General features: G+C 33.4%; 50 protein-coding genes and 1 tRNA gene (2 of these 51 cut by a window edge). 30 read left to right on the forward strand and 21 right to left on the reverse strand.

Features of this window, described 5'->3' with window-relative positions; genetic code table 11:
• On the reverse strand, nt 1-226 hold the start of the coding sequence (locus tag AAEO58_RS06360) for a tetratricopeptide repeat-containing sensor histidine kinase (RefSeq protein ID WP_341682699.1). Its footprint begins 1415 nt before the window's first position; 226 of the gene's 1641 nt are visible here — the first part of the coding sequence; its start codon is at nt 224-226; its stop codon lies beyond the left edge, outside the window.
• Nucleotides 227-427: 201 nt separating this feature from the next.
• Between AAEO58_RS06360 and AAEO58_RS06365 the strand changes: the two genes are divergently transcribed.
• Nucleotides 428-1801, forward strand: a complete 1374-nt coding sequence (locus tag AAEO58_RS06365) for a hypothetical protein (RefSeq protein ID WP_341682700.1) — start codon at nt 428-430, stop codon at nt 1799-1801.
• 38 nt (nt 1802-1839) lie between these two features.
• On the opposite strand, the gene AAEO58_RS06370 is transcribed toward AAEO58_RS06365, so the two are convergent.
• From AAEO58_RS06370 to AAEO58_RS06390, 5 genes are all read right to left on the reverse strand, one after another.
• Nucleotides 1840-3291: a nicotinate phosphoribosyltransferase gene (locus AAEO58_RS06370; protein ID WP_341682701.1), complete on the reverse strand. Its 1452-nt coding sequence runs from the start codon at nt 3289-3291 to the stop codon at nt 1840-1842.
• A gap of 2 nt (nt 3292-3293) precedes the next feature.
• Nucleotides 3294-3686 (reverse strand): hypothetical protein, encoded by a 393-nt coding sequence (locus tag AAEO58_RS06375; RefSeq protein ID WP_341682702.1) that lies wholly within the window; start codon nt 3684-3686, stop codon nt 3294-3296.
• Entirely contained in the window at nt 3670-4503 is an 834-nt protein-coding gene (prs, locus tag AAEO58_RS06380) for a ribose-phosphate diphosphokinase (RefSeq protein ID WP_341682703.1), read from the reverse strand. The genes AAEO58_RS06375 and prs overlap by 17 nt, the downstream gene beginning before the upstream one ends.
• A gap of 74 nt (nt 4504-4577) precedes the next feature.
• Nucleotides 4578-5270: an NUDIX hydrolase gene (locus AAEO58_RS06385; RefSeq protein ID WP_341682704.1), complete on the reverse strand. Its 693-nt coding sequence runs from the start codon at nt 5268-5270 to the stop codon at nt 4578-4580.
• Nucleotides 5271-5306: 36 nt separating this feature from the next.
• The gene (locus AAEO58_RS06390; RefSeq protein ID WP_341682705.1) at nt 5307-5858 is read right to left on the reverse strand and encodes a DUF6642 family protein; all 552 of its coding nucleotides are present in this window, start codon (nt 5856-5858) and stop codon (nt 5307-5309) included.
• 1325 nt (nt 5859-7183) lie between these two features.
• On the opposite strand from AAEO58_RS06390, the gene AAEO58_RS06395 reads away from it, so the two are divergent.
• A tRNA-Ser gene (locus tag AAEO58_RS06395) sits at nt 7184-7268 on the forward strand.
• Nucleotides 7269-7434: 166 nt separating this feature from the next.
• Here AAEO58_RS06395 and AAEO58_RS06400 read toward each other — a convergent pair.
• Nucleotides 7435-7623, reverse strand: a complete 189-nt coding sequence (locus AAEO58_RS06400) for a hypothetical protein (RefSeq protein WP_341682706.1) — start codon at nt 7621-7623, stop codon at nt 7435-7437.
• 234 nt (nt 7624-7857) lie between these two features.
• Between AAEO58_RS06400 and AAEO58_RS06405 the strand changes: the two genes are divergently transcribed.
• From AAEO58_RS06405 to AAEO58_RS06460, 12 genes are all read left to right on the forward strand, one after another.
• Nucleotides 7858-8607 (forward strand): hypothetical protein, encoded by a 750-nt coding sequence (locus AAEO58_RS06405; protein WP_341682707.1) that lies wholly within the window; start codon nt 7858-7860, stop codon nt 8605-8607.
• Nucleotides 8608-9251: 644 nt separating this feature from the next.
• On the forward strand, nt 9252-9578 hold the full coding sequence (locus tag AAEO58_RS06410; protein ID WP_341682708.1) for a GIY-YIG nuclease family protein: 327 nt from the start codon (nt 9252-9254) through the stop codon (nt 9576-9578).
• Nucleotides 9579-10218: 640 nt separating this feature from the next.
• Entirely contained in the window at nt 10219-11757 is a 1539-nt protein-coding gene (locus AAEO58_RS06415) for a hypothetical protein (protein ID WP_341682709.1), read from the forward strand.
• Between the two features lie 172 nt (nt 11758-11929).
• The gene (locus tag AAEO58_RS06420) at nt 11930-13552 is read left to right on the forward strand and encodes a type I restriction-modification system subunit M (RefSeq protein ID WP_341682710.1); all 1623 of its coding nucleotides are present in this window, start codon (nt 11930-11932) and stop codon (nt 13550-13552) included.
• A 76-nt stretch (nt 13553-13628) separates the two neighbouring features.
• On the forward strand, nt 13629-14684 hold the full coding sequence (locus tag AAEO58_RS06425) for an ImmA/IrrE family metallo-endopeptidase (RefSeq protein WP_341682711.1): 1056 nt from the start codon (nt 13629-13631) through the stop codon (nt 14682-14684).
• Complete coding sequence (locus AAEO58_RS06430; protein WP_341682712.1) at nt 14681-15187, forward strand: PIN domain-containing protein; 507 nt, start codon at nt 14681-14683, stop codon at nt 15185-15187. The genes AAEO58_RS06425 and AAEO58_RS06430 overlap by 4 nt, the downstream gene beginning before the upstream one ends.
• Before the next feature lie 107 nt (nt 15188-15294).
• Nucleotides 15295-16467 (forward strand): restriction endonuclease subunit S, encoded by a 1173-nt coding sequence (locus tag AAEO58_RS06435; RefSeq protein WP_341682713.1) that lies wholly within the window; start codon nt 15295-15297, stop codon nt 16465-16467.
• Between the two features lie 75 nt (nt 16468-16542).
• Nucleotides 16543-19542 carry a type I restriction endonuclease subunit R gene (locus AAEO58_RS06440; RefSeq protein ID WP_341682714.1) on the forward strand — a complete coding sequence of 1000 codons (3000 nt, stop codon included), beginning with the start codon at nt 16543-16545 and terminating at the stop codon, nt 19540-19542.
• A gap of 6 nt (nt 19543-19548) precedes the next feature.
• Nucleotides 19549-20142 carry a DUF6642 family protein gene (locus AAEO58_RS06445; protein ID WP_341682715.1) on the forward strand — a complete coding sequence of 198 codons (594 nt, stop codon included), beginning with the start codon at nt 19549-19551 and terminating at the stop codon, nt 20140-20142.
• A 10-nt stretch (nt 20143-20152) separates the two neighbouring features.
• On the forward strand, nt 20153-22408 hold the full coding sequence (locus tag AAEO58_RS06450) for an McrB family protein (RefSeq protein WP_341682716.1): 2256 nt from the start codon (nt 20153-20155) through the stop codon (nt 22406-22408).
• A complete protein-coding gene (locus tag AAEO58_RS06455) occupies nt 22399-23631 on the forward strand; it encodes an McrC family protein (RefSeq protein ID WP_341682717.1) in 1233 nt (410 codons plus the stop codon). Before AAEO58_RS06450 ends, AAEO58_RS06455 begins: the two co-directional genes overlap by 10 nt.
• 156 nt (nt 23632-23787) lie before the next feature.
• Nucleotides 23788-25914 carry a toxin-antitoxin system YwqK family antitoxin gene (locus AAEO58_RS06460; RefSeq protein WP_341682718.1) on the forward strand — a complete coding sequence of 709 codons (2127 nt, stop codon included), beginning with the start codon at nt 23788-23790 and terminating at the stop codon, nt 25912-25914.
• Between the two features lie 75 nt (nt 25915-25989).
• On the opposite strand, the gene AAEO58_RS06465 is transcribed toward AAEO58_RS06460, so the two are convergent.
• From AAEO58_RS06465 to AAEO58_RS06475, 3 genes are all read right to left on the reverse strand, one after another.
• Complete coding sequence (locus AAEO58_RS06465; protein WP_341682719.1) at nt 25990-27003, reverse strand: PorP/SprF family type IX secretion system membrane protein; 1014 nt, start codon at nt 27001-27003, stop codon at nt 25990-25992.
• A 13-nt stretch (nt 27004-27016) separates the two neighbouring features.
• On the reverse strand, nt 27017-34564 hold the full coding sequence (locus tag AAEO58_RS06470; RefSeq protein WP_341682720.1) for a PKD-like domain-containing protein: 7548 nt from the start codon (nt 34562-34564) through the stop codon (nt 27017-27019).
• A 243-nt stretch (nt 34565-34807) separates the two neighbouring features.
• The gene (locus tag AAEO58_RS06475) at nt 34808-35686 is read right to left on the reverse strand and encodes a hypothetical protein (RefSeq protein WP_341682721.1); all 879 of its coding nucleotides are present in this window, start codon (nt 35684-35686) and stop codon (nt 34808-34810) included.
• A 335-nt stretch (nt 35687-36021) separates the two neighbouring features.
• Between AAEO58_RS06475 and AAEO58_RS06480 the strand changes: the two genes are divergently transcribed.
• The 15 genes from AAEO58_RS06480 (at nt 36022) to uraH (ending at nt 46675) form a co-directional block, all read left to right on the forward strand.
• Entirely contained in the window at nt 36022-36231 is a 210-nt protein-coding gene (locus AAEO58_RS06480; protein ID WP_341682722.1) for a hypothetical protein, read from the forward strand.
• 141 nt (nt 36232-36372) lie between these two features.
• Entirely contained in the window at nt 36373-38061 is a 1689-nt protein-coding gene (locus AAEO58_RS06485; protein ID WP_341682723.1) for a WG repeat-containing protein, read from the forward strand.
• 27 nt (nt 38062-38088) lie between these two features.
• Nucleotides 38089-38454: a hypothetical protein gene (locus AAEO58_RS06490; protein ID WP_341682724.1), complete on the forward strand. Its 366-nt coding sequence runs from the start codon at nt 38089-38091 to the stop codon at nt 38452-38454.
• Nucleotides 38455-38553: 99 nt separating this feature from the next.
• On the forward strand, nt 38554-38850 hold the full coding sequence (locus tag AAEO58_RS06495; protein WP_341682725.1) for a DUF6804 family protein: 297 nt from the start codon (nt 38554-38556) through the stop codon (nt 38848-38850).
• Nucleotides 38847-39647 carry an endonuclease/exonuclease/phosphatase family protein gene (locus AAEO58_RS06500; protein ID WP_341682726.1) on the forward strand — a complete coding sequence of 267 codons (801 nt, stop codon included), beginning with the start codon at nt 38847-38849 and terminating at the stop codon, nt 39645-39647. Before AAEO58_RS06495 ends, AAEO58_RS06500 begins: the two co-directional genes overlap by 4 nt.
• A gap of 203 nt (nt 39648-39850) precedes the next feature.
• Nucleotides 39851-40597 carry a LytR/AlgR family response regulator transcription factor gene (locus AAEO58_RS06505; RefSeq protein ID WP_341682727.1) on the forward strand — a complete coding sequence of 249 codons (747 nt, stop codon included), beginning with the start codon at nt 39851-39853 and terminating at the stop codon, nt 40595-40597.
• Between the two features lie 114 nt (nt 40598-40711).
• The gene (locus AAEO58_RS06510) at nt 40712-41590 is read left to right on the forward strand and encodes a viperin family antiviral radical SAM protein (protein ID WP_341682728.1); all 879 of its coding nucleotides are present in this window, start codon (nt 40712-40714) and stop codon (nt 41588-41590) included.
• 198 nt (nt 41591-41788) lie between these two features.
• Complete coding sequence (locus tag AAEO58_RS06515) at nt 41789-41941, forward strand: hypothetical protein (RefSeq protein WP_341682729.1); 153 nt, start codon at nt 41789-41791, stop codon at nt 41939-41941.
• Nucleotides 41938-42588, forward strand: a complete 651-nt coding sequence (locus AAEO58_RS06520; protein WP_341682730.1) for a hypothetical protein — start codon at nt 41938-41940, stop codon at nt 42586-42588. The genes AAEO58_RS06515 and AAEO58_RS06520 overlap by 4 nt, the downstream gene beginning before the upstream one ends.
• A 2-nt stretch (nt 42589-42590) precedes the next feature.
• Complete coding sequence (locus AAEO58_RS06525) at nt 42591-42755, forward strand: DUF1737 domain-containing protein (RefSeq protein WP_341682731.1); 165 nt, start codon at nt 42591-42593, stop codon at nt 42753-42755.
• 240 nt (nt 42756-42995) lie between these two features.
• Complete coding sequence (locus AAEO58_RS06530; RefSeq protein WP_341682732.1) at nt 42996-43340, forward strand: helix-turn-helix domain-containing protein; 345 nt, start codon at nt 42996-42998, stop codon at nt 43338-43340.
• On the forward strand, nt 43340-44632 hold the full coding sequence (locus AAEO58_RS06535) for a type II toxin-antitoxin system HipA family toxin (RefSeq protein ID WP_341682733.1): 1293 nt from the start codon (nt 43340-43342) through the stop codon (nt 44630-44632). The genes AAEO58_RS06530 and AAEO58_RS06535 overlap by 1 nt, the downstream gene beginning before the upstream one ends.
• 490 nt (nt 44633-45122) lie before the next feature.
• A complete protein-coding gene (locus AAEO58_RS06540; RefSeq protein WP_341682734.1) occupies nt 45123-45692 on the forward strand; it encodes a Crp/Fnr family transcriptional regulator in 570 nt (189 codons plus the stop codon).
• A 61-nt stretch (nt 45693-45753) separates the two neighbouring features.
• Nucleotides 45754-46251, forward strand: a complete 498-nt coding sequence (locus AAEO58_RS06545) for a GlcG/HbpS family heme-binding protein (protein WP_341682735.1) — start codon at nt 45754-45756, stop codon at nt 46249-46251.
• Nucleotides 46252-46267: 16 nt separating this feature from the next.
• The gene (uraH, locus tag AAEO58_RS06550; RefSeq protein WP_341682736.1) at nt 46268-46675 is read left to right on the forward strand and encodes a hydroxyisourate hydrolase; all 408 of its coding nucleotides are present in this window, start codon (nt 46268-46270) and stop codon (nt 46673-46675) included.
• Nucleotides 46676-46966: 291 nt separating this feature from the next.
• Here the strand turns inward: uraH and ribB are convergent, their stop codons facing one another.
• The 6 genes from ribB to tpx are packed head-to-tail and all read right to left on the reverse strand — an operon-like array spanning nt 46967 to nt 53669.
• Complete coding sequence (gene ribB, locus AAEO58_RS06555) at nt 46967-48100, reverse strand: 3,4-dihydroxy-2-butanone-4-phosphate synthase (RefSeq protein ID WP_133607380.1); 1134 nt, start codon at nt 48098-48100, stop codon at nt 46967-46969.
• A gap of 4 nt (nt 48101-48104) precedes the next feature.
• The gene (locus AAEO58_RS06560) at nt 48105-49577 is read right to left on the reverse strand and encodes an LptF/LptG family permease (protein ID WP_341682737.1); all 1473 of its coding nucleotides are present in this window, start codon (nt 49575-49577) and stop codon (nt 48105-48107) included.
• Nucleotides 49578-49587: 10 nt separating this feature from the next.
• Complete coding sequence (lolA1, locus tag AAEO58_RS06565) at nt 49588-50232, reverse strand: outer membrane lipoprotein periplasmic chaperone LolA1 (protein WP_242004818.1); 645 nt, start codon at nt 50230-50232, stop codon at nt 49588-49590.
• A 7-nt stretch (nt 50233-50239) separates the two neighbouring features.
• Nucleotides 50240-52762: a DNA translocase FtsK gene (locus tag AAEO58_RS06570; RefSeq protein ID WP_341682738.1), complete on the reverse strand. Its 2523-nt coding sequence runs from the start codon at nt 52760-52762 to the stop codon at nt 50240-50242.
• A 33-nt stretch (nt 52763-52795) separates the two neighbouring features.
• The gene (locus AAEO58_RS06575) at nt 52796-53170 is read right to left on the reverse strand and encodes a diacylglycerol kinase (RefSeq protein ID WP_341682739.1); all 375 of its coding nucleotides are present in this window, start codon (nt 53168-53170) and stop codon (nt 52796-52798) included.
• A gap of 1 nt (nt 53171) precedes the next feature.
• On the reverse strand, nt 53172-53669 hold the full coding sequence (gene tpx, locus AAEO58_RS06580) for a thiol peroxidase (protein WP_341682740.1): 498 nt from the start codon (nt 53667-53669) through the stop codon (nt 53172-53174).
• Nucleotides 53670-53817: 148 nt separating this feature from the next.
• Here tpx and AAEO58_RS06585 point away from each other — a divergent pair, with 148 nt between their 5' ends.
• The gene (locus tag AAEO58_RS06585; protein WP_341682741.1) at nt 53818-54387 is read left to right on the forward strand and encodes a fasciclin domain-containing protein; all 570 of its coding nucleotides are present in this window, start codon (nt 53818-53820) and stop codon (nt 54385-54387) included.
• A gap of 62 nt (nt 54388-54449) precedes the next feature.
• On the opposite strand, the gene AAEO58_RS06590 is transcribed toward AAEO58_RS06585, so the two are convergent.
• The 5 genes in view from AAEO58_RS06590 to AAEO58_RS06610 are tightly spaced (at most 21 nt apart) and all read right to left on the reverse strand, a layout consistent with a single transcriptional unit that may run on beyond the window.
• Nucleotides 54450-55061 (reverse strand): hypothetical protein, encoded by a 612-nt coding sequence (locus AAEO58_RS06590; RefSeq protein WP_341682742.1) that lies wholly within the window; start codon nt 55059-55061, stop codon nt 54450-54452.
• Nucleotides 55062-55067: 6 nt separating this feature from the next.
• The gene (locus AAEO58_RS06595) at nt 55068-55706 is read right to left on the reverse strand and encodes an alpha/beta hydrolase (protein WP_341682743.1); all 639 of its coding nucleotides are present in this window, start codon (nt 55704-55706) and stop codon (nt 55068-55070) included.
• Between the two features lie 2 nt (nt 55707-55708).
• Nucleotides 55709-56050: a hypothetical protein gene (locus AAEO58_RS06600; protein WP_341682744.1), complete on the reverse strand. Its 342-nt coding sequence runs from the start codon at nt 56048-56050 to the stop codon at nt 55709-55711.
• Nucleotides 56051-56071: 21 nt separating this feature from the next.
• Nucleotides 56072-57331 (reverse strand): dihydroorotase, encoded by a 1260-nt coding sequence (locus tag AAEO58_RS06605; protein WP_341682745.1) that lies wholly within the window; start codon nt 57329-57331, stop codon nt 56072-56074.
• Nucleotides 57328-57671: the 3' end of a BatA domain-containing protein gene (locus AAEO58_RS06610; RefSeq protein WP_341682746.1), read on the reverse strand. Its footprint extends 1582 nt past the window's final position; only the last 344 of its 1926 coding nucleotides appear in the window; the start codon falls outside the window, past its right edge; the stop codon is at nt 57328-57330. The genes AAEO58_RS06605 and AAEO58_RS06610 overlap by 4 nt, the downstream gene beginning before the upstream one ends.

Genomic DNA, 57671 nt, shown 5'->3' on the forward strand with positions numbered 1-57671 from the left:
TATGTGCCATTCTTAATAAGTTAAAAACAGCTCGTTTGGTATTGTGTTGTTCTTTGTTGAAGAGAAAAGATTGATTGTAATAATAATAGGCTTTTCGGTATTGTTTCGTGGCGAAAAGATTTTCTGCTTGTTCTAAATTCGCATCAAGCGCAGGATTTTCTTCTTGGTTTTTACAAGAAGTAATTAGGAATAAGAAAGCAAGAAAACCAATTTTTAAGAAAGACATCACGATTGGATTATATCGCCCGAAAATAGGCAATTTCTTATAGTTTTAAAAGTTTTTATGGTATAAGTTGCGTTGAAACTTTTAATTTTTTGTTTGATACGGAAATACGTACGGATTTCAATTTGTAATCTTTTAATTTTAAAAATGTTATGCACTAATTGTAATTTATTAACGTTTTACTATTAACCAAATCTTATTATTATGAAAAACCGTTATTTTTTACTCATTGTATTGTTTTCAATGAGTTTGTTTTCTTGTAAAGAAAAGGAAGAAACAGCTAAACCTCAAGCTGCTACTGAAGAACGATTAGTTCCACCAATTCCAGAAGCCAATATTGTGGCAGATGAATTTCAAATTTCACCCACAAAGGATACGGTGATTTATCATAAATCAGGTTCGGTGATTTCGATACCTAAAGATGCTTTTTTAGATGAAAAAGGGAATGTTGTTTCAACTCCTGTTGATTTAAAATTTAGGATGTTTTCTAATCCTTTGGAGATTTATCTTGCGGGTATTCCTATGACCTTTGTTAATGATACTGGCGAAGAGATGGTGTTTGAGTCGGCTGGAATGTTTGAAATGAATGCATCCAACAAAGGGAAAGCTGTAAATGTGAATCCAGACAATAAAATTCAAGTGGGTGTTGTTAGTTATTCTAATGATACCAAATTCAATCGTTATGATTTTGATTCGGAAAGCAATACTTGGAAGGAGTTAGGTAAAGATGTGGTTAAAACAACTACAAAAGAAAAAGAATTAGAACAATTGCCTGAAGCGCCTGAAGCACCTAGAATTGCTGGAAAGTTTTCGTTTCAAGTTTTTGACAAGTTAAATGAAAATGACAAATTAAAAGAATATAAAGACGTATGGTTTGAGCCCGTTGATGGAAAGAAATGTGGTTTTGATTCTAAAGATATATTAGTTAAAGATTTAAAAAATGGTACTTATGAAGTAACCTTTGTTCCTTGGGGTAAATTAACTGATACCATTAAAACAACATGTCTTTGTTATTTGACTTTTAAAGATAAAGTTGCGTATTCAAAAGCATTAAATGACTATAGAAAAAAATATGCCAGTTTGTTGTCTAGAATTCAATCCTTAAGAAAAAGTATTGATGCTGCATGGTCGAATTACAATCAAAAATGTAAAGAATATAATGTGTTTTTTGCTAGAAAAGAAATTGAAGAAATGAAGGGTTCCAGTAAAATAATGAGGACTTTACAAGTGAATCAGTTTGGATTAGTCAATTTAGATTGGCCACATGTTTATCCAAAGGGTGCTAAAGTGGAAGCTTCTTTTGTAGATGATAATGGAAATCCAATAGTATTGAAGCAAGTTGTTTTGGTAGAATTAGGAGTGAACGCTTTGTATCGTTATAAGAAAACGGTTCATTTTAATCCAGAAAGTCAAAATATTTTGTGGGGAATGACGGAAGATGGAAAACTAGCGTATTTTAGTGCCTCAGATTTTAAGAACTTGGAAGCCCGTTCAGGAAAAGTGGTATTTAAAATGAGGGTTCATCCCGAAGAGCTAAAAACGTATGATGATATTATGAACGTTTTGTTTAGAAGTTAATAAAGAAAGACCTTCAACTTAGTTTGAAGGTCTTTTTTTTAATTTCGTACTCTATTTCGAATATCGGATAGGGAATCGTTTATTATTAATTTACCATCTCTGAATATTTCTCTTAATTCGCCTTGGTTTTCTTCATCCCAGTTTACTTCATCAATTAGTTTGTATTTGTCATTCTCTAATACGATTTTCATCAAACCTTTTGCTGATTTTTTAGTTCCATCATCGGTAATTGGATCTTTGAAAATAGCGCGACCTGTTCCGTTTACTTCGCCATAGGTTGCTTTCATGGCAAAACCAAAAGTATCTCTTGTGTTGTATTGGTAAGTATAAGAACCAATTCCTAACACAACATTTGTTGAAGCAAATCCTTTTTCTTTTAATCTTTCGCAAATTTGTTCTGCTCTTGCTACTGTGATACTATCTCCATAAATGGCTCCAATATGTCCATCTAATTCTTTGAATCCTTTATTGTTTATTGTACCACCAAAAGTTTCCCACAACAATTCAATTACCCCTTTTCTTTCTACTTCGCTAGTAGCATTTGGATTTCCACAAATAATATCTACTGGATCACCGCTATCAGGTCTAAGTACCACTTTTCCTTCTCGAGATAAGATTTCATTTTTAAGTTTTGGCATGTATTCGGTTAGTACTTTCCATAAATCCCAAGTATCAGAAACAATAGAAACAATACCTTTTGGATACACATCACAAATTAGTCTTCTAAAGGTACCAATTTCATCTTCTGCAGTTCCCATACACATTACACTGTGTTCTGTTGCAGCTACAGAACCACCGATTAACTCATTGTCTGAGTTGGCGTTGTAATAGTTTTCTAATAAATTAATAGCTGGAATAGTATCAGTTCCACTAAAATTAAGTAAATGTCCACAAGCAGAAATAACACTGGCTTCAATACCTGCCATTCCTCGCATAGAGAAATCATGTCCTTGCCAATCTACAAATTCAGGTACTGATGAGGTTTCATTTGCATATTTATCTAAAACCATTCGATATTGTTTGGCAATTGTTGCAGAAGTACATGGCATCCAAATCACTGCCGATACAAGAGTTTCGAAATAATTGGTTAACCAAAAGAACTCGGGTAATGTATTATACATTGTAAACATTGGAACTCTTATGGGTACACTAGCACCTTCAGGTAATGCTTTTATCACCATTGGGATGTAACCCAAATCATGAAGTGCTTCAATATGTTTTGTTCCTACTTGATTTTCACCTAAATAGTTGTTGATTCTTCGGTTGTATTCTGCTACGACTTTTTCTTTTGGTTGCTTGAAAAAGTAGTTTTCAAAATCTTCTAAAATATATTTTTTTATGAAATATTGTAATCCAAATAATACCACTTCATCAACTCCTTCAATTCTACTTTTTCTTGGTGTCCAATTGGAATAAACAAGTGTTGTTCCGTTAGGATATTGTCTTCTGTGGTCTACTTTGTATCCGTCTGTTAATAATAAAGGATTCATAATTAGTGGTGTTTTTGAGTTTGAATTAATTTTTTTAAATCTAAATATACTTGTTGTAATCCCGCTCTATCGTCTAAATACACATTTGCATATACTTTTCTGCTTTTAGATTGATGAAAAGGTGGATTTTCATTGATGCTATTGAATGGAATTTGATTTTCTACTAAATAGTTTTGTACGAGGGTGTCATCCTCTTGTCCTGTCCAACAAATTAAATAGCAATTGATGCTTTTTAATTCTTGCAGTAAGTCAATCATGTCGGAATATATTCTTCCTTTTTTATGAAAGTCATATACGGTATCATCAAAATCGAAAGCCACAACTAAAGTGCCATACTTATTGTATTCTTCAACTATTCGATTGTAAGAATTTGAGGGATTAAGATAAAAGTCCATCTTGTAAATTGATTTGAGTGATGCCTTCGTTATCAAAATCTTTGAAAGAATTGGTAGTGAATATTTTGTCAAAACATTTTAAACTATCAAATCCTTTGCTGAATATACCATGGCTAACGGCTAAATAGAGTTTTCCTGCATTTTTGTTTTTTAATTCGGCTGCTAATCCAATAAAGGTGCCGCCTCCGTCACAAATATCATCAACAATTAAACAATCTTTACCTTCTAAATTATCGTTGTAAACTTTAAATCCTGTTAGTTTCCCTGTTTTTACGTCTCTACTTTTGCTGCATTCCACCACTTCAACGCCTCCTAAAAATTCAGATACTTTATAGATTTTCTTTAAGGCACCTCCATCTGGAGAAATTAATGTAACATCGTTTCCAATAGTTGCTACTATTTTTTCAATAAATTTGTGATTTGAAATTACTTGACAATTATTTAGCAAAGCTGGAGTAACTTCCGAGTGAGGATCGAAAACAACTACTTTTTCTATTTGCAAATTATTGATAATATCTGCGTAAACTTTTACAGATAAAGGCTCACCACTTATCATAACTCTGTCTTGTCTGGCAGAAGGGAAGTAAGGAATGATTAGTTTTTCGATTTTAGCATCCATTCTTCTGAGTGCATCAACAGCCAAACACAACAAACCTAAATCGTTAAATGAATTTAAGCGATGCGTTATTGTAACTTTTTGGTTATTGCAATTTGGGTCTATCTTAATATGAGGTTCACCACCTGAAAAAGTAAAGCTTTGAAATTGAATTTCTTCTCCTGCTACAGGTTTGAAATTAGGGTCTAAATTAAGTATCATAATTTGATTGTTTGTGTAAATTCTACGCAAAGTTAATAGGTTTAAAATTAACTACAAAATATTTAGTGTAAAATTTACGCAAAATAAATATCGAATACAAAGCCTTCTTTTGTTAATTTATTGTATTTCAATTTTTTGAATTTAAAAAGTTTGGCTGGTCTACCATTTTTTTTCGAACCAAACTTATCGGTTTCTTCAATAATTCCGAAGCTTAATATTTTTTTTCTGAAGTTTCTTCGGTCTATTTCTTTGTTTAATAGTGTGCAATATAAATTCTCTAAGTCGGAGAATAAAAACTCTTTTGGTAATAAATCAAAACCTATGGGTTGGTAGGTGAGTTTGTTTTGCAATCTTTTTAAAGCGGTTTCTAAAATTAGTTTATGGTCAAAAGCCAAATCGGGAAGTGCAGCAATAGAAAACCATTGTGCTTCTTCGGCATCACTATCTGCTCTTACATTAAATTTAGTTGAATTAACCAACGCAAAGTAGGCTACGGAAATTACTCTTCCTCTAGGATCTCTTTGAATATCATCGCCAAAAGTGAAGAGTTGTTCTAAATAATTTACAGTAATACCTGTCTCTTCTTGAAGTTCTCTGTTGACAGCTTCGAATAAAGTTTCGTTGTCTTTTACAAAACCTCCAACTAGTGCCCACTTGTTTTTTAAAACGCCGTATTTTTGTTTGATGAGTAACACATTTAATTGGTTTTCACTGTATCCAAAAACAATGGCATCAACTGCTACTTTTATATTTTGATTTATATTCATTTAATTATGCGTATGATATACACAAATGTACTAAAATTAGTAATACAAAGTAAAACCCATCGCTTTAGCTAAGGTGTAGTGTTTTTCGAATAATGCTTCTACAATATCGGTTACGTCATCATATTCTTGGCACAAAGCAAAGAACGGATTGTCGATAATGGTGCTTAGTATTGGTGCTGGGTTGCGATAACCTGAAATGGAAATGGCTCCCGTGACATCTAAGAAATATTGAGCGGTTTCGGAATCTAGGTCTAATTGTAAGGTATTGGCAAAATGGATGCGTTTGTTGGTAAGTTTCCCTTCAAAAAACTCGGCAATTTCTTCTAGGCTGTACAAATAATTATCGATGATGATGTTGTTGTCTCTTCCTTGAAATACGAAGTAGATGATTTCGTAATCATGAAAGTTTCGGTCTTCGTAGAGTAGGGTGGATAGGCTTTCTTCTAAACCTTCTATGCTGTCGCAGGTTTGGTACACATTGGTGATTCCGTATTGTATTGCCAGTTTTTCTAATGAAGGTAGCATGATGCTTTGGTTTTCTTCTTCTATGTTTTGAACCCCTTCAAGGCAGTAGAGTTTGGATTGCATTGTTTTTTATTTTTACAAAAGTAGGGGATTTTTTTAATGTTGATTTTATTTAAACGCAAAGAACGCAAAGTTTTCTCGCAAAGGCGTTGCACTTGGTTTAGCACGCGGATGACACGGGTCCGACTAGGCGGAGCGCTGGTGGTGGCGGATTTTAAACACATAGGTACAGAGTTTTTTTGGAAGTGGATTGTCTTGAGTGAGTTGCATAGAGGCGTTTCACTTTTAATAGAGTACATTAGACTACACGACTAGTTTGTCATGCTGTTAAGCATCTCTTGAACAAGTGATATTTTCTTTATTAGAAGTTTAAACCACATAGAAACATAGTTTTTTACACGGAGCTGCACGGAGTTTTTTTTGGAAGTGGATTGTGCTGAGGGAGTTGCACAGAGTCCGAAGCTTCGGACGTTGCACTTTATGGAGTTTCAAGTTTTAGTATTACAGATTGGAGAAATAGTAATAATCTTAAAAATTTATATCACACGATTGTCACCCTGAGCGAAGTCGAAGGCTAATGAAAAAATGTTTAACATGAATTAGCACAGAGCCGTTGCACTTGATTTGGTACGCGGATTAAACGGGTCCGCCTAGGCGGAGCGCTGGTGGTGGCGGATTTTAAACACATAGGCACAGAGTTTTTTTTGATGTAGATTGTGTTGAGTGAGTTGCACAGAGGCGTTTCACTTTTAATAGAGTACATTAGACTACACGCATAGTTTGTCATGCTGTTAAGCATCTCTTGTACAAGTGATAAGTTCTATTCGTTAGATTTATACCACATAGAAACATAGTTTTTTTACACAGAGCTGCACTGAGTTTTTTTGGAAGTGGATTGTGTTGAGTGAGTTGCACAGAAGCGTTTCACTTGGTTTGGCACGCGGATGGCACGGGTTTACTTTGCGGAGCGCTGGTGGTGGCGGATTTTTTGGAACACAGATTTAAGAAATTTAAGTAATCTTTAAAATCTAAATGCTTAGAAATCTTTTGAATATATTGACTCGATTGTCATCTTGAGCGAAGTCGAAAGCTAATGAAAATGTTTTACACAGAGTTGCAAGGAGTTTTTTTGGAAGTGGATTGTGTTGAGAGAGTTGCACAGAGGCGTTGCACTTGTAATAGTTTTAACCGCAAAGGGAGCAATGAAAGAGGTTGAATTGAAATTTTTCATAAATTTTAGTTTTATTTATTTACTGACATTCAAATGGTTGGAAAAGGGGTGAGGAGGAAAGTGTATTTTTTTTACTTTTTTCTTTTGAAAACGTTTGCAGAAATAAAAAATCGTTCTATATTTGCACTCGCAATACGGAAGTAGTGCACGACTTATTGGAGAAATGGCAGAGTGGTCGAATGCGGCAGTCTTGAAAACTGTTGACTGTAACAGGTCCGGGGGTTCGAATCCCTCTTTCTCCGCAGGCTAAAACCGATTCAGAAATGAATCGGTTTTTTTTATGCCTTGTTTTTAGGGTGTAAAAAGTTGGTTCGCAATTTGCGGACTCTTTTTTTTGATGGGGTTTGTTCCTACTATGTACTCTTTATCTACTAAGTATCTTGTAGGGAGCTAGACATCATCTTGGTTTTATTTGATGTAGCTTTTGATTTCTTCTTCTTCTAGGCCTAAGTATTCGCAAAATTCTTTGATTGTTACGACTTGGTGCTTGGCTTTTCCTAGATAGTCTTTAATGTCGTTAATAATGTTACGCGATTGTCTTTCGCTTTTTCCTGTAATGAACATCACGTCTGTTGTGTTGATGCAAATACGCTTCATCTAAATGGCATTTAAAAATTGTTACTAATTCATTTCGCTTTTTTCATAATTTTTGTTTAGAATTAGTTACGGCTGTATTTCAAGAATACACTGCTAAAATAAGCAATTTTATAGTAGTAAAAAAGTGCAAATTCGGAAATTTTCATCCTTTTTATTAACAAGCGGAAATATCGGTTTTACTGGGGTTAAGGGGTTGTTTATCTTTGTGTATGTTTAATTTAAAACCGTGTAAAAATGGCAAGAAACAGTAGTTTGTTTAAGATTGAAGGTACATTGGATAATGTGACTTTCTACAAGAGTGCCGATGGGTACTTTGTGCGCACCAAAGGGGGTGTTAGCAAAAACAGAATCATGAATGACCCAGCGTTTGTAAGAACAAGGGAAAATGGCAGTGAGTTTGGCCGAAGTGCTAGCTCTGGAAAGCTGTTGCGTGATGCTGTGAGTAGCTTTGTGTTTAAGGCGAAAGACAGTAAATTGTCGAGTCGCTTGATGAAGGTTATGTCGGATATTAAGAATCAGGACTTGGTTTCGGCAAGGGGAGAACGTAATGTGGTGGAAGGTTTGGCTACCGCTACTGGTAAGGCTTATTTGAAGGGCTTTGATTTTAATAATCGTGCTACTATGCGTAGTGTGTTTTTTAGTCCGTTTTTGGTGGATGCTGCTACTGGTGTTATTACTATTGCGGATTTGAAACCGACTGAGCAAATTCGTTTTCCAGAGGGGGCTACTCATTTTAGTTTGCAAAGTGGGTTTGTGAATTTGGATTTTGAAACGGGTGCTTCGGATATAGCCTATAGTGCTGTTTCTAATCTTCCAATTGATGGAACGGTTTCTACGATTGCTTTAACGCCAAGTGGTGTGCCTACGGGAACTGGTTTGGAGTTTATGGTGTTGTTGATTGAGTTTTTTCAAGAGGTGAATGGGCAGCAGTATGCTTTGAATAATGGGGCGTATAACGTGCTTAATATTGTTGAGGTGGTGTAGTTTGTGGTTGTCTTGATTTAATAAAACCGTCTGAGTGTTCAAAATATGTATGGTTTTTCTCCCTGCCTTATGGTGGGGAGTTTTTTTTTGGGGTGATTGTGGTGAATGGGTTTTGTGAGTTTCGAGTGGGTTCCCTCCGTTGTCGGGATGACAAGATTGAGTTGAGGGACAAGATTGTGGGTAGGGGATTGTGTTGAGTGAGTTGTGGTGAAGTGGTTTGTGTGAAGAGCTGGTGGGGTCCCTCCGATGTTGGGATGACAAGATTGAGTTGAGGAACAAGATTGTGGGTAGGGGATTGTGTTGAGTGAGTTGTGGTGAAGTGGTTTGTGTGAAGAGCTGGTGGGTTCCCTCCGATGTCGGGATGACAAGATTGAGTTGAGTGACAAGATTGTGGGGGAGGATTGTGGTGAGTGGATTGTGTGAGTTTCGAGTGGGTTCCCTCCGTTGTCGGGATGGCAAGATTGTGGGTGGGATTGTGGTGAATGGGTTTTGTGAAGAACTGGTGGGTTCCCTCCGATGTCGGGATGACAAGATTTTGGTGAGAGTGGGTTGTGTGTTGAATTGATTTTTTTTGTCACACTGACGTGAGGAAGTGTCTCACTTGTTTGAAAATTTATTATTTTTGTTTTTATATTTTATACGCCATGCAAAATTTTAATCAAAATCAAGGTTATCATACCTATTATGTTTATATTCTTACTAATAAACATCGCACCACTTTCTACATAGGTGTTACTAATAATCTTTCTATTCGATTGCAACAACATTTGGATTCTATTCAAGCTAATAATGTGTCTTCTTTTGTGGGAAGGTATCCATTGGGGTATTTGGTTTTTTATGAGAAGTTTACCTGGATTCAGGATGCTATTGCGAGGGAGAAGGAGTTGAAGGGTTGGAGAAGGGAGAAGAAGATTGCTTTGATTCGGGGGTTTAATTCGAATTTTGAGTTTTTGAATGATAGGTTTTTGTGATTAGCGAGTGGGTTCCCTCCGTTGTCGGGATGATAAGATTGAGGTGAGTGGATTGTGGGGAATGAGATTGTGGTGAGTGGATTGAGGTGAGTGGATTGTGTGAAGAGCTAGTGGGTTCCCTCCGTTGTCGGGATGACAAGATTGAGTTGAGTGGATTGTGTGAATTTTGAGTGGGGTCCCTCCGTTGTCGGGATGACAAGTTTGTGGTGAGTGATAAGATTGTGGTGGAGGGATTGTGGTGATTGTGTTGTGTTAAGAGCTAGTGAGGTCCCTCCGATGTCGGGATGACAAGATTGAGGGTAGGGATTGTGTTGAAGGGATTGTGTTGAGTGGGTTGTGGTGAAGTGGATTGTGTGAAGAGCTGGTGGGTTCCCTCCGATGTCGGGATGACAAGATTGAGTTGAATGGATTGAGTTGAGTTGAGTGGATTGAGTGAAGTGGATTGAGTTGAGTGGATTGTGTGAATTTTGAGTGGGGTCCCTCCGTTGTCGGGATGACAAGTTTGTGGGGAAGTGGCTTGTTGAAAAGGAGGTATTTTTGTTGATAACTTAAATTGGTTTTCAGGTAGTTGGGTTTTATTTTTGTGGAAATGGTATTTGCCCCGATACGTAATTAGTTGTTTAATTTAACGCCACGAAAAATGAAATTATTTATTCCTTCCGATTTGCCTTTGGATAGGCATTTGAGTGAAAACACGCCTTTTAAGGGGTTTTGTAAAGATCAATTGGTGTATCTGATTCATCTTATTGTTACCATACCTCAGTATCGAAAAGATATTGATGTAATTGATGGTTTTGTGCCGCTTTCTTCTACTGCACTTCAAGAAGTTAATCCTAATTATAAGCGTTATTTGAATTATGGTTTGTCTTCTGGGTTATTGGCTTGTGATTCGAGTTATTTTAAGGGATTTAAATGTAAAGGGTATAAAATTTTGTATCCTACTACAGGAAGTTTACGTGCATATGAAGTGAAGGATTATGTTTTAAGTAAACATTTTCATGCTCATTATCGAAAACAACAGAAGTCGATTCGTGGTTTTGAGTTTTTGGAGCGCTGGTTTTGTAAAGGGCTTTCTATTGATATGGAGGCTGCTTCTGCTTTTTTGAAAGAAGAATTGGCGTTGAAAAAGGGTGATGTTGATTTGCAAGATAGTAAATCGGTTTATAACCCATTTGCGGTTCAGGAGGATGGATCTAAGGGTGGTTATGAATTGCATTATAAAGATCCTTTGCTTCAGTATCAGCAAGGGAATTTGAGTTTGTTGAAGTTACAAGAGCAACAATTTTCTTGTTCGATAAGTGAGAACGGACGCTTTCATAGTGTATTGACGAATATGCGAAGTGTGTTGCGCCATTATTTGACTTTTAATGGCGAACGATTGGTTTCGATTGATGTAAAAAATAGTCAGCCGTATTTGATTTGTTTGTTGTTGCAAAAGGAGTTTTGGCGTAGTACAAAAATTAAAAAGAAAGGCGCTGTTACGGTAAAGAAAAGTCAAAAAAATAAAAAAGCTTCAACTTTTTATTATTCTAATTTAGAAGATTATTTTACAGATTCTTTATTAGATTCTATTCTAACTATAGATTCTTTAGCTATTCATAAAGAGGTTTCTTACTTTATGTTATTAGAAATGCTCACAAGCCTAATAAATACAAGCTTTGACACGTACAAAGAAAGTGTTTTGAAAGGTGGTTTTTATGAAGCTTTACAAGAAACATTTTCGCAACAATTGGGCTACACCATACAAGATAGAAAAGAAGTGAAAGCGGCAGTTTTTCAAGTGTTGTTTACTCCAAATCAATTTTACGGACAAAAGCCCGCGGCACCTAAGCGTTTGTTTGCGCAGTTGTTTCCAGAATTGTATGGTGTATTGAAAATGATTAAGAAGGAAGATGCGACTCTTTTGCCTCGTTTGTTGCAACAAATTGAGAGTCATGTGATTTTGAAAGTGGTAGCAAAGCGTATGCAAAAGTTGCATCCAAAAGTTCCGATTTTTACGATTCATGATAGTATTGTAACCACAGCTTCGAACCAACTTTTAGTGGAACAGGTGATGCAAGATGCTTTTACGACTTGTATAGGTTCTGCTCCTACATTGGCGGCGGAATTGTTAGCTCCTGAATATGCTGAGACGTATTTACAAAAACTCAACCAAAAAGCGGAAGTACGCAGTGCTTAACTTTATTTTTGGGTTTTACGGTTTTCCACATTTTTATCTCAATCCCTATATTTACTTTAGCTCCCGAGGATACCCCCGTATTTATACCTGGTTTGAAAATCAGGTAGTTTTACGGGTTGCAAAAGCCCTTTTTTTTCGTTATGTTTGGGACTATAAGATTTTTAAAACCACTATGAGTAAAACTACCGTAAAAGCCGATATCAATTTTGAACAAGAACTTTGGAAAGCTGCCAACGAATTGCGTGGCGCAGTAGCTGAAAATCAATACAAAGACTATGTGTTGCCAATGATTTTCTTAAAGCACATGTCGGAACGATATGAGATGCGTAGAGAAGAATTAACGGCTTTAGTACACGACAAAAATTCCAATTATTTTACGACAGACGAAGCAGAAATCAACTATGTGTTGGAAGATGCGGATGAATATTTATCTAAAAATGTCTATATCATTCCTCAAGAAGCTACTTGGGAATACTTAAAATCTAATGCCGAACAAGACAATATCAAAGTGATTGTAGATGATGCGTTTGATGTGTTAGATGCTACTTTAGCCAAATTTAGACCTGATTTAAAAGGAATCTTACCTCGTATTTTTGTAAAAAGCCAATTAACGGCACGCCAAGTGGGTGGACTGATTAATTTACTATCCAATCCTAAGTTATCGCAAAAGGAAAACCCTGAAAGTGATGTGTTAGGGAGAGTGTACGAATACTACATTGGCAAATTTGCTTTGGCAGAAGGTTCTGGTGCGGGACAATTCTTTACTCCAGGCAGTATTGTGCGTTTGATGGTAGAAATGATTGAACCTTATGAAGGAAAAATCTTTGATGCGGCTTGTGGTAGTGGGGGTATGTTTGTGCAATCGTTGAAGTTTTTAGAAAGCCACGGTGGCGACAAACGTAAGATTTCTATTTACGGACAAGAGCGTTATGATGGTACGTTGCGTTTGTGCAAAATGAACTTAGCCTTACGTGATTTGTCTTTTGATGTACGCTTGGGCGACTCGTTATTGAGTGACCAATTTCCTGATTTAGAAGCCGATTACATTATTGTAAACCCGCCTTTTAACGTGAGCCAATGGCACCCAGAAGATTTGCCTGAAAACGACCCACGCTTGTTTGGACCCAAAGAAGAATTTACTACCGATGGCAATGCTAACTTTATGTGGATGCAAACTTTTTGGAGCCATTTGAGCAACAAAGGAACCGCGAGTGTAGTAATGGCAAATGGCGCCATGACTTCCAACAACAAAGGCGAGAAAAACGTACGTGAGTTTATGGTAAACAACAGTATGATTGATTGTATTGTGCGTTTACCCGATAAATTGTTTTTAACTACGGGCATACCCGCTTGTATTTTTATATTAAGTAAAAACCGAGACGGCAAATACGGCCAACACCGCGAACGTAAAAACGAAATCTTATTCATAGACACCAGTAAAATGGGTACTATGGAAAGCCGTAAACTGCGTGTATTTACCGATGCCGACATAGACAAAGTAGCCGCAACTTACCATGCGTGGCGCAATAAACCCGATTGTCATGCTGAACTTGTTTCAGCATCTGATACAACCTACAGCAATATAGACGGCTACTGCTACGCTGCCACTTTAGAAGAAGTACAAAAGCAAGACTACAAATTGACCCCAGGTATTTATGTAGGCACCGAAGAAGTAGAAGACGACGGTGTTTTGTTTGAAGACAAAATGGTCAATTTACAAACTACTTTACAAGAGCAGTTTGCGAAAGGGAATGAGTTGCAAAAAAGGATAGTAGAGAATTTTAATATGTTATAAATGTTAAAGTTATATTAGTTGTGGTTGACAAATAAATTATTTTTTATAATTTTGTCAACAACTAAATAAATTTATTATGAAAGAAATTGTAGCTAAAAGAATAAAATCAGCTAGAGGATTAGCGGGTTTATCGTTGCGTGAACTATCTGAAAAATTAGATGGTTTAGTGAGCTATAATGCTATCTCAAAGTACGAAAAGGCAGAAATGATGCCCGATAGTAAAGTGCTTTTACAATTAGCGAAAGTTTTAAATGTGAAATTAGATTACTTTTTTCGTCCGTTTACAATTTCTATAGAAAATATTGAATTTAGAAAGAAAAGTAAATTGGGTGTTAAAAAAGTTAATAGCATTAAAGAAGAAGTTACTGATATAATTACTCGTTATATTGAAGTAGAGCAATTTTTAAATTTAGCATCTAATTTTAATAACCCAATTAAAAATAGTTTAATTGCTGATGGTCACGCTGTAGAACAAGCAGTAAACCAGTTAATTAACGAATGGAATATAGGTATTAATGCTTTGCCTAATGTTATTGAATTATTAGAAGATAAAGAAATTAAAGTGATTGAAATTGATGCAGATGAAGATTTTGATGGTTTCTCAGGATGGGCTACTGGTAATATTCCAGTAATTGTAATTAATTCTAAATTTCCAGTAGAACGTAAAAGATTTACTGCTTTACATGAACTTGGACATTTGTTATTAAGTTTTGATTCTAATTTAGTTGAAAAAGAAAAAGAACGTTTGTGTCATCGTTTTGCAGGGGCTATGCTTATGCCCGAGGAAACTTTTTTATTAGAATTAGGAGCACAACGTAATAAAATAAGTCTATCTGAATTAATAGCTATTAAAGAAACCTACGGTATTTCTATTCAAGCTATTATGGCAAGAGCTAAAGATTTGGGTGTAATTTCAGAAGAACGTTATATTAATTTCAGACGTTGGGTAAATGAAGATCCCAATCGAAAAAAAGAAATTGATTTAGGAAAATTTCAAGGAAGAGAAAGTTCTACTCGCTTCAAACAATTATTATACAGAGCTGCTGCAGAAGATTTAGTATCACTAAACAAAGCGGCAAGTTTAGCCAACATGAAATTAGCTGATTTTAGAAAAGAATTTGTGTTGTTATGAGAATAATTGTTAATGATGCTAATATTTTAATTGATTTAGTGAAGCTAGATATCTTGCTTCACTTTTTTCAATTGCCTTTTAGTTTTCATACGACAGATATTATTTTTGACGAGTTAGATGATGAACAACAACAAATACTTCTGCCTTACATTGAGTCAGAACAACTTATTGTAGAAGGTTTTAATGGAGAAGAATTAGTTGTAATTGCCACCTTGAAAGAAGAAAAAAATCAACTATCTATGGAAGATTGCTCTGCTGTATTCTGTGCTCAAAAATTAGAAGCCGATTTAATTACTTCCGATAAAAACTTACGCAATTTTGCTAAAACTAAAGCCGTTACGATCAGAGGACATTTATGGGTATTAGATATGCTTTTTAGTCATACTATTATGACTGGGATAGAAGTTACAACGCTATTACATCGATTGCAAACTGAAATAAACCCCAGACTGGGATTACCATTACCCGCCTGTGAAGAATTGAGACAGAAATGGAATACATAAGTAACACAATTTTTGTCACTCCGAGGTACGAGGAGTCACACAAAGTTCAACTAAGTATGATGTGATTCCTCCTGCGTCGGAATGACAAAATAAATATAAAAAAATAAATGCCAAACAACTGGAAAACATATAAACTCGGAGAACTCGGAGATATTAAAGGAGGTAAGCGTTTACCAAAAGGAGAGGCTCTTGTTACAACCAAAACCAAACATCCATATATTAGAGTTACTGATATGGGTACAAGAACAATTCCAATTGAAAAATTGCAATATGTTCCAAATGATGTTTTTCCTAAAATTTCAAGATATATAGTAAACAAAAATGATTTAATTCTTTCAATTGTGGGAACAGTTGGTTCAGTTTCAATAATTGATGAAAAATTAGACAATGCTAGTTTGACTGAAAACTGCGTTAAAATAACCAATCTTAAAAATATTGATAGCGAATATTTATATTATTTTTTAATTTCAGATATTGGACAATTTGAGATTGTTAAAGGGATAGTTGGTTCAACTCAACCTAAGTTGCCAATTTATAATATTAATAACCTAGATATAAGTTTACCTTCTTCTATCCAAGAACAAAAATCCATCGCTTCAATCCTTTCCGCCATCGACGACAAAATCGAAAACAACCTAGCCATAAACAAAACCTTAGAAGAAATGGCTATGGCGTTATACAAACACTGGTTTGTAGATTTTGGTCCGTTTCAAGACGGTGAATTTGTAGAAAGCGAGTTAGGGAGGATTCCTAAGGGTTGGGAGATTGGAAAATTAGAAGATTTATTAGAAATTAAATATGGTAAAGATCATAAGAAATTAGAAGAAGGAAATATACCTGTTTATGGCTCTGGTGGAATAATGAGATATGTAAACGAATCACTTTATGATAAAGAATCAATTCTTATACCGCGTAAAGGAACGTTAAGTAATCTATTTTATGTTTCACAACCTTTTTGGTCTGTCGATACGATGTTTTATTCTAAGATAAAAGATAAATGTTTTGGAAAATATATTTTTTATTTCTTGAAATCAGTTGATTTAGCTTCAATGGATGTTGGTTCAGCAGTTCCAAGTTTAACAACAGAATTATTAAAGAGAATTGAAATTATAATTCCTCCAAAAAATATAGTCAATGAATTTGATGAAATAATGAATTCAAAATTTAATAATATAGAATCAAACATTAGAGAAAACCAAACCTTAACCCAATTACGCGATACTTTATTACCTAAGTTAATTAGTGGTGAGGTGCGGTTGAAGGAGTTTCAAGAAAGTTAAAAGTACAAAGTACAAAGTTAAAAGTGTGTGATGCTTCCTTGCGTCAGCATGACAAAGGAATAAATATAAAAGCCAATGACAACAGAAGCCAAAATAGAACAAGCTACCATCGATTGGTTAACCGATTTAGGGTATAGCCACATACACGGCACTACGTTTACGTTTCCAGAAAACGAAGTGGTGGATAAAGCTACGTTGTTAGCGTTTATACAACAACAGCATCCGCATTTGCCTGCGGAGTTGTATCCGTTAATTGTGGCGGAGTTTGTAAACAATAAAGGCGCTGATTTGTTGTACCGTAACCGAGATTTTCATTTGAAACTTACCAAAGGCTTAGATTACGAATACCAAGACGCGAATGGTAATGAAAAAGCCGTTCACGTGTATCCAATAGATTTTCAAAACCCTGAAAACAATACGTTTTGGGTAGTGAATCAATTAAGCATTAAAGGCAAAAATAAACGCCGTCCCGATGTGATTGTGTATGTAAATGGGTTTCCGTTAATCGTTTTTGAATTGAAAAACTGGTTTGATGAAAATACCAATTTGCAAGAAGCATTCAATCAAATCCAACATTACACCAAAGATATTCCGCTTTTGTTTGAATACAACGTAGCCACTATAGTAAGCGACGGTAACGAAGCCCAACACGGTATGTTCAACGCTTCCAACGAATGGTATGCCGCTTGGAAAAGTAACGATGGAATTACTACCATCGAAGATGATTTTCAGATGCATACGTTGTTATTCGGGTTGTTTCCAAAAGAACGCTTATTGAATTACATTAAAAACTTTGTCTTTTTTGAAGACCATAACGGCACTCTGATTAAAAAAGGCGCAAAATACCACCAATTCTTTGGAGTTAACTTTGCAGTGGAAGCCGCTAAAAAAGCCATTCGCCCTTATGGTGATGGACGTATTGGGGTCATTTGGCACACGCAAGGAAGCGGAAAAAGTATCTCGATGGCAATTTACGCAGGTATCTTACGAAGCTTGCCCGAATTGAAAAATCCAACCATCGTAGTACAAGTAGATAGAAGTGATTTGGATTTTCAATTGTATGAAAACTTTGTGTTAGCTAAAGATTTAGTAGGTGATGTACAACATGCCGATTCTACTGATGATTTAAGACGTTTGCTTTCTACAGGAAGTGGCGGAGTAGTTTTTACCACGATAGAAAAATTCCGTTTGAAATCAGGCAATGAAGAAACTTTAGGAGAATTAGAACATCCTATTTTATCGGAACGCGAAAATATTATTGTCATGGCTGATGAAGCCCACCGAACACAATATGGTTTGTTAGATGGTTTTGCCTCTAATTTGCGTAAAGCGTTGCCGAATGCTTCGTTTATTGGATTCACAGGAACGCCAGTAGATAGCAAAGATGCCGATACGCAAGAAGTGTTTGGAGAAACCATTCACGTGTATGACATCAAACAAGCGGTAGATGATAAAGCAACGGTTCCGATTTATTACGAACCTCGTTTAGCCAAACTGCATTTAGCGAATGAAAATTTAGATAACGATGTTGATTTTATTACTTGGGAACAAGAAGATAGTGGCAACTTAAAATGGGCGGCTTTAGAAGATGCGGCAGGTTCGCAAGAGCGTGTTGAAAAGATTGCCAAAGATATTTTAAAGCATTTTACCAATCGTACCGAAACCTTACCAGGAAAAGCCATGATTGTTTGTATGAGCCGAAGAAATAGCGTTAAAATGTATGAAGCTTTATCGCAATTAGAAGGTTGCCCTGAAATTGCTGTGGTGATGACAGGAAATATTTCTAAAGACCCAATTACATGGAATCCGCACATAAGAACCCAAGAAGCTACCGAAGCGTTAAAAAAACGTTTTAGAAACCCGAAAGACCCGTTGCAAATTGTTATTGTTCGTGATATGTGGTTAACAGGTTTTGATGCTCCTTGTGTGCATACAATGTATGTTGATAAGATTATGAAAGGGCATAATTTAATGCAAGCCATTACCAGAACCAATCGTGTGTTTAAAGACAAGCCTTCGGGAGTTATTGTAGATTACATCGGTATTGGCGACCAATTACGAAAAGCAACTGATAAATATACAGGTGGTGGAGGAAAAGGAGAACCTACTATTGATATGGAACAAGCCTTGAATATGTTTTTCAATCAAGTAGAAGCTTGTAAAAATATGCTACCCGAAACCATAGATTACAGTCAGTGGAAAGCCTTGCGTGAAAGTGATAAAATGCTATTGGTCAAACAAGCCTTAAACGCATTATTAAAATACGATGAGGTTGCCGACCAATTTATGATGGAAGAAAAGAAACTGACAGGTTTATTATCCATTGTAAAATCGCAACCTGAAATTCAGGAATTCGCTATTGATATTTTGTTTTCGCAACACGTATCCAAAGCCATACGAAATGCTAAAACGGTAAAAGGAAATGGCAGAGCCACTCAAAACGAAATCAAAGAACTCATCAGTAGAAGTATCGAATCAGATGATATTATTGATGTATTTGCGATGGCAGGTATTGAAAAAGCCGATATTTCTATTTTAGATGAGCAATTCTTATTAGGCGTTAAGAAAGATAAAGACAGTATTGCCATTAAGATTGAGCTTTTAAAGAATATTTTGAAAGACGAAATCAGAATGCGTTTGCCTCAGAATATTAAGAAGTACACTTCGCTAAAAGAAGAATTAGAAAAAGTAATTGACCGTTACCACGCCAATGCTATTGATTCTTATACCACAATAGCAGAATTAGTAGAACGTGCCAAAGAAATGCAAGACGAAGACAAACGTAAATCGGAATTAGGTTTGTCAGATGAAGAGTTAGCCTTTTATGATATTCTAGCCGCCAAAAAAGACATCATCAACGAAGCAGGACCAATTCAAGACGTGGTGCACAACGTAGTAAAAGCCGTAAAAAGCAACCTACAAATCGACTGGACAAACAAAGAAGACGCCAAAGCAGCGATTCGTTTAGCTGTTAAAAAAGAGCTGAGAGGAAAAGTAAGTATATTAGAATTAAACGCTATTCTTCAAGACATTATGGAACAGGCGGAAGGGCAGTTTAAAGAGTGGAGGGCTTAGTAAATTATGAACAGAGCAAAACATTACGAAAAACATATTTTCTGTTTAGAAGGAGATTGGAATGATAATTTGAAAGTGAAGAGTTCTATACTTCCAGCATTAGAACTCTTGCAAATAAATGCAAATGTTGAAAGTGTTTATAAAACCTGTAGCACAAAAACAGAATTTTTTGCGCGAATTCATCAACTATTAAGTAATAAAACAAAATATGGTAAATACCAAATTATCTATTTAGCCTTTCATGGTTTCAGTGGAGGTATTCAAATTTCAAATGATGATGAAATTACTCTAGAAGAGTTTGCTGAAGAATTTGAGGGTAAACTAGAAAACAAAATGATTCACTTTGGAAGTTGTAGTACATTAAAAATTCATCAAAATGAAATTACTAAATTTCTAAGAAAAACAAATGCTTTAGCTATTTCTGGGTATCAAAAAAGCATTGATTTTATTTCAAGCACAGTAGTAGATATTTTGTTTTTTGAATTGTGTCAAAATTTTAAAAGTATTAAAGCAATTGAAAATAATATGTATGCAAATTACAAACAATTGTGTGAGCAATTAGAATTTAAAATATATTATAATTTAAATATAGAAGATTAAAACAAATTAAATGTCAAAATCAAAAGAAATACTGCTAAAACTTAGTGAAGATATTCTGCAATATCTTTTAAAGCATAAAGAGAAAAACCCAAATTTTACATTTTCATTAAGAAAAAGAGATAGCGCTCAAGCCAAAGGTGTAAAACGATTACAAGTTGGGCAATGGTTTCAAGGATCTCATTATATATACGTACCTCTTTTTAAAAGAGGAGATAAAGCAAGAAAAATAAAAACCATTGGATTTGTAATCAACACAGGAAAAGATGGAAATTTTAATAATTATATTGAAATTTCATTCAAATCAGGTGTTAATGACCCAAAAGAAAAAGATTTTCATAAAAGATTAGCTGATTTTTGTGAATTAAAGTTAGGACCGAACAATCACGGCGTAAAAGGTTATCCAAATCAAAAAGATATTTTTCAAAATTTAGAAGAGTATATTACAACTTTTAGAGATTTTGCTATTAGTCTATTAGAAGAATTAGATTTAAAAGAAAAGTATATCATAACTGAACAAGAATTTCAAAAAGATTTATCACGTATTAATGCAATTAAAAAAATCTTGCAACTTGATAAAAATCAAATTACTTCAGAATCAATTTATACTAAAGAATTAAAAGCCAGTTCAATGTTAAATCAAATACTTTATGGACCACCTGGAACAGGGAAGACATATAACTCAATAAATAAATCACTTGAAATTATTAATGATAAAGAAGTGAATTCATTAGATTTTAGTAACCGTGAAGCTGTAAAGGTTTTATTTGATAAAAAAATAGATGATGAACAGATATCATTTACTACTTTTCATCAAAGTATGAGTTATGAAGATTTTATTGAAGGAATTAAGCCTTTAAAACCAAAATCAGATAATACAACTGTGCTTTATGATGTTGTACCAGGCATTTTTAAAAATATTTGTCAAAAAGCATTAACAAATTTTATTGAAAGTGCTCAAACTAAAAATACAAGTCAAATTAATTTTTCTTTCGATAGTTTACATCAAGCTTATTTAGAGTACTTGCTACATAATGATGTAATGTTTTACACAATAAATAAAAAAGAAATTAAATTTATTGAATTAAAAGGAAGTTCTATTATAGTGAAGTTTATTTGGTACAATAAAGAAAAAGGAATCGAAGCAACTGAACCTTTTACTGTTTCGAAAAGTAAATTAAAATTGCTTTTTGAAGCTGGACTTAATCCAAACGAAATTACTAATTTGAAAGAAGCTTTTGCTCCTTTTTTTAAACACAATTTATCTGTTTTTTATGCTGTTTATAAAGGGTTTTATGATTTTATTATTCAAAATAAAGGATTTGAACTTTCTACTTCAGAAGATACTATAACTTTATCTGATAATTATGAAGAATTATTAGATACATTTCTTCTATTATCTCCAGAAGAAATTAATAAAGGAATGGATGAATCAAAAAGTTTCGTATTGATCATTGATGAAATAAATCGTGGTAATGTTTCACAAATTTTTGGAGAACTAATCACATTGTTAGAGAATGATAAAAGATTAGGAAAAGATGAAGCCTTAAAAGTTGTTCTTCCATATAGTAAAGAAAAATTTGGTGTTCCTCCAAATTTATATATAATTGGTACTATGAATACTGCCGATAGAAGTGTTGAAGTATTAGATACTGCTTTGAGAAGGCGTTTTAGTTTTGAGGAAATGCAACCTCAACCAGATTTATTATCACCATCAGCAATGTATTGTAGGTTATTGTGGAAATATGAAGAAATAGATTGGGAAGAAGAGCCTTTTATTTCTGAAGAAGAAAATTTATTTAATCTATTAGGTGTGCCAGAATCACTTATTCAAGAAAAAAAATCAATTTGGGATACAATGAAGGAAGATCAAACTCGTGAAAGTTTAGATTATTTTGATAAATTTAATGATGATTTTAATGGCATTAATTTAGAAAAACTATTAAAAACAATTAACGATAGAATTGAGATATTACTTGATAGAGATCATACAATAGGTCATTCTTATTTTATAAAAGTAAATAGTATAGAAGATTTAGAAAGAACTTTTAAAAGAAATATTATTCCATTATTACAGGAGTATTTTTATAGCGATTATGAAAAAATAGGAATGGTTTTGGGGAATGGTTTTGTCGAATTAGTTAATAAAAACGAAGTAGTATTTCCTGATTTCATTAAAAATAACAACTTTAAAACAAATGGATATAGTTTAATTCCTATTGACGAAGACTTTAATATTGAAGAAGCTATCCGTAAATTATGGAAATAAAAACTATCCAAGTATTTGAATATAGCTCACTTTATGTAGGCAGTTTGTATAATAACATTCGTTTTGAACAAAGACATTTTGATGCTCTAATACAACTTAATGAATCCCATAAAAATAAGTATTTCATAATTGGTTACCAAAAAATAACGTTTAAACAATACGTTGGTGTTATCCAAGTTGATGGTTTAACTATTGAAATATTACCTAAGATTGATAAATACGAATCTGAATCAGCAGAAAACAAACAAAAATGGCAATCAGCTTTGATTGAAATGTTACGTGTAACTCGTAAATTGAAAGTGCAGCAAGTGGGTGAGGCCAATGTTTCAAAACAATCGATTCACTTATTAGATATTTACTTTGAGTGGTTTTTAAACGAAGTACAATTGTTAATTCATCAAGGATTGATAAAACAGTATTACAAGGAAACTAATAACGTAAAAGCATTAAAAGGAAAACTAGAATTTGCAGGTCATTTATCTAAAAACCTAGTACACAAAGAGCGTTTTTACACCACCCATCAAGTATATGATAAAGACCATTTATTACATCAAGTTTTGGGGCAAGCCTTGTCAATAATCGCTTCATTATCTAAAGGAACGTATTTGTACAGTAAGTGTAAAACAACACAATTAAATTTCCCTGAAGTTACCGGAATACAAGCCAACGAAACAACTTTTTCCAAAATTCCAAAAAACAGGAAAACAGCTCCTTATGAAACTGCTTTAGCTATTGCAAGACTAATTATATTGAATTATGCTCCTAACATCAAAAGTGGTTCTGAACAAATGTTAGCCTTATTGTTTGATATGAATGTTTTGTGGGAAGAATACATTTTGATTCGTTTACAACAAGTAGCGGATGAAAAAGGATTTAAAGTTTACGGTCAAAATTCGAAAGGATTTTGGAAAAACATATCCATTCGACCAGATATTGTTATTCAAAAGGGAAATGAAACTTTTATCATTGACACGAAATGGAAAAACATCGACTATTCGGAGCCATCTACACACGATTTAAGACAGATGTATGTGTATAATGAGTATTGGGATAGTAAAAAAGCGATGTTGCTTTATCCGTCGAATAAAATAAATATTGAACAACAAGAATTTACACCATTTACAAATGATAAACATGCATGTTCTTTAGGGAAAATATCTGTTTTTGATACTTTTAATAAATTAAATGCTTCAATAGGAATTCAGGTATTGAATTGGTTTTGAGGTGTTTGTTGCTTACATATAACAACTATTTTAAACTATAATATTAATTCTATTTATAATTTTATGAAATTTTCGAATTGTTACTTCTCGTTATTATTCCTGATTTTATTTCAAAATTTATCAGCTCAAAAAATAACGCTTAACGAGTTACATACTATGGGCAGCTATAAAAATTGGGAAACTACAAATAAGTTTTTAATTAGTAAAGGTTGGGATTATTATGATTCTTCTGAAAGTGATGGAATAGGTTATAATAAGATTACTTGGGCCTATGGTAGAAATGTATATGATAATGCAAGAGCATCGGCTTGGGTTTATGTAAATAATTATGAAGGCTTGCCTAATATGATTATGTATCGTTTTAGACAAAAAGAGTATTATAATACAATAATTTTGCAATTAACTGCAAACGCTTATAAATTAACTGATGAAGAGATTTTGAATAATAGAGTGGTTGCTTCCTACGAAAACAAATCTTTTTATTTAAAAATAGCTTACAATCGTGAAGAAGATAAAGATGACGAGGATTATTATGATAGTTCTAATAAAAGAACATATACGGTTTATGAAGTTACCATATATAAAAAAGGTGGAGTTTATGACCCAAATAATGGATTTAAAAAGGATTATGATGAATATGGAAATATCAGCGCAAGTTATAATTTAAAAGATGGTAAAATTGAAGGCTTATTAAAAAATTATGATTCAATTGGAAGAATAACTAGAACAGCCCAATTTAAATTAGGAAATTTAGAAGGCCCTTCAGTGGAGAATGATTATTTTGATAATAATGAGGATTATTTTAGTTTTTATGGTAATTATAAAAATGATCTACGAGAGGGAAAGTGGATAGGAGAAATTGTTACACCTAACGAAAAAAAGGTTGTACGAGAGTTTTATTATGTAAATGGAAAAAAAGAAGGTTTAAATAAAGAAACGTCAGATAATGAAATTCTGTTCCAAAATTATAAAGAAGATAATTTAGAAGGAGCATCTTTTGTATATCTGAATTTGAAACGTGCTTTTATTGGAGGTTATCCTTCAATTGATACAATCTCAAACAAAGTTGTATTACAAGCTGAATTACAATATAAACAAAACAAATTAAATGGAAATGCTAAATACTTTGGTATAAGCGGCTCTTTATTAGCAGAGGGTGTTTACAAGGACAGCTTGAAAACGGGTTTGTGGAAATTTTATCATGAAAATTTAGTAGATCATAATGATAAACCGCTTGATTGTAGTGGAAGACTATATAAAGAATCTAATTATGTGGATGGGAGACTAGAAGGAGTTCAAAAAAGATATTCTTTGCTTGAAAAAAATAAAGTGCCATGCAAACAAGGAGAAGAAGATGAAGAGGGTTGTTATGAAACTGTTTGTATTTATTTTAATGAAATAGCTACTTATAATGATGATAAATTAAATGGGGCATATGAGGTTAGGGGATCTGATAATGATTTATGGTCAAAAGGATTTTATTTGGATGGGAAAGAAACAGGAAAATGGACTATTTATGGAAAAAGTAAATTTTGTTTTTGGCTAAATAAAAAGTCGTTTGAAACAGGTGTTTATTTAAATGGTCAAAAACAAGGTAAATGGGAACGCTACGAAAATAATGATCTTTTAGAAAGTTATTTTTATATTGATGATGAAATTGACGGAGAACATATTACTTATGCTTTTAACAAACCTGCAGAAAAAAAATATTTTAAAAAAGGTAAATTATATCGCTTAGAAAAATTAGATGGTTCTGGAAATGTGAGTAAATCATATACTATAAAAAATGAAACAGATTCTAAATTAGATTGTATCGTAGTTGAGAATTTATCAACGGGAATTTTTACTCAAACGTATAGTTTTATAAAAACAGCTGATTTTGTAGTTTCACCAATTACATTTCATTTAGATTTTGAAGGTGCTGGTGAATCGATAAAAAAACGTAATGGTGTATTTGAACACAAATCTTTAGACGGTAAAATAATTAGTACAGGTAATTACACTTCGAATGTAAAAACTGGAACTTGGGAAAATTATTATTATGATCAAAATGTAAAAGCAACCTTTACTTATGATGGTTATGGTCATATAATAACTGAATATTATTATGATTTAAAACGAAATGAACCTTTTTCAGATGAATTTATTTATAAGTCAGAGGATGGCACCTTTGAGGAAAGAAAAATTAAAAATGGTGTTAGGAATGGAACCACTCGTTATAAAGACGCAAACGATAAAACTATAAAAAAGGAATCTTATAAAGATGGTATTTTAAAAGAGTAATTGAAATAAGCAATTCTACAAAATTTTAAAGGCTAAAGAAATAATGAATGATATTATTTCTTTAGCCTTTATTTTTTACCATCTAATATCTTTTAGTTTCATTCGATAATTATCACAATCTCTACAAGTATATTTAGACTGCCAAGTCAAAGTGAGTTCATGAACCCCTTGATTTTGTCCAAATCTAGAGGTGTTAATATCATATGAATATCCAAATTTAAATTCGCCAGCTCTCATAGAAACAAAAGGATTAAGAGAAGTAACAAGATGACTATTTGTACTTCTTCCTTCTGGATTGGTAGCTGCAATAACTCCAAAAGAAAACATATTCATTTCTAATGAGGCACCAATATCTAATCGGTTAAATTGAGATTGTCTCATGTAATTAAAAGACACTAATAAATCTGTATCTGCAGGCAAAATCATAGTTGGCGAATTATCTAAAGCAAAATAATAGCCACCATGTACTGATAAGAACAAATCTAAAGGCACATTACCATTTTCAAGAAAAGAAATGTCAGGACGAGTTAAGTGTTTTAAGGCAGCTCCAAACCATGCATTTTCTTCATCAACTAATACACCAAAAGAAAAATCCACAAAATTGATTTGATTATTATATCTAAGAAAACCTGGGTCAATACTACTTCCTGAGATTGAACCATCATTAATGTTTATCTGATCTTCTAATAGTAAATTACCAAAGTTAAAATCTTTACGTCCAAAACCTCCTTCTAAACCCAATCTAAGACGCCAGTTATAATTTAAATCTATTCGATAAGAAACGGCTCCATTAAATTGAAAATAGTTATAATTTGTGAAAGTTTCTTTTTGATTTAAGACTGTTATCCCAACGCCTAGATTGTCGGTCACCAAGTTATTAGCAAATCCATATTGGGTATCAATTCGTCTATTACCTTCTGGCCATTGCCTCCTATGTATTATACCAGCATTCCATGAACTTGCAGATCCAGTAAATCCCGGATTTAATGTTTCAGGAACTATTAAAAATTGTGTAAATACAGGGTCTTGTGCCTTAACTTCAATAAAAGGGGTAACAAAGACTAGTAATATATATAATTTAAATTTCATTTTTTTCTAATTCTTATTTAATTAAGACAAAAGTTTCTTCAGCTCTTATTATACTTCCATAAAACGTATCAGCGCTTACTTTACAATGGTAATTTCCGTTTTCAGCATTAACACCTTTAATGGTTCCATCCCAACCGCGAAGAACATCTCCAGTTTCTGAATAGATTAAAGATCCCCATGTGTCATAAACATCCATACGAACATTTTTTAAACCTTTTGTAACAGGTCTATAAGTGTCGTTTAGTGCATCATTATTTGGTGTAAATGCCGTTGGAACTACAAGTAAATATCCTTTTTCAACTAGTAAGCTTATTGTATGAACATACACACAACCAAAAGGATAAGTAACAGTTTGTGTTACCACATAGTTTCCTTCCAGTACATAAGTATGAATTGGATTTTCTTCGTTTGAAAATGTTCCATCTCCAAAGTTCCATAATATACTCACATAATCACCAGTAGCAGTATTTGTAAACTGTATAGGATCTAAAATTGAATATATTCCATAGGCAGTGTATCCATAAGAAGTTTGATCGAAAGATGCATTTCCTATCACAGGTATATCCACGTTTAAGCTATAAGTTGTGGTACATCCTAATGCATCTGTTGCAGTTAAAACAACCAGTCCGTCTTGGTCTGTGGTCATGAATTCATTATTTGAACCGCTAACAGTTCCGCTCGACCAACTCAATTGTATTGGAGGAACTCCACCTGATACTTGTGCTTCAAAAATCTGACTGATGTCTCTTGTTTCACAATTAACATTAGTATCAGTTTCTACATTTAATGTTAATGGTTGTGGTCGGTTTACTATATATTGTGCTGATTTTGTACATCCTCTTGAATCAGTTACCAAAACAGCATAATTTCCAGATGGAATAGTATTTAAGTCTTCAGTTGTAGTTCCGTTTGACCAACTATAGGTAAATGGAGGGGTACCTCCAGATACTAATAAATTTATAGCTCCACTATTAGCATTGTTACAATCTAATGCATTTTGAACATTTGCACTTAAAACAAGGGGTTGTGGTTCAACAATAATAAAAGTTCTAACAATCGTACACGGTTTTGAGTCAACAATTGTTACAGTGTAGGTTCCTGCAGCCAAATTATTTCTAACTAAACCAGCAGTACTGCCATCACTCCAAGTTAGTGATATTGGCTGAATTCCACCAACTAAATTTAGATTAATACTACCATCATTAGCACCAAAACATGAAATATTAAGAACTACCGGATTGATTGTAAATATTGGCGCCTCAGGAATATTTACTACAATTGTTTTAGTACAACCATTGTTATCTGTCACTAAAATTGAATAATTACCAGCAGCTAAATTATTTTGATAAAACCCAGTAGCTAAGTTATCCCATTGCGCTTGGTAGGGGCCAGTTCCTCCAGTCACTGTTAACGTAATAGAAGCATTATTAGCGCCATAACAAGTGATAGGTGTAGTAGTTGCCGTTATTACAATATCATCTGGTTGGCTAACAGTAAGTCCTGTTACTGTTTTTCTTCCTCCATTAGCATCTATAACTGTTAATGAATATACTCCAGCAATTAATCCCGTAAACTGAGGGTTTAAATTAGTAGAATCTATAATTGATGTTACTAGGTTGCCATTACTATCATATAATTCATAATCATATGGCGGAACCGATTCTTGAGTAATCAATACACCAACAGCACCATTGTTATCGCCAAAACAAATCAGATTTATAGTAAGACTTAAATCTGGCTGAATAAGTAATTCAGGTGGTTGTGTAAGCGTGAAAGTTAAAATTATTGGAGCACAATAACCATCATTTATAGTTACAGTATAGGTTCCAGCAAATAATCCAGATATATCTTCAGCGGTTGAGGTAAATCCGTTTGGTCCAGTCCAATTATAAGTATAGGTTCCAGAGCCTCCAATTGTTGTTAAATTGATAGCTCCATCATTAGCACCAAAAAAACTAACGTTATATCCATTATAATTTGAAACTATACCAGAAGATGTGAATGTAGGATTAACGGTTATAGAATAGTTGTAAACGTTCCCCTCACATGAAGATCCATTATTATTAAATGTTGCTGTTGCAGCATAAGTAATTGTCAATGGGGAATTTGTTGTGTTTATTAATGTTTGTACAGGTATAGTGTTTGTCCCAGAACTTAACGCACCAGTAATTCCACTTGGAATTGTAGCATTCCACTCATAAGTAATATTTCCTGGAAGGGTTGAATTTAGAGTAACTAAAGATGTATTGGTTTCATTACAAATGGTTTGAATTGGAATGTCAAAAGTAACATTAGGTTTAGGATAAACTTCAATTGTAATGGTAAATGGATTTCCTGTACAAATACCTGCTATTGGGGTAACTTCATATACTAAAGTTGTAATACCATTAGAATTATTCACTAATTGTTGAATAAATTGATTTTGTAAAGTTCCATTGTTTACCGAACCTGATACTGTTCCAGCAGGTGTCATTGAAACTAAATTCCAACTATATTGTAAACCAGCAGGTAATACATCATTTGAATTTGTTGAATTAAAAATATACTGTTCACCACTACAAATAATAGCAGAAACGCTATTTACAACTGGGATTTGATTAATCACTACTTCCGCTGTATTAGAAAGCACGCTAGTACACCCACCCGAAGAGAAAGTAATCTCACAATAGTAGTATAAAGTACCTACTGTTAAAGCAGGAGGGTTATAAGATGCTGTTGTAGCACCAGCGATAGCAGTTCCACCGATTGTACTATTAGTAGTATTGCTAAACCATTGATAAGTTGGTGTTCCAGTTCCGTTAGTGTAAGCTACAGTTAGAAGAGTAGGAGTTCCATTTTCACAAACCGAGCTAGAAGCAGGTTGTGTAGTAATAGCAGGCGCAGGTACAATAATTACCGTACTCACCGCGCTAGTTACATTACAACCAACACCACTTTGCGTAACCACACAGTAATAGTATTGAGTACCTACAGTTGCAGTAGGAGGAGTGTAAGTTGCGTTTGTAGCACCTGTAATAAGTGTTCCGCCAGTAGTACTATTAGTAGTGTTACTATACCATTGGTAAGCGAAAGTTCCAATACCACCAGACACACTAATGGTTAAATTAGTTGGAGTACTACTTTGACAAAGTGTTTGAGTAGCTAAAGCTTGTGTATCTACAATAGGGTCTGCTACCACAATTACTTGAGCCGTATTCGAAGTAGTGCTACCACAACCATTACCACTAAGAGTAATTGTTGCGTAGAAGTAATAGGTTCCAGCAGTAGTAAATGCTGCAGGTGTATAACTTGCGTTAGTAGCACCAGCAATAAGAGTACCACCAGAGTTACTATTAGTAGTGTTGCTATACCATTGGTAGGTTGCAGTTCCCACACCACCAGTATACCCTACAGTCAAAGGAGCAATAGTTCCACCCACACAAATAGACTGTGTAGTTGTAGGTTGAGTTGAAACCGTTGGAAGTGGATTAATCACTACTTCCGCTGTATTAGAAAGCACGCTAGTACATCCACCCGAAGAGAAAGTAATCTCACAATAGTAGTATAAAGTACCTATTGTTGTAGCAGGCGGACTATAAGAAGCAGTTGTAGCACTAGGTATTGCAGTTCCTCCAATCGTACTATTAGTAGTATTGCTAAACCATTGATAAGTTGGTGTTCCAGTTCCGTTAGTGTAAGCTACAGTTAGAAGAGTAGGAGTTCCATTTTCACAAACTGAGCTAGAAGCAGGTTGTGTAGTAATAGCAGGCGCAGGTACAATAATTACCGTACTCACCGCACTAGTTACATTACAACCAACACCACTTTGCGTAACCACACAGTAATAGTATTGAGTACCTACAGTTGCAGTAGGAGGAGTGTAAGTTGCGTTTGTAGCACTAGGAATAATTGTTCCACCAGTAGTACTATTAGTAGTGTTGCTGTACCATTGGTATGAATAAGTTCCAATACCACCAGACACAGTAATGGTTAAATTAGTTGGAGTACTATTTTGACAAAGTGTTTGAGTAGCTAAAGCTTGTGTATCTACAATAGGGTCTGTTACCACAATTACTTGAGCCGTATTCGAAGTAGTGCCACCACAACCATTACCACTAAGAGTAATTGTTGCGTAGAAGTAATAGGTTCCAGCAGTAGTAAATGCTGCAGGTGTATAACTTGCGTTAGTAGCACCAGCAATAAGAGTACCACCAGAGTTACTATTAGTAGTGTTGCTATACCATTGGTAGGTTGCAGCTCCCACACCACCAGTATACCCTACAGTCAAAGGAGCAATAGTTCCACCCACACAAATAGATTGTGTAGTTGTAGGTTGAGTTGAAACCGTTGGTAATGGATTTACAACAACTGAAACACAAGTGTTATTAGTGTTTATACAAGAAGAAGTACTTGAATCAACTACGTTTAATAAGCAATAGTTAAATGTGCCTAAAGTTGAAGTTGGTGCAATTAAAGTTGTTGAGTTTCCAGAGGTAGTAGTTATAGTTTGATTACTCCCTCCATTTATAGAATAAGTAAATGTGTAAGGCGCAACACCATTAAGTCCTGTAAATGTAATCACTGCAGCATTAGAGTTTTGACAAACACTTGAATTTCCTGAAATAGTTGCACTTGGAGCAGGATTTACAGTTACAGTCAAAGTAAAACTATTGCTACAAGTATTGATGCCAGATCCAGAAGTAGCTGTGATGTTATAAATTACATTTATTGGATTACTAGTTGAATTGAGAAGTGTCTGGCCTATGTTACTTATAGAGGTGTTTTGATTAGAAGCACCTGTTATTCCTGCAGGTGCTGTTACTGTCCAAGTGTAAGTAGTTCCTGATGGTAGAATTATACTTGGTGGATTATTACTTAAGGAAAGATTAAAAGCATTTCCAGAACAAACCGATAATATTTGATTAGGTATTTGAGGTCTAGGATTAACTGTTACGGTCAATGTAAAGTTGCTAGTGCAAATAGAAGGAGCAGAACCAGTACTTGCTGTAATTGTGTAGATTACATCGATAGGAGCATTTGTTGTATTAACCAATGTTTGCCCAATAGAACTAACAGGTGTAGTTTGATTAGAAGCGCCTGTAATTCCAACAGGACTTGTAACTGTCCATGTAAAAGTAGTACCCAAAGGTAAAATTACGCTAGGAGGATTATTGCTTAAAGAAACCGTAAAAGCATTGCCAGAACAAGTAGTTATTGCTTGAGCAGGAACTAAAGGAGCTGGGTTTACAGTTATTACAAAATTTACAGGAGTACCAACACAACCATTATTAGAAGGAGTAACAGTGTAAGTAACCGTTCCAGTTGTGTTACTTGGATTAACCAAAGTAGCGCCAGGTATTGTGTTCCCTGTACCCGGAGTAGTAAAACCAGTTATTCCATTAGTAGCGGTTACGACCCAGTTAAAAACAGTTCCAGAAGCCATACTTGAAGTTAGATTTATTGGAGAAGTTGTTCCTCCTGTACAAATCGATTGTGTCAAGTTTGTATTCGTGATAACAGGCATTTCTTTTAATATGAATGTAAATGAAGCTTGATTAGAGCCTGCACAATTTCCATTTACTTGTACAGTTATAATATAAGTTTTATAAGCTGTAAAATTAATTTGAGGATATTGGCTATTTGCATTTGTTCCACCAACAAAAGAATAATCTGCTGGTGTAACGCCCGGACCCGTAACTGTCCATGTAAAATTTGTTGGGGCATATGGTGCCACACTATAAGTAGGAGTAGTACCTACTTGACTAAAATCTATGGTATAACCAGCAGGTGCTGCATCACAAATAGTCAGGGTATTAGGATTAAAACTAACGGTAGGATCTCCAAAAACTTCTATGATTCGAGGAGTAGAAGCAAATGTTCCGCAAGAATTAGTTACATTTAGAACAACAGAATATGATCCAGGTTGTGTAAATAATATGTTGGCGTTTTGCGAAGAGGCATTAGTTGGTGCAATAAATTGATAACCGGTACTTGTGGCAGGAGTTCCAGTAACCGGTGTAACCGTCCATGAATAAATAGGTTCCTGACAAGGGATATTTAAGATATTTGAAGTATTAGTAAATAAAACTGAAGTACCTGCACAAATTGGAGATTGTGGGGTATTGGTAAAAGTAGGGGTGGGTATAGCTTCAATTTTAATGGTTTTTATCATTTCAGAAACAATCTGACAAAAATCTGGATTAATAGCCTCTAATTTTACTTCCCAACAACCTGGAATTGTGACAAATGTAGATGGAATTGTTAAATCAAAAGTAGAATTTATCCATGGACTATTTGAAGGAACTATTGTAAAGGTAATATCACCAGGTTTTTTATAGTACCAATAATATGTGACTTCGTTGAGACAGCCATTAGTCCCATATGAACCGGGAATTGTTGTATTGTCTGCGAAAATACTAGTATTGATACATTGTTTCTGAAGTAAATCAAAATTTGCTGTTGGAGGACTACTTGTATTTACATTTTTAGTCACTCCAAGACCATTAGGTGAAAAATCAATGCAATTGTTTGCTAATCCTTTATTAAATAGTTCTTTTTTAATCAGGTAATAACTATTTGGCAGATTACATGAGATTGAATCATAAATATGCTGAAGGGTTTGCATTTCAATAAGTTCAGCATGTGTATATTCTTCAATGGTTCCATCTCCATAATCGATTTTATACTTTGATCCATAATAATTTCGCCCTATACCTGAAATAGTCTTATCAATTGCAAAAGAAACACTTTCATTTATACATATTTGTTCACTTGTTGAATTCCCTAAACTGGTTGCATTACCATGAAATAAGAAAACTACGCTGTATACAGAAATATTTGAGCCATTTCTTTTCTCTATCTCAAAAGTATGAGTACCAATACTTAAATTAGATGGAATTGTAAATATACCTGATGTATGTGTTATTGTATTAATGTTTATTATGGGGTTAGGTAGAATTGGATTATTTGGGGGTGCTAAAAGAGCATCTATTTTACTAATTAAGGTAATATTGTACACATCAGTAGATTGATAATTACAAATAGAAATATCTCTTTGTGAAACTGGATTTATACTATTGCTTACTGTTGCATTTTCAGCTCTATTTAAACTTCCGAAAATTATATTTTCATTACTGCAATTAATACAATTTAAAAAATTAGAATTAGGAGCTATAGGTGATGTAACTTTAGGAATACTAATTCCACTACCAGAAACGACTGTAAAGGAATTTGTTACGTATTCTGAGTAAGGATTTGTTGATCGGATTCTTAATTTATAACTGCCAGCAGCTAATCCATTTGGAAGTGTTCCATTAATAGCTGGTACATAAAACTCATTCAGAGTTTTTAAAACAGTTGGCGTAGTAAATGCTCCCCCTGGATTCGACAATTCTAAAACAAACTGGTTATTCAGTTCAAATACACCAGTAGGGTTAATAATTACAGAAACACCTGAACCGGCAGTGTAGCTTGCCGAGTTGTTAAAACGGATAAGATTGATAGTTGGTGTTTGAGCATAAACTTTAAAATTAGTTAAAGCAAAAAAGCAACTTAAAAGTAAAATCTTGTAAAATTTTCCCATAATGTAAGTATTAATTCAAATATAAAACCTAACATCTAACATCTGTATGTTAGATTGTCTACTAAACGAATAGAAATAAACATTTCTATTACCCAAAATTTAGGTGTCAGTAAAAATATGGTGAATTGGGGACTATTCAATACGGAAATCCGTACCGTTATATTTTTTACAAAAAAACTAAAACTTTTCTAAATATTATAGTTTTACAATTAAATAAAACCATCTAAATAGAATTGATAATCATTATTTAACATACTTATTAATTATGTATTTTGTTACAGGTTTCAAAGCCTTACCTGTTTCAGGATGAATTCCATGAGTATTAAAGAATTCAGGTTTGCCATTTACTTTGCAATACCATAAAATTGCCTTTCCATTTTTAAAGAATGTTGTAGTATCCGAAACTTTAATTTTTATCAATTCTGCTTTTATTGGGTCAAATGGTATGATGTCGATTGATTTTATTATCCCTTGTTGATTTTGTTTATTACAATCAACTTTTTCGTAATGATTATTTTGCCATTGCATACATTGAGCATCAGGAATAATTAAGTTTTTTGCAGTGTATGCAATAGAGGATATTCCTATTAAACCGATTAAGCCTAAAGTAATTTTCTTTTTAATATTTTTTGAGCTGAAATTCTTAGCTTTTACAATTTCTTCTTTCACCTCTTCAACTCCAAATCTTACTTTAGTTTCAGAATCATTATCTCCATTAATTACAGTGACAAATTGTTTATTATCCGAGGTGGCTATAGAGTTACTAGTTAAAAAATCTGCATAAGGTCTTGGTGAAAAATCTACTATAATACTTGCCATTTCAATTCTGAGAGCCATTTCTGAGTCCCTTTTATCTTTTAAAAAAGATATAATCGTTTTAAACTTATCTGTATTACAAGATTCAATAGACTTCTTTAGTTTTTCATCACTTTTTGTTTCAAAGAATGCTTTAAAAATTTCTTCATCTTTTTTAGAAAGACCTTTGTCAACCAACATTGTACAATAATTTCTTAATTGGGCAGGAGATGGTGTTAATAAAACACTAGTAATATCCTTGTTTTTAACAATTTCGTAGTGGTCTTGAATAGCTTTTTTATAGCTATTGAAAGTAATTTTTGCCATTTGTATTCTTTGTTTTCGGAAATCTTCGGAATTATCGGAATTATCGGAATTCCTTATAAACACTCACTCAAAAACGCAATTCCTTTGCTTCAGAATCAGTTCTTGTTTTAACTAGCTATTGAAACAAATGTACAAAACTGATTTTAAAAAAGTGTCGCTATACAGAACCGAATTTTTATTCGGGAAGTATAAAATGAAAGTTCTGTTCTAGCACACTTACACTTCCCAAAAATATTAAATGCTCCCAAAGCGGAGTAGAGTTTAAGAACTCAATAATTGTATTCGGAATAGTTCCGAACAGTTTAACTCATGTTCCATTTTAAAAAATTATTACAATGAAAAAATATTTAGTGGTTGCTTTTATAGCATTAGGAGGCGTTTTAGTTTCTTGTTCAAATGACGATAATGAGGTTTTATCAACTCCAAAGGTAAATTTAGAACCTCAAGTGTTTGATTATTCTGTAGCACAAAAAGAGGGTGATTCAATTAAAATTAGTGAAGGGGATACTGGAGGTCAAGGAGGAAATAATCCAATTAAGCCATAATGGTTAATATAACTTGTTATGAAAGAGAAGGACTCATTTGAGTCCTTCTCTTTCTTTTTTGAAAAAAAATACTCTCGTACGGATTTCCGTATGGAATTGGTTTTAAGAGTTTCTAAGTTTGATGCAAACAAATAACTTATTATGAAAATTTTATTCTACTTATCAATTGCAATTTTATTAAACAGTTGTTCTTATTTTAATAGTGAAAGCACATTGGAATTAGTTCCTTACATATCCAAAGATAAATATGGTTATTTTGATTTGGAAGGGAAGATTGTTATTAATCCTCAATTTAGCAATGCTTCAATTTTTAATGAAGGTATTGCATTAGTTAAGACATCTGGTGATAATGGAAAATGGGGATACATAGATAAAACTGGAAAAATTATTATTAATGCAGAATACAAAGAAGCTACTATTTTTAATGAAGGAATTGCATGGGTTGTAAAAGAAAATGGATCACCAACCGCAATTGATGATGATGGAAAAACACTTTTTTCTCTAAATGATGCAGAAAGAGTTATGCTTTACAGTGAAAAATTAGCAGCATTTTCAATTCCAGATTCATCTGATGTAAAATGGGGCTTTGTTGATAAGTCAGGAAAACGAGTAATTAATCCACAATTTAGTGAGGTTAGAAAATTTTCAGATGGTAAATGTGCTGTTAAAAATAAAGAAGGAAAATGGGGGTATATTGATTCCGAAGGTAAAGTGATTATTAACTACCAATTTGATGGAGCTACTGATTTTATTGAAGGAAAATCTGTAGTTAAATTAGATGATAAAGTTGGAGTTATTGATTCAGAAGGAAAGTATATTTTAAATCCACAATATGATTACGCTGAAATTGACGATGATAAATTATTAATTTCTCAAGATAAAAAAATAGGTTGGTGTGATAAAGAAGGAAAAATTATCATTAACCCTCAATTTGAAGAGGCAAATACTTTTGATAAAAATGAATTAGCTCCTGTAAAAAGTGGAGAAAATTATGGTTACATTGATAGTGATGGTAAATTTACAATAAACCCTCAATTTGAATATGCCTTTCCATTTATGAATGATTTGGCATTAGTAAAATCTGGAAAGAAATTTGGAATAATAGATAAAACAGGGAAATATGTAGTTAATCCTCAATTTGATGATCTTGCTTATGATGTAGTTTCGTATTTTTATAATAATAATTTCAAATCATTGTATAGTTCAGTTGATACTGATTTTATTGATGTTAATGCTATCATTAATGTTATAAAATTTGATAATCCTGAAGGAGTTACTTTTTCATCAAATTTTCAACAGATAGCTAAAAAGTTTAATAAAGAAGTTAACGATTTTAATCAATTTAATGATGTACATTTTCTCTTTAATAATAAAGAGATTAATCGAAATGCTGAATATTCATTTGGAGTGATGGGAAATATTAAAGAGATGGATTATAATATATATAATTATTACATCACAAATAACAGCCCTAATATTTTTGTATATAATCTGTTATTAAAAAATAAGGCTTATTCAAAAACGGAATCTATTTGTAAAGCAATTGAAGATAAGTTAAAAGATTATAAATTAGTTAAAAGAGGTTATATAGATAATTCGTACGTTTCCGTTTTTAAAAGTAATAGCATCCAAGTCGCTATAAGCGCCAATAGTGATTCAAGCCTAATGGTTTATATTGTTAATAAAAACTATGATTTGTCGCATTATTTAAATAAAATTGTAGAAAAAAAAGAGGGGACAAAAGAACTGACTTATGACAAAGAATACATTGAAGAAGCATATGTAGTTGATTCAACAGCTGTTGTTGTAGATTCAACAGGAACATATTGAAAAATATAAATTCTAAGATAAATTAATATGAAGAAAATAATTATAATGTTTATGTTTTTATTGTCTTTTTTAAATTCTTATTCTCAAGAAATTAGTTGCAATGAGCTATTAAATTTTATTGTTAAGAAAGGATATAACAAAGGTACAATAAGTAGTTATACTTTAAATTCAAGTTGGCTATCTAAAGTAACCGCTTATGAATTTGATTATAAAACATATGTAGTTGCTGAAATTAAAAGGAATGAATATAGTTATCAGACTGAAACTTACATTTTTTGCGGAATACCGAATTTGAATTGGTCAAATTTTAGATTTGGAGGTTATGGAGATTCTGAATCTTATGGAGAAAGGTTTCATAAATATATAATTGATTATAAGTGTAATTGTTATTAACTAATTTGATTACATAAAAAAACTTAATTCAAAAAATATAGCGATCTTGTTGGCTTAAAAAATGAGATAGAAGATTTTTTTAATTAAGTTTTTGTTATTATGAACACAACCATTAAACATTTTCTAACCATCCTCCTCTTCGGATGTCTAATCGACTTTCCATACGTCTATTATCAATTCGTTCGTTTTGCTGCTTTAATTGGGTTTGGATACTTGGCTTATAGTGCTAACGAACAAGGGTATAAAAATGAAGCATTTGTTTATCTGGCTTTGGCTGTTTTATTTCAACCTTTTATTAAGATTGCATTGGGTAGAACCATTTGGAATATTGTGGATGTGATTGTTGGAATTGGATTGCTAGTATCCTTATTTTTGCCTAAACAAACTAATAAATGAGAAAAATTCTACTTCTTATTCTTTTTATAACTAGTCCGCTTTTCTCACAGGTTAAGCTAATTTCTTGGAATGTTGAAAATTTAGGAAGTTCTAAGTCACCATCTGATTTACTATACATAGTCAATATTCTTAAAGATTATGATGTTGTTGCCTTACAAGAAGTAGTTGCCGGAGATGGCGGAGCTCAAGCAGTTGCTAAATTAGCGGATGAACTTAATAGAAAAGGTTCAAAATGGGATTACACCATAAGTGACCCAACAAGTAGTAGTGCCTATAAAACGGAACGCTATGCTTTTTTATGGAAAACCAGTAAAGTTAAAAAGATTGGAGACGCTTGGCTAGAGAAAAAATACCATTTAGAAATAGATAGAGAACCTTATTATTGTACTTTTGATTTCAAAGGAAAATCTTTTACGATAGTCAATTTTCATGCTATTACTAAGAGCAGACAACCTGAAACGGAAATCAAATATTTTAAGTTTTTACCAGAAGTGTACCCTAATTTGAATTTACTTTTTGTGGGTGATTTTAATTGTCCGCAATCGCATACCGTTTTTAATCCGTTGCGAAAGATGGGGTTTTTACCTGTTTTTCTCAACCAAAAAACTTCATTAAAAAGGGAGTGTAATGAAGACATATGTTTGGCTTCTGAATTTGATAATATTTGGTATAACAATTCGAAAATTAGTGTGGTTAATTCGAAAGTAGTTCATTTTTATGAATCATTTAAGACATTGAAAGAAGCAAGAGAAATTTCTGATCATATTCCCATTGTTTTGGAGTTTAATTTGAGTTGATAGAATATTTTTATTTTCTTGGCTACAATGTGTGATGAATTATCCTACTTCTTAGTAAATTCCTAATCTTCGGAATGACAGCTTCTACACGCGAAGCAAAAACCTATGGTGCAGGACAGTTCGTGAGGTTCAGCCTAACAGAATAGGGAATGACTTAGAATGAATTTAATATTGAATGGTTATAAAATAAAATAGAATATAAAATGAAAATAGCTCTTTTAGACGACAATCCAGAACAATTGGAAAGAAATCAAAGATTTTTAAATGCTTTACCTGTTGAAATGGTTACTGCTTCTTTAACGGCAAAGACTTTTTTACAGGAGGTTAAGTTATCTAAGCCTGAGATTTTGATTTTAGATTTGAATTTAGGCGATTCCTATATGACAGGAATGGAAGTGGCTCATGAATTGAAATTGCCCGTATTGTTTGCCAGCAGCAATACGCCTGAATATGTTAAGGAAATGGAACGTTTAAAGCGTGAGGAATCGTTGTGTGTAGATCATATTACAAAACCATTTACAGAGCAAGAGTTTCAAAAGACATTATCTCGATTTTTACAGGAAGTTACGTTTTTTAGTAATCAAAGTCATGTAACGCTTGATTTAGGTAAGCAGAAACGTATCAAACTAGCCGTTGATTCTATTGTGTACTTAGCAGCTGACAAAGCTAGTGGCTCTGAATCAAATAATAAGCAAATTTATTTTTCCAATAGAAAATCAGAAAGTTTGATTGATTTTTCATTCTCTAAGATGGAAGACAAAGGTTTGTTGAAATCGCATTTTGTTACTATTCATAAATCGTTTCGTGTGAATGTGAATCACATTAAACACTACAATAAAAAGGAGGAACATGTAGAAGTAGAAGTATTTTCTGTTTCGGGAAAACTGGAAACTAAAAAATTACCTGTTTCAGAAAATTATCAATCGGTTTTAAAATCGTTGAAAAAATAACCGCTTTCATTGCTCAAAATACCGCTTTTATTCTTTACTATTAGCTGATATGATTCTACATTATATCAGCTTTTTTTTTCTTGGCAAATTTGGTACATAAAATTATTAAACCAAATGATACCAGCAGTAAATTTTCATTTATGGGAACCGTGTAACATGCGTTGCCACTTTTGTTTTGCCACTTTTCAAGACGTTAAAAAAACTGTTTTACCGAAAGGGCACCTACCCAAAGAACAAGCTATTGAAGTGGTTGTTGCTTTAGCACAATCAGGCTTTCAAAAGATAACTTTTGCTGGTGGTGAACCCACACTATGTCCTTGGCTATCCGATTTAATTACAACTGCAAAAAACGCAGGAATGACTACCATGATTGTTACTAACGGTACAAATCTAACAGATGCTTTTCTCGAAAATAATAAGCAGTATTTGGATTGGATAACGTTGAGTGTTGATAGTTTGGTTACTGCTACCAATTTGAAAACGGGAAGGGCTGTGTCAGGGAAAAAAAATATTGCAGAACTGGAATATTTCAGGATTGTAGATAAAATAAAATCATATGGCTATAAACTGAAAATCAATACGGTGGTAAGTGCAGAAAATTGTAATGAAAAACTAATTGATTTTATCGAATACGCGCAGCCAAGTCGATGGAAAATCTTTCAGGTTTTGCCTATAACTGGTCAAAACGATTTGAAAGTCAAAGGATTTTTAATTTCTGAGAATGAATTTAATCATTTTCTTGACAATAATAAAACAAAGGCAAATAATAAAATTGTATCGGTTCCTGAAACCAACACTCAAATGAAAGGTAGTTATGTAATGGTAGATCCGGCAGGACGCTTTTTTAATAATGCAACTGGTAAACATTACTACAGCAATCCTATTCTTGAAATGGGATGTGAAAATGCTTTGGAACAGATGAATTATGATGCATTAAAATTCGAAGAGCGAGGCGGTCTTTATGATTGGGAAAATAAAGCAGAGGTTGCCTAATAGAAAACGCGGAAACCGAAAAGCGGATAGAGTAGGTGTTTTTTAATAATTGTTATTATGAGTAATTCAAAATCAGGTTCAAAATCAAGCAGTTCATCAAAACAAAGTGCAACAAAAAATCCACTTTATCCCAGCACGACCGGTAACCCTTCTGGCAAGGGTAGAGGGAATGTATCAAAATCTAAAAAATAATTTATCATGGCAAAGAAAATCACACAACAGCAAAATCAAGCTAACATGCAAAATGCAAACAAAGGTTCAAAAGGAACTAACAAGCAATACGACCAAAATCAAGGTAATCGTGGTACACAATTGAATCCAAACCAGTTTAAAAATAAAGGGAAATTATGAACAAACTAAACATTAAAGCTTTTGATATTGAAGGTAAAACCAATGAAGAAATTGTTATGCTTGTTTCTCAATTTCCATTTTATGAGTCTGACAAAGAGGCGAATAGTAAAAAAAGAAAGCGTTGGGTAGTGAATCCTGAAAATTTATCGGGCGAAGTTTTGTCTAAACTCTATATCAATGAAGATATGATACTAGGCTTCAATTTTAATCAAGATTACGATAATGAATTGCAATTGCATTATATTGAAAGAGAGTTACAATTGGTTGACGTGTATGAGTTTCCTCTTTTAGAAAGTCATAAAACGATTCCTTTCATGAAGAAAATCATTTGTAAAGAGCCAATACAGTTTCATTGGAAAAATACGATTCAATTACATGAGAAATTTGCGCATCCTTTTTTTAAAAATGTATTGGGTTTTAGAAATTCCAATTTTTTCATTCGTCCAGAAGATGTGGGGTTAACTTTTCCTTACCAACATCCCGAATTTAGAAATGTTAAGGAAAAAGTACTTTTGTTAGAGAATTTATATTTTAAGAAAAGTCACTTAATCGCATACAAAGTTTTTAATCCCATAGCTTACGAGTATAAAATCGTTTGGTCAATGGAATTTTATGACTATTTAAAAAATTTAAAAACAGTAAATTAATTATGAAAGAGTATAAAGTAATATTGGCGAGTTCAACATTAGATTTAGAACAAAAAGTAAATGACCATTTGAAAATGAATTGGCAGTTGCAAGGAGGGGTTAGCATTACTTACAATAGAGGTAGAGGAAGTAATGAAATATTTTATGTGCAAGCGATTGTGAAATAAGAGAAGAGGCATTAGCCTCTTTTTTGTCATTGGTTAATTAAAACAATATTATCTTCTAATGATGTTATTTATTTGCTAAAAAGCTATATTAAAACAGGTAAATACCAATACTAATTATTTAATTCAATATTAATATTGGTATTTACCTATATTAATATCTATAAAAATATAAAAATAACATTATTTATCACTATATTTGTTGGGAAATACCAACGGTAATAATAATTTAACTCAATTAAAATGGAAAATACCAATATAAATTGGATTGCAATGAGTGATTCAGCTATCGTAAATAAAATTGGCGCATTCATTAAAAACGAGCGATTAAGTAGAAATAAGACACAAGCTCAATTAGCTACTGCAGCTGGTATAAATAAATGGACCATAAGTCAAATTGAGAATGGTGAAGCCATTACATTACTTTCGTTAATTCAAATCTTAAGGGCTTTAGATGTTTTACCATTATTAGACATATTTTCTAGAAAACAAGAAATAAGTCCTATTGAACTTGCAAAAAAAGAGCAAAACAAAAGAAAAAGAGCCCGAAACACAGATAACAACAATCCCAAAAAATCCGATTGGTAATGATAACAACAGCTTTTGTGAAGATATGGGGAGAAACAATTGGTGCGGTGGCTTGGGATGAAAACTCAGGTACAGCAAGTTTTGAATATGAACCAAAATTTATAGCTCAAAGTATAGATTTGGCACCTTTAAAAATGCCAATTGCAAATGGTATAAATCGAATTTTCTCTTTCCCAGAATTACGAAATACCAAAACCTTTAAAGGATTACCAGGATTGCTAGCAGATGTCTTACCAGACGATTACGGAAACCAATTAATCAATACGTGGTTAGCACAAAATGGACGTCCTGAAAACAGTATGAATCCAGTAGAAATGTTATGTTTCATAGGAACAAGAGGAATGGGAGCACTCGAATTTGAACCATCACAGCTAAAAGTAACTAAAAGAGCATTTGATATTGAAGTAGACGAATTAATTCAAATGTCACAGAAAATGCTAACCAAAAGAGAAGCATTTGAAACGAACTTAGCCAAAGACGAACAACAAGCCATGTTGGATATTCTTAAAATCGGAACATCTGCTGGTGGAGCACGACCAAAAGCCATTATAGCCTATAATGAAAAAACAAGGCAAGTGAAATCAGGTCAAACGCTAGCGCCAAAAGGTTTTGAACATTGGTTACTAAAATTAGACACGATTAGCGATGTACAATTTGGGGAAAGCAGCGGTTTCGGTAGAATAGAAATGGCGTATTATCTCATGGCCAAAGCTTGCCAAATCAATATGATGGAATCCCGTTTATTAGAAGAAAACGGAAGAGCGCACTTCATGACCAAACGTTTCGATAGAGAAGGAGGGGACCAAAAACAACATGTACAAACCTTGTGTGCGATGCAGCACTACGACTTCAATCAAATCACAAGTTTTAGTTACGAACAACTATTTCAAACCATGCGTTTGTTGCGATTGCCATACCCACAAGCAGAACAAATGTACCGAAGAATGGTATTCAATGTAATCGCAAGGAACTGTGACGACCATACCAAAAACTTTGCCTTCCGCCTAAAAAAAGAACAAGAATGGGAGCTAACACCAGCTTACGACGTTTGCTTCGCTTATCGTCCCGATAGCAATTGGGTCAGCCAACACAATCTAAGTATAAACGGAAAAAGAGACAACATAACAAGAGAGGACCTCATGACAGTAGCTAAATCCATGAACGTTAAAAAAGCAAACACTATCATTAACGAAATCAGCGAAACGGTTAAGAACTGGAACACTTTTGCCGAACAAGTTAATGTAGATGAAAAGCTAAAAAGAGAAATAGGAAAAGCGCATTTGATTTTATAAATGAATACTGTTGATTAGGTTTTACCCCATAGAAACATAGGTTTTGTTTTTTAGGCGTTGTTGGCCTATTTTGTAGTTAAAAATTACGCTCAAAAAGAAGCCAATCTGCTTCAGCTTGAAGCTTCAAGACCAAAAGAAATAGTATAGTTATTTTAGGACGAGTTACTTTGGAACATATCCCATACATATCCCATATAAATCCCGTGTAAGTCTTATATAAAGTTTGTAAATTATAGTACACAATCCAATATCAACTGGCTACAGAAGTTTGTTAAAATAGCTTTGGAATCACATGCTCTTAATGCGTGAAGCGATTGCCACTGTGTAGGAGATACTGAATCGAGTTCAGAATGACAGCTTTGTGGGGTAGATTTAGCTTCGCTGAACTTACGTTTCTATTTAATGGAATAACAAGTCAGAATACAACAAACAATTAACACAGACATTCTTGAAAGTTAACTACATTTGAATTGCTTAAAATTCACAATCCATGTATGAGGCTTTAAAAAAATTTATTTCAAGTAAAGGGGACATAGCGGCACCAACATTGGAGTCGATTTGCTTGCATTTTGATTTAATAAGTACGAATCGGAATGAAATCCTCTTGCAATACGAACAAGTGGCGAATTACTATTATTTTGTGAATAAAGGAGCTGTAAGAGTGTTTACCATTACTGATGATGGACAAGAGATATCCCGTTACTTTGCTTTTGAAGACACATTTGTAACTGCATTACCCAGTTTTATTGACCAAAAACCTGCGGAAGAATTTCTGCAAACTATTGAGAAATCGGAATTACTTCGCATCTCTAGGGAAGATTTTTACCAACTTGTAGCATCGGTTCCTGTATTCGCTAAAATATATACTGAAATTTTAGAATTAGGCTTTATTACTGCACAAAAGCGAATTTATGGTTTTCAAGGTTACGATGCGCTTTACAAGGTGAAGTGGATTATAAAGAACCAACCTAAGTTACTTTTAAGAGTTTCTAATAAGATGGCGGCATCATTTTTAGGAATTTCTCCTGCCACCCTTAGCCGATTAAAAGCTAAATTATAAAACGTTGACTTAGATCAATGTTTACAGAATTGGCATAGGCTAACTTTGCCAAAAAAATAATATGAAATCTATTCTTATCGCTTTTTTGTGCCATTCCTTTTTTTTGGTCGCCCAATCTCAAATACCAACTTCCGATTTTAAAAAAGATTCGCAAACTCTTGAAAGTCTTACTCAAGAAGCAGCCATTAAAGGTTTGACTTATGTTAACGTGTTAGCGAAAGAAACAAATAAAAAAATAGCAGTTGCTTTCCTAGATGCATCGGGTAAACCAATTTTAGTCACTATTGCAGATGGTGTTGGTCCTCATAATTTAGAGGCAGCCAGAAGAAAAGCATTTACGGCGGTATCGACAAAAACACCAACGCTTATTTTAGCGAGAAATGCAAGTGCAAATCCCGATACTCAGAACTTGAACACCTTACCCGAACTATTGTTGCTTGGTGGTGGAGTTCCCATTATAGTTAATAATAAAGTTATAGGGAGTGTTGGAATCGCGGGCGCAGGTGGCCCCGAACAAGACGATGCAATAGCTCAAAAAATAGTAACATTATTCCAATAATAAACATTTAAAAATTATGAAAAAGTCAATTATTTTAGGTCTTCTAATGTTGTTTTCAACTGTAATGGTAGCACAATCAGAAAAATATCAATTATCAAGTCATATTCTAGACGTTAGTAAAGGTACACCGGCAAGTGGTGTTACGATAAAACTTGAAAAGTTAGATGTGAAAACGAATAACTGGATTAAAGTAGATGAAAAAGTGACAGATAAAAATGGTAGAATAACCGATTTTTTAAAAGGGAATACTTCTAATTTAGGCATCTATAAGCTGACTTATTTTACAAAGGAGTATTTTAAAAGAAGTCAAATAGAGAGTTTTTACCCTTTTATAGAGGTTGTTTTTCAAATAACGGATAATAGCCATTATCATGTTCCGATAACCCTTTCGGCATTTGGATATGCTACTTATAGGGGGAATTGATGTATCTCGACTTCGCTCGATTTAAAGTTTCAGGTTTCAGGTTTAAAGTTGTGGGCTTTACTGCGTAAAGCAAAAGCCTACGATGTAGGAGATTCTGAAACGAGTTCAGAATGACAAAGTGTGAGTGAATGTTGAATGTTGAATAACGAATGATGAATTTTGAAGGTGGGCTTTACTGCGTAAAGCAAAAGCCTACGTTGTAAGAGATTTAGCTACGCTGAACTTACGTTTCTAATCTGCGGAAATTTAGCATACAAAAAACGCTCAAGTTGTCTTGAGCGTTTTTTTATATTAATAATTCACATAATCGGTGATTTCTAAGCCGTAGCCTATCATTCCTACGCGTTTGGTAGGAGCGGTGCTGTTGGATAGTAATTCGATTTTGGTGATGTCTAGGTCGTGGAGGATTTGTGCTCCGATTCCGAAATCTTTGGTGTCCATTTTAATTTGTGGGGCACGCATTTCGCCTTGAGATTGTAATACTTTTAATTCGGCAATACGATCTAATAATTCTAAGGATTTAACTTCTTGGTTAATGAAGATGATTGCTCCTTTTTCTACTTCGTTAATTTTACGGAAAATATCGTCTAGTTTCTTATCGTTGTTATCAGTAAGCGTGCCTAAAATATCATTGTTGACTTGGGTTGTGTTGATACGTGTTAAAACCGATTCTCCAGCATTCCAAGTTCCTTTTGTTAAGGCAATGTGTACTTGTTTGTTGGTAGTTTGTAAATACGCACGCATTCTGAATGTTCCAAAACGGGTTTGAATATCAAAATCTTCTTTTTTCTGAATCAAACTATCGTGTTGCATTCTGTAAGCCACTAAAGCTTCAATAGAAACCAATTTTAAGTCGAATTTCTTAGCTACTTTTACCAATTCAGGTAAACGCGCCATGGTTCCGTCTTCGTTCATGATTTCTACAATAACACCTGCTGGTTTAAATCCTGCTAAACGTGCAAAGTCAATTGCAGCTTCTGTGTGACCAGTTCTTCTTAACACGCCACCTTGTTTTGCAATTAATGGAAATATATGTCCAGGACGAGCTAAATCGAATGGTTTTGTTTCAGGGTCTATTAAGGCTTGAATGGTTTTTGCTCTATCGGCAGCGGAAATACCTGTGGTTACTCCGTTACCTTTTAAATCTACTGATACTGTAAAAGCCGTTTCCATATGGTCGGTATTATTACGCACCATAGTATGCAAGTCTAATTCTTTACAACGCGATTCGGTTAAAGGCGCACAAATAAGTCCTCTTCCGTGAGTTGCCATGAAGTTAATCATTTCAGGTGTTACTTTTTCGGCAGCGGCTAGGAAGTCACCTTCGTTTTCTCTGTCTTCATCATCTACTACTATGATTACTTTTCCTTGACGGATGTCTTCTATAGCTTCTTCAATCGTGTTTAGTTGTATGTTCTTTGACATGGTGTTAGTTGTTGTCGTCGTTATTTTGTGTTATTTTATTAAAAAGTTTTTTAAACGGGTCGGTTATCCAATCAAAATTAATCATGATACCAATATCGTTTGTAGCACGATACGTTAGCATAATGGCAAATGGTGTCATTAATATCGATGCCATCCAAGCTCCTAAGAAGGGAGGAATTTCATCTTGTTGCGCTACTTTACGTCCGAATGTATTAATGAAATGGAAGGTTATAAAAATTAAAACTGCAAATACAATTGGTAAACCTAATCCTCCTTTTCTGATAATTGCTCCTAATGGCGCTCCAATGAAAAACATTAATAAACAAGAATAAGCAATCACGAATTTTTCATGAATAGCCAGCCAGTGATTGTTGATGTTTTTTGATTTATTTTCTAAATCGGTTTTGTTAGATTGAATAGTATACTCGGTACTAGTAGCATTACTTTTTGCCATTTCTAAAATCTGCTTGCGCTCGGTAACATTAAAAATGGATAAAATATCTTTTTTAGGCTCTGCTTTTGCAATAGGTTCTTTTGGAGAAGTTGTAATAGTTGTTGTTGGATTATTTTTTCTAAAAATATTATCACTTCGCATTACCACATTATCAGCATAGGAAATAACATCTTTGTTATAGCTTTTTTGTAACGAATCTAAAGTAATTTTTAATTCTGGAACGGTAAGCATTTTTTCAGAAGTAACGTTTCCATCGTCTATTTCTGCTTGATTTAATTTGGTTAAATCGATATTGATTACATATTTTTCAAAACTACTTTTTGCAAATGGTAAACGTTTGCGTTCTTCATAGTCTTTTGGATGAATATCTTCATAATAGAATCCATCATATAATTCTAATTGTAAATAATTTGAATCGTCTTCACTAGTTAAAACCCCTTTTTTTGCTTTGATGATGGTATTAGCACCTAAACCCATATTACTGTTTTTAACGTGCATTGTAACACCTTCTAAAAACTCGCCATTATCTCCCGATTTTTTATCGACTTTAATGTTGGATGTTCCAATGGTGTTAAACTGTCCTTCGGCAATAGCCATAGCGGGTTTTTGCTGAACAATTGTTTTTCTAAGATTGATGAATTTGTATTGCGCATCTGGAATAACGTTATTCGCAAAAAAGAAGGATACAATAGCTAAGATTCCAATAGTAATCGTTAGCATTTTCATGGCGCGTTGCAACGAAATTCCTGAAGATTTCATTGCTGCAAATTCATAGTTTTCGGCAAAACTACCAAAGGTCATGATGGAAGCTAATAAAACAGATAGCGGTAATACTAAGGGAACAATAGTAGGAGCGTAGAAGGATAGAAATTTAAGAATGGTAAAAAAGTCCAAATCTTTTCCTGCTAGTTCGGCAATGAAAAGCCAAATTCCTTGTAAAACGAATATAAAAAACAAGATTACAAATACCGAAGTAAATGTAATCATGAAGGATTTAATAATGTATTTATCTAATATTTTCACCCGAACGAAATTAGTCTAATTTATTGATGTAATAATTAGGATATTTTGATTTTGTAAAGGTAAAATGATTTTTCGATAATGGCTGATTTGTTTTAAAAGAATTAACAGTTAAAGTAGTTTTTGTTCCATTTTTGCCCACTTCAATCACGGTGTAGATGTGTTTCGTTTGTACATCAATACCAACTAAGATTTCTTTGCGTTGATCTTTGCTACTGTTTGGGGTTAATTTTATGTATTGAATTTTTCTTCCTTTTAGATTTTGAGGAATATCCCAAGCGTATTTGTAACCTGTATTAAAGAAAGTCAACATCTTGTTTGGTGTAATGGCATTTTCGTCTTTTGGATCAAAATTAGCTACTGTAATTTCTTCATCTTCAGGAACAACAGTGTAGACTTTTTTTCCGTCGAAAATCTTAGTCACTCCCATAAAGTTAAGGTTATATAAATTGCCTTGAAGGGCAACATTTCCTTTGCTTTCTTGATTGATGTTTTCTTTAGGATTATTTAAAGAGTATTTAAAATCTATTACAATATTATTATACGATTTTACTTTGGCAGACACTTCATCTAATAACTCTTTTGCTTTTTTAGCATCTTGAGCCTGAAGGGAAAAACCAATTAGTAATGCGATTGCAACTTGTAAAAAACGTTTCATTTTGATGTTAATTTTGTTCATTATTTAAAAAGTGTTCCAGAGCAACTAAATCAGGAATTAAAACGGAACGGGCTTTACTTCCTTCAAAAGGACCTACAATACCAGCAGCTTCTAATTGGTCGATTAAACGACCGGCTCTATTGTAACCTAATTTTAATTTTCTTTGAATTAAAGAGGCACTTCCTTGTTGTGCAGTGACAATCACTTCGGCAGCATCTCTAAACAAAGAATCTCTTTCGGATATGTCTATATCAAGTTTTATGCCACTTTCCTCACCCACATACTCTGGAAGTAGGTATGCTTCTGGATATGCTTTTTGTGAACCAATGAAATCACAAATTTTATCTACCTCTGGTGTATCTACAAAAGCACATTGTACTCTGACGATTTCGTTACCTTGTGTATATAATAAATCGCCTCGTCCAATTAACTGGTCAGCTCCACCTGAATCTAAAATGGTTCTAGAATCAATTTTTGAAGTTACTCTAAACGCAATACGCGCTGGGAAGTTGGCTTTAATCATCCCCGTAATTACATTTACCGACGGACGTTGCGTTGCAATAATTAAGTGAATACCAATGGCACGCGCTAACTGAGCCAAACGCGCAATAGGTGTTTCAACTTCTTTACCAGCAGTCATAATTAAATCGGCGAACTCGTCTACTACTAATACAATGTAAGGTAAAAAGCGGTGTCCGTTTTCTGGATTTAATTTACGATTTCTGAATTTCTCGTTGTATTCTTTAATGTTACGAACCATAGCATCTTTTAATAAAGAATAACGGTTGTCCATTTCAATACATAGTGAGTTTAAGGTGTTAATTACCTTGGTGTTATCGGTGATAATAGCGTCACCACCATCAGGCAGTTTGGCTAAATAATGACGTTCAATTTTATTGAAAAGGGTTAATTCTACCTTTTTCGGGTCAACCAAAACGAATTTCACTTCGGCTGGATGTTTTTTGTAGAGTAGGGAAGTCAACACGGCATTTAAACCTACTGATTTACCTTGTCCCGTAGCACCTGCCATCAATAAGTGAGGCATTTTGGCTAAGTCTACTACAAATGTTTCATTTGAAATGGTTTTCCCTAATGCAATAGGTAATTCCATTTCAGCAGTTTGGAATTTTGGTGAAGAGATAACACTCTTCATAGAAACCATAGTCGGGTTGTTATTAGGAACTTCGATACCAATGGTTCCTTTACCAGGAATAGGCGCAATAATACGGATTCCTAATGCCGCTAACGACAACGCAATATCGTCTTCTAAGTTTTTGATTTTAGAGATACGAATACCGGCTTCTGGAACAATTTCATATAAAGTAACCGTAGGTCCTACAGTAGCTTTAATTTGCGAAATACCGATGCTGTAATTCTTTAACGTATCTACAATTTTATTTTTATTTTCTTCTAATTCCGCTTGATTGATGGTAATACCGCCAGAAGAATATTCTTTTAGTAAGTCAATTGGTGGGAATTGATAATGTGATAATTCTAATGTTGGGTCAAATAAACCAAAATCCTGAACCAATTTAGCGGCAAGATTTTCTTCTACTAAAACTTCTTCTTCAATTTTTTCAATTACAAAAGCATCTTCCGTAACAAAATCTTCTTTGGGAATACTTCTGTCTTCGATAGAAAAATTAGTTACTTCTGGAGTTTCCACTTTTGGTTTTGGATCTAAATTTAGTTCCGATGCAGAAGCAATTGTTGGTTTTAAAGCTTCTTTATCTATTTCGAAAGAGGAAGGATAGGTTTTCAATTCGAAATTACCCATTTCTTCTTCGTCTTCGGTTAAGATAAAATCGTCTTTTGAGTTTGAAGGAGTTGTGATTGGTAAATCGGTATTGATTTCTTCTTCATTATTGTCTTCAGTAGTGTCTACTGATACTGGAACTATTTTGCTTTCTGCAGCAATATCTTCATTGAAAGCTGTTTGCGGTTTTTCAAAAGCTTTAGTAAAACTTTCAGGTGACATTTTGATTTTAAAGACTAAGAAGATCAGGATACCAAAAAGCAATACTAATAATGTTCCTGTTTTTCCAATGTAATCTTGGATGAAAAGGTTCATTTCAAATCCAACCGTTCCTCCTAATTGCGGAATGTATTCCCAGAAAAAGCCTAAGATTATGGATATAAAAATGATGAGATAAAAATCCCAAAAGAAGCTTTTCTTTAATTTAGCCAAAGCCATATCTAAAACTAGGTAAGCTCCCACTAAAAATAAGATTCTAACAAAGATAAATGAGGCAACTCCAAATCCTTTATAAAGGAAGAAGTTGGCTAAGAAAGCGCCAAATTTGCCTAACCAGTTATCTGCTTTAGCACCTCTATTCGTTAATTCGGTCACTAAATCTTGGTCGTTATTCCCTGTAATAAAGTAGGAAATAAAAGATAGCAATAAGGCTAATGAAAAGAATATAAGCGAAATACCTAAAATAAATTTTTGTTGACGACTCAAGCGCCAAGAGAATTTTTCTTTGGTTTCTGTAGGAGAATTAACGGTGTCTTTGCTAGTTTTTTTGGCCATGTAAACGGAACAATTTTTACAAAAGTAGCTAAATTAAAACAAATACGGAAAATAAATAATACATCCGATTGTTATAGCAGTTAAGGCTGCAAAAAATACAGCTCCAGCTGCGATATCTTTAATAAAACCGATGCGTTCGTGATAATCTGGATGAATAAAATCGGCAATTTTTTCAACTGCTGTGTTTAAACCTTCAATTCCTAATACTAAACCAAAAACCAGAATTTGCATCATCCATTCGTAACGGTTGATTCCAAAGTAAAATCCAGCAAATGTCAGAAGTACAGCCAATGAAGACTGTACCATGACACTATGTTCTGTTGTAATTAATTTTATTGCTCCCTTTAAAGCAAATTTCATACTTTTTAATCGGCCTGTAAAAAGGGTTTCGTCTTTTTCAAATTTCATATTATAGTACCGCTAAAGCAGCGTCGTAATTTGGCTCGTCAGCAATTTCTTTAACTTGTTCAGCGTGAAGAATAGTTCCGTTTTCATCTAAAACGATTACTACACGTGAATGTAAACCTGCTAAAGGTCCGTCAGTGATTTCTAAACCGTAGTTTTTTCCAAAACTTCCTTCTTTAAAATCAGATAAATTGATTACGTTTTCTAATCCTTCTGCACCACAAAAACGTTTTTGAGCAAAAGGCAAATCTCTCGAAATACATAATACTTTAGTATTTGCTAAAGCGCTTGCTTTTTCATTAAATTTTCTAACAGAAGCTGCACAAGTTCCCGTATCAATACTTGGAAAAATGTTTAAAACTACTTTCGATCCAGCAAAATCAGCTAAAGTAGCTGTTCCTAAATCTGTTTTTACCATATTAAAGTCAGTAGCTTTTGAACCTACTGCTGGCAATTCGCCATTTGTGTGAATTGGATTTCCTCCTAATGTAATTGATGCCATAGCTTTTAATTTTTTTTGAATAACAAAAGTAAAGAATAATTGGTTAAAGTTGAACTTATACTTTGCTTAAGATTATTTTTTTTTATTTTTTTAAAACCAAGATTTTATTTTCAGCGTAAATGTCAATATAAAACTTAAAAATTATAATATGAAAACGAACAAAATTTTTGCTACTGCTATTGTAGCTTTCGGATTATTAGTTGGAACATCGTCTTTTGCTCAGATGAAAGAAAAAACAGTAGAAGTAGGAGGAGCTCCTATGTATCCAAGTAAAAACATTGTAGAGAATGCGGTTAATTCTAAAGACCACACTACATTAGTTGCTGCTGTAAAAGCTGCTGGATTAGTTGATGTGTTAATGTCAGAAGGACCATTCACCGTTTTTGCCCCAACAAATGCTGCGTTTGCTAAATTGCCTGCTGGAACTGTTGAAACTTTATTGAAACCAGAGAATTTAAAATTATTGCAAACTATTTTAACTTACCATGTAGTAGCTGGAAAAATGAATGCAAAAGATATTGATGCTGCTATCAAAAAAGGAAATGGAAAAGCGACTTTAAAAACAGTTAGCGGTGGTACGTTAACGGCCTGGATGAAAGGTAAAGACCTATATATTACTGATGAAAACGGAAACAGTGCCAAAGTAACAATTGCTGATGTAAACCAAAAAAATGGTGTAATTCATGTAGTAGATACTGTGGTTACTCCAAAGTCATAATTCTCATAATGTTTAGTTTAGTTTGTTAAACGAAAAGCTCTGAATGAAAGTTCAGAGCTTTTTTATTTTTGTTCAAATAATCCTTTATCCATTAAAATTTTTCTGGTGACAGAGTAAATAACGGTTCCATTCCAATCATTCATATAGTCTACCAATAAGTATTTTGTGTTATCTAATTTAGAACTAAGAGAAAAATAGTTTCTATAGTTTTTAGTTTGTAAATCTTCCCAAAGAATAGAATTGTTTTTAAAATTTATTCCTTTATGATTGTATTCGATATTGTTGATTTTAAATTCAATATTGTTGGAGAAATCTTGTAAATATTTTCTTGAAATATCATCAAAATAATAGTCTTGAAGACTATCAACAATATTTGCGAATTTTTTAGTCAAAGATTTGAGATTGATACCATAGAAAGATTTTAATCTTATTTTTATTTGCTTACCATTATGATTTTCAATATCAATGCAATAAATTCTACCGAAAGTAAAAGCATATCCATTTAGCCATTTGATTCCGAATTTAAAGTTAGCAATTGATTCTTTTTCGAATTTTGTCGAAATACCATCAATTCTATCATTATCATCAAACTCCAAGAAATCTGGATGAAATGTTAACTCTCTTTTTCTATCAAAAAAATCAGATTTTACAGATATTTTTAAGACTTCTTCCAAAAGAAATTATTTTTGTAACCAATTCTTAAAATCGTAGAAGTTTTTTGGAGAAACCCCATGTCCAATAGGGTATTCTTGGTATTCCACTTCTAAACCTAAATTTTCTAAAGCTGGTTTTGCTTTTCGAGCCCAGTCAACCGGAATCACTTGGTCAACTGAACCATGTGAAACAAAGAATTTCAAATGAGAAATGGCTTTAGTATCGATTACTTCTGGAAGGATTTCTTGATTGAAATAGCCGCTTAAGGCTACAACTTTACTAATTTTTTCAGGATAGGTTAGGGCAGTAGCATAACTTAAAATCGCACCTTGACTGAAACCAATTAACGTTACATTTTCAGTATCGATTGGATATTGTTTTACGATTTCGTCAATAAAACTCGCAATGATTTCAACCGATTGTTTGGCTTGTACATTATCAGAAAACTTATTTTCGTCTGCATCAAAATGAATGGCATACCAAGCATGTCCATATGGTTGTAAATCATAAGGCGCACGAACGGAAATGACATAACTATCGTCTGGTAATTCAGGAGCGAAAGAAAATAAATCTTCTTCGTTGCTACCATAACCGTGTAATAATATTAAAAGCGGATTTTGGTCTTTTATTGTTTTTGGTTCTTGTACTAAATAATGTAAATTCATTTCTAGAAGCTTTTAAATAATTTTTGATATAGATTTCCAACTAAAGGAATTGGTTTTATTTCACCTTTAATAGCGGATAAAATTCCGAAAACCCATAATACAGTAAAAAACACCCAAAAAGAAACATAAATTTGTGTATTACTAAAGTTAGAAATTAGTAATCCAATTGAAATAAAAGTAAGATTTAATCCTACTGCTTGCTTGATGTGAAACGATGCAAATTTATTTTTTGTTTCAGCATTCATTGAAAGTGAAATTAACACTCCAATAATTAAAATATAACTAGTAATAGCTGTAATTTTTCCTTGTTCGATATCGCTTTTTCCTTGTTCTACTTCATTCATAATTTAAAAAATTATCAATTATTAATTGTTCATTATTAATTGTCCATTATTATAAATTCCAATAACTTTTCCTTTCATTTTTTGTCCTAAGAAAGCCGAATTTTTAGATTTTGATAGGATGTTTTCTTTTCCAAATATCCAATTTTCTTCTGTAGTGAATAGTGAAATATCAGCTTTATTTCCGTTTTTTATTGATGGGTTATCAATATTGAAAACCAGTTTGTTGCCTGTTAATTTGTTAACTATTACTTCAAGTGGTAAAATTGTTAGTAAAGCACCAAAAGCACTTTCTAATCCGATGGTTCCATCTTTGGCTAAATCAAATTCTAATTTCTTAAGTTCGATGTCTAAAGGATTATGGTCTGAAGTAATACAATCGATTGTTCCCTCTAAAACAGCTTCCACTAAAGCTTTTCTAGTAGCTTCTTCGCGTAATGGAGGTAATACTTTGTATCTCGAATCAAATCCCATTAAAATTTCATCGTTTAAGACTAAATTATGAATCGCAACGCTACAAGTAACGTTCAAGCCTTTTGCTTTAGCTTCTTTAATTAATTTGATGCTTCCTTGAGTAGAAATTGTTGGAATGTGTAATTTTCCACCTGTGTATTCTAATAAAAATAAGTTGCGAGCGACTTGTAATTCTTCGGCTAAAGCTGGGATTCCTTTCATGCCTAATTTTGTACTTACCTCGCCTTCATTTGCAATTCCAATCCCTTTTAGAGAACTATCTTGACAAAAAGCAATTACCATTCCGTCGAAATCTTGTACGTATTGCAACGCAATTTTTTGAAGATTGGCATTTTGTACCGCTTTCTTATAATCCCCAAACGCAATGGCTCCAGCGTTTTTCATGTCGAATAATTCTGCTAAATCCGTTCCTTCGCTACCTTTAGTTAAAGCTCCAACTGGATATAAAGTTGTCGCTTGATTTTTAGCTCTGTCCAAAACAAATCGCACTTGCGCTTGATTGTCGATAGTTGGATTTGAGTTAGGTTGTAAAGCTACCGCTGTAAATCCGCTTTTAGCAGCGACTTTTAAGCCGTTTTCAATGGTTTCACGGTCTTCGTATCCTGGTTCTCCAAAAGAAACCGAGCTGTCCATCCAACCTTGAGAAACGTGTAAATTAGGAATGTTTACTACTTCAAAACCTGAAGTAGCTGCGATTTCTTTTTCTATTTGTGTTATCGTTCCGTTTTCAATTTTGATGTCCATCACTTGGTTGTGAAACGGACTTGAAGCGTCGATGATTTTGGCTTGTTTTAGAATAACTTGCGTCATTTTACAAATTTTTGGATTAGTAGTTCTGTTATTAAAAATAGTAGTGTTGTGATGATAAACCATTTCCAAATTTCATTGCTTGTGCGTTCGGAAGCAATGTCGTTTAAAACGGTGGATATGTTGTCTACTTTAGTGAAATTCTCAAAATTGGCAGTCGAAATTTGCGTTAAATCGCTTTCCGTTCTTGGATAGTTAAAACTGATTTTCTTTAGCGAATTATTCGCTTTGATAACCTCAAAATTACCAGCTTCTTCTGGATAATCGCCAAAAGACAATTTACATTTGGTATTCAAAATTTGTTGCATCGGAATGAAACTGTAGCCTTCTTTTTGAACTGAAA

The sequence above is a fragment of the Flavobacterium helocola genome (assembly GCF_038289885.1).
Classification (GTDB): domain Bacteria; phylum Bacteroidota; class Bacteroidia; order Flavobacteriales; family Flavobacteriaceae; genus Flavobacterium; species Flavobacterium cheniae.

Coding starts and splice junctions, on each gene's coding strand:
- AAEO58_RS06365 (WP_341682700.1), top strand. CDS start 428: ATGAAAAACCGTTATTTTTTACTCATTGTATTGTTTTCAATGAGTTTG.
- AAEO58_RS06370 (WP_341682701.1), bottom strand. CDS start 3,291: ATGAATCCTTTATTATTAACAGACGGATACAAAGTAGACCACAGAAGA.
- AAEO58_RS06375 (WP_341682702.1), bottom strand. CDS start 3,686: ATGGACTTTTATCTTAATCCCTCAAATTCTTACAATCGAATAGTTGAA.
- prs (WP_341682703.1), bottom strand. CDS start 4,503: ATGATACTTAATTTAGACCCTAATTTCAAACCTGTAGCAGGAGAAGAA.
- AAEO58_RS06385 (WP_341682704.1), bottom strand. CDS start 5,270: ATGAATATAAATCAAAATATAAAAGTAGCAGTTGATGCCATTGTTTTT.
- AAEO58_RS06390 (WP_341682705.1), bottom strand. CDS start 5,858: ATGCAATCCAAACTCTACTGCCTTGAAGGGGTTCAAAACATAGAAGAA.
- AAEO58_RS06400 (WP_341682706.1), bottom strand. CDS start 7,623: ATGAAGCGTATTTGCATCAACACAACAGACGTGATGTTCATTACAGGA.
- AAEO58_RS06405 (WP_341682707.1), top strand. CDS start 7,858: ATGGCAAGAAACAGTAGTTTGTTTAAGATTGAAGGTACATTGGATAAT.
- AAEO58_RS06410 (WP_341682708.1), top strand. CDS start 9,252: ATGCAAAATTTTAATCAAAATCAAGGTTATCATACCTATTATGTTTAT.
- AAEO58_RS06415 (WP_341682709.1), top strand. CDS start 10,219: ATGAAATTATTTATTCCTTCCGATTTGCCTTTGGATAGGCATTTGAGT.
- AAEO58_RS06420 (WP_341682710.1), top strand. CDS start 11,930: ATGAGTAAAACTACCGTAAAAGCCGATATCAATTTTGAACAAGAACTT.
- AAEO58_RS06425 (WP_341682711.1), top strand. CDS start 13,629: ATGAAAGAAATTGTAGCTAAAAGAATAAAATCAGCTAGAGGATTAGCG.
- AAEO58_RS06430 (WP_341682712.1), top strand. CDS start 14,681: ATGAGAATAATTGTTAATGATGCTAATATTTTAATTGATTTAGTGAAG.
- AAEO58_RS06435 (WP_341682713.1), top strand. CDS start 15,295: ATGCCAAACAACTGGAAAACATATAAACTCGGAGAACTCGGAGATATT.
- AAEO58_RS06440 (WP_341682714.1), top strand. CDS start 16,543: ATGACAACAGAAGCCAAAATAGAACAAGCTACCATCGATTGGTTAACC.
- AAEO58_RS06445 (WP_341682715.1), top strand. CDS start 19,549: ATGAACAGAGCAAAACATTACGAAAAACATATTTTCTGTTTAGAAGGA.
- AAEO58_RS06450 (WP_341682716.1), top strand. CDS start 20,153: ATGTCAAAATCAAAAGAAATACTGCTAAAACTTAGTGAAGATATTCTG.
- AAEO58_RS06455 (WP_341682717.1), top strand. CDS start 22,399: ATGGAAATAAAAACTATCCAAGTATTTGAATATAGCTCACTTTATGTA.
- AAEO58_RS06460 (WP_341682718.1), top strand. CDS start 23,788: ATGGGCAGCTATAAAAATTGGGAAACTACAAATAAGTTTTTAATTAGT.
- AAEO58_RS06465 (WP_341682719.1), bottom strand. CDS start 27,003: ATGAAATTTAAATTATATATATTACTAGTCTTTGTTACCCCTTTTATT.
- AAEO58_RS06470 (WP_341682720.1), bottom strand. CDS start 34,564: ATGGGAAAATTTTACAAGATTTTACTTTTAAGTTGCTTTTTTGCTTTA.
- AAEO58_RS06475 (WP_341682721.1), bottom strand. CDS start 35,686: ATGGCAAAAATTACTTTCAATAGCTATAAAAAAGCTATTCAAGACCAC.
- AAEO58_RS06480 (WP_341682722.1), top strand. CDS start 36,022: ATGAAAAAATATTTAGTGGTTGCTTTTATAGCATTAGGAGGCGTTTTA.
- AAEO58_RS06485 (WP_341682723.1), top strand. CDS start 36,373: ATGAAAATTTTATTCTACTTATCAATTGCAATTTTATTAAACAGTTGT.
- AAEO58_RS06490 (WP_341682724.1), top strand. CDS start 38,089: ATGAAGAAAATAATTATAATGTTTATGTTTTTATTGTCTTTTTTAAAT.
- AAEO58_RS06495 (WP_341682725.1), top strand. CDS start 38,554: ATGAACACAACCATTAAACATTTTCTAACCATCCTCCTCTTCGGATGT.
- AAEO58_RS06500 (WP_341682726.1), top strand. CDS start 38,847: ATGAGAAAAATTCTACTTCTTATTCTTTTTATAACTAGTCCGCTTTTC.
- AAEO58_RS06505 (WP_341682727.1), top strand. CDS start 39,851: ATGAAAATAGCTCTTTTAGACGACAATCCAGAACAATTGGAAAGAAAT.
- AAEO58_RS06510 (WP_341682728.1), top strand. CDS start 40,712: ATGATACCAGCAGTAAATTTTCATTTATGGGAACCGTGTAACATGCGT.
- AAEO58_RS06515 (WP_341682729.1), top strand. CDS start 41,789: ATGGCAAAGAAAATCACACAACAGCAAAATCAAGCTAACATGCAAAAT.
- AAEO58_RS06520 (WP_341682730.1), top strand. CDS start 41,938: ATGAACAAACTAAACATTAAAGCTTTTGATATTGAAGGTAAAACCAAT.
- AAEO58_RS06525 (WP_341682731.1), top strand. CDS start 42,591: ATGAAAGAGTATAAAGTAATATTGGCGAGTTCAACATTAGATTTAGAA.
- AAEO58_RS06530 (WP_341682732.1), top strand. CDS start 42,996: ATGGAAAATACCAATATAAATTGGATTGCAATGAGTGATTCAGCTATC.
- AAEO58_RS06535 (WP_341682733.1), top strand. CDS start 43,340: ATGATAACAACAGCTTTTGTGAAGATATGGGGAGAAACAATTGGTGCG.
- AAEO58_RS06540 (WP_341682734.1), top strand. CDS start 45,123: ATGTATGAGGCTTTAAAAAAATTTATTTCAAGTAAAGGGGACATAGCG.
- AAEO58_RS06545 (WP_341682735.1), top strand. CDS start 45,754: ATGAAATCTATTCTTATCGCTTTTTTGTGCCATTCCTTTTTTTTGGTC.
- uraH (WP_341682736.1), top strand. CDS start 46,268: ATGAAAAAGTCAATTATTTTAGGTCTTCTAATGTTGTTTTCAACTGTA.
- ribB (WP_133607380.1), bottom strand. CDS start 48,100: ATGTCAAAGAACATACAACTAAACACGATTGAAGAAGCTATAGAAGAC.
- lolA1 (WP_242004818.1), bottom strand. CDS start 50,232: ATGAAACGTTTTTTACAAGTTGCAATCGCATTACTAATTGGTTTTTCC.
- AAEO58_RS06570 (WP_341682738.1), bottom strand. CDS start 52,762: ATGGCCAAAAAAACTAGCAAAGACACCGTTAATTCTCCTACAGAAACC.
- AAEO58_RS06575 (WP_341682739.1), bottom strand. CDS start 53,170: ATGAAATTTGAAAAAGACGAAACCCTTTTTACAGGCCGATTAAAAAGT.
- tpx (WP_341682740.1), bottom strand. CDS start 53,669: ATGGCATCAATTACATTAGGAGGAAATCCAATTCACACAAATGGCGAA.
- AAEO58_RS06585 (WP_341682741.1), top strand. CDS start 53,818: ATGAAAACGAACAAAATTTTTGCTACTGCTATTGTAGCTTTCGGATTA.
- AAEO58_RS06595 (WP_341682743.1), bottom strand. CDS start 55,706: ATGAATTTACATTATTTAGTACAAGAACCAAAAACAATAAAAGACCAA.
- AAEO58_RS06600 (WP_341682744.1), bottom strand. CDS start 56,050: ATGAATGAAGTAGAACAAGGAAAAAGCGATATCGAACAAGGAAAAATT.
- AAEO58_RS06605 (WP_341682745.1), bottom strand. CDS start 57,331: ATGACGCAAGTTATTCTAAAACAAGCCAAAATCATCGACGCTTCAAGT.